This is a genomic window from Nostoc sp., assembly GCF_036919555.1.
Taxonomy (GTDB): domain Bacteria; phylum Cyanobacteriota; class Cyanobacteriia; order Cyanobacteriales; family Nostocaceae; genus Nostoc.
In genome coordinates, this window is the sequence record NZ_JBALCS010000095.1 from 57,672 (window position 1) to 115,342 (window position 57,671).

The window sequence follows — 57,671 nt, forward strand, 5'->3', positions numbered from 1 at the left end:
TGGAGGCTGTGGAGTCCACCAGGGCGTTGATTCTGCCAAAGTTCTGCCGATTTTGCCTTGAAATCCAGCGTAGGCTTGCTCCCTTGCATTGCCTGCTTTCTGAGCAGGGTTCTGAGCTAAACTGCTGGCGATCGTTGTGCCAGTAACCAGCAAGATGCTAAACACAACCAATGTTAACCAAGCAGTTGGTGAAACAAGTTTTTGCTTGACTTTTTGAATGAATGATGGATTTCGTTTTCTGTTCAACAAACCTGCCTCCTTACAAGCAATAGTACTTAAGCCAGCACAAGTGATGTGCTGGATCAAAAATTAATACAAACAAATGCGGATATTATACTCTATCTCTACCGAATTATCGTAGTATTAAGTTAAGTCAAAGCACGATACCCGATTTAGTCCTCTGTAAGGGTACTTCCAACCGCGTCAAGCGAATATTGAGTTTACGCGTAGGCGTAGCCCGTCGCAGACATCGCTACATCACTCAAACGACTAATACCAAGTCCGGTTAATTAGTTATGATTCTCACAGTCATTACACCCCACACGCCAGATGCTCCTACTTGGGGAGACCCCTCTGAGCGCTGGCTCCCCTTAATCCCCTCTCGAAGAGCGGGGAACTCGGGGTCCCCTCTGGGGATTAGGGGCAGGGAGAGAAAGCGTAGCTTCGGCGGGGTGGGGTTCTTCGGGTTTAATAAGTAATCAAGCAGACATGATATAAAGACCTATTGGTAAAAGCTTTGCAGAAATTTTAACTTCTGACCGATATGGTGCTTACAATTGGGTTGGCTCTGAGAGTTTTAAAGTGGTAAATTCTTATTAGATATAGGACTTACGCAAAACTACACGCCCTCTGGGGCAATTCATGTAGACGCAAAGCGGCTGACCGCAGAGTATTGCCCCCTACCTGAAAATCAGGGTTTTGGCTATTGTTTACGTAAGTCTTAAGATAATCGAAATATAATATACGTGCATTTTATTTGGCAAAACCAAACTAAGATAAGGATCTTTCCAAATTTCTGTGCTTTGGTTTGTACAACTTTTTTAGAGTAACCCTATTGGTGACAACTTAAGACATAATTACTTTTGTCAATGCGTAAGTCCTATTATCCTTGAACAGTAGTGGAAAATAAGGTATTAAATTCACTTCCGTACTGACTTTTCAGCACAAAAACATCATCATGGGTTTAAAGGCTAGCGATCGCCGATCTAAAAATTATGTTTTTTACCCCAGATTTGGGCTATATTTTAAGTATGATTGCTTATTGACAAATGAACCGAAACTTTAAGTTGTCACCAATGGAGTAACCCCTAAATATCTGAAAATATTGCCTAAATGGCAACATTGCTCTCCTGAGTTTAGGTATTGTCAGTGTTAGGTTTATCGATTGTGGATTCTACACTCAGACTTGTCCATTAATTACGTAAGTTCTGTATAAAAAGCTAAAAATAACCTACTTTATGACTGGATCTCAAATTTGCACTCTCATCTGCTCAACTTTATATATACAGGAGGAAGGGATTTGGTATACCTAATCATTTGTCTATAGCAAAACCTACGTTAGAAAGAGAACAGATCAAACATCTAAAAAAGACACTATAACGATGCAAAACTACGTTATGACCTCTACTAGCAGTGAATTTGGCTGCACATGGTCAAGAAAAACATAGTATGTAGCTTTTCTGTAGTTGACTAGTGGGAGATTTAAGTTACTCTTAAAGCGGATCGCTTCCTCTAAGAATCTACCCTGACAGAAGTGTATAAAGATATAGTTAAATTTAGCAATTCTGTCCGAGATTTTGAATTTGCAAACTGAATAGTTTGATACGGCGCTCAAAAGCCTGATCCACTACCCTAAACAAGGTAGTCAATTACATGACTCAATATCATCTGTCTGCTAATTGTAATGAATAGTTTACAATACAGTGGATGAGAAAATCTAAAGAAAATATAAAAGAGACTCAACTGTGGTGTCTGGAGGACAAAAGTGTTTCTGAGACTAGCACATCAACATCGACAATTCGTTCAAGACTTGGTAATGAACCTGCAAGCCTTGGCGGTTGTACTAGAGCGACGCGGGTATCTTGCATCCTGCTACACCTGTGGCGACCAAATGAATAGTGCATCGTTTATGGTTAGCTTGGGTGATAACCACCTGATTCGGTTTTTAGTGTCCGATTACGGGATTACTTGGACGGAAATGCGGGATGACCGCGAATTAATGAAGCTAGAAGGTGCGGAGGCAATCAGCCAACTAGACGAACTGGCTAGTCTTGTCAAGCAATCTATGCAAACTGATACAGGCTCTAAAACTCTTGCCAAGAAGTATTAAGGTTCCAAAGGTCGATGGCAAATTAGAAATTCCATATTTCTTTGTCTAACATCTGGTTACGCAGATCGTCAGATTAGATATGGAAGTAAAGCAGCCGTCGGTGTTAGGGATGCTCAAAATGTCTATGGAGATGAGGTAAGACCTGGGAATTTTTAGGTGCTTGTCGATGAGGTAGGAATCGCGTGACTTGTAGTGATGCGAGGTTCAATATCGGTAATTGATAATGATGGCTTAGTTAGCGATCGCTCTTACCTATTTGATTATTTTAAGTGATTGGCTCGTGGATAGCCCATCGCAGATTTTTTGTATCTGCCAAAACCTCACGAGCCGAATTTTGAGCTTTTAGCCGGAAGGTGTTAAAACATAGCAAAATCAAAGTTTGGGTAGTTAGACGCTGCTGTTTTCCCAAAATTTCATCAAAATGCGATCGCAGTTTTCGTTAATTATGTCTAGAATTTTTGGAGTAGCGATCGCCATTACCAAATCTTCTAATTTAGACGTTAGCCACAAGAAAAGAAAAAGTCATCCTCTGACAGAGGTGGGAATAATCAACACCTAAAGACAATTATATAATCATCCATTTGGGGTACAGTGATTCTGGGGTAGCTAAAGCTGTCGCCAGATTCTTTCTAGAGGTCCTTTTCTCCCCAAGCGCTAATCCCGGTGTGTCCCACCGTACTTAGATATGCCCCTAAAATATTCAGCGCTGCGTTATCGCCCCTGCTATTGAATGATTTGGAAAATTTATCGGTGCTGAGGAAATTGAAGATGTCAGAAGAAAAACCCAGCCAACCAAAACTACCACTAACCAGCGCCCTTGACAATCCATCAAGTCATGAATTTGGGAATTGGTTTGAATATCCTGTCAGAGTGCAACCCCACCACACTGACTATGCCACTAATGTGTGGCACGGTTCCTATCTAGCTTGGATGGAAGAAGCACGGATTGAATGTTTACGATCTATAGGGATTGAATTTGCTGATTTAGTCGCTATAGGTTGCGATTTACTAGTTGTAGAACTGTCTGTGCGCTATCACCGGTCAATTCAATTGGGTATGGCAGTGGTGGTAAAAACGCGTATGGCTGAGGTGACTGGCGTCCGAATCAATTGGGATTATGCCATTGTCTCAACTGATGGACAACAATTATACGTCACTGCCAAGGTGACATTAGTAGCTTTAGATCGCGAAAGAGGCAAGATTATGCGTCAGTTACCGGCGAGTGTTAAGGATGCATTAGCCAAGATTTCAGCATTCAATAATAATTAACTAAGAAAGGTTGTAAGTAAGTGAGCAAGATTAACAATTCAAAATGACGCTCGCGGACTCGCTAACGCGACGCTAACAAAATTCAAACATTTTAGACAATTTCAGACTCTTATTTAAACCCCGATGGTTCCTTCCCTGTCGTTCGCGTAGCGCGTGGTCTATTTACCTGAAAATAGCTGTAAAAATTTTGTCATTTCATATTTTATATCATGTTCGGATAATTAGTTATGATTCCCACAGTCATTGCACCCCACCCCCAGCCCCTAAGAGCCGGCTCTTAACTCGGTGTCCCCTCTGGGGATTAGGGGCAGGGAGACAAAGTGTAGCTTTGGCGGGGTGGGGTTCTTGGGGTTTTATAAGTAATCAAGCGGACATGATATTATACTTCACCTTTGATTAGCAAAAGTGAAGTATAGATTTTTACTTGCTACTTTGGATCTGTGACAGATTTTGAGCAAACTGCGTTAGGTAATGCCAAATATCTTGTGGAGTAATGCCAAAACCAATATTTAATAAAACAAGTATTGCGGCAATAGTCAATGCACTACTCAAAGTTGCTTTCAACAACTTCCACAATATTATGAAGACTATCCAAGCTACAATCAGCGTAGCAATCATATATATTAATTCCTTAATAATTGCCCTTGTCTGAGAGTGGGTTTATTCAGAAAGGGTAAGTTTTTGTTTTGCTAACAATCACTGGTATAAAAGATGCTAAACCCAATTTTTAATATCCGTTAGAATGGGGCTTTTTGTGATAATTAGCTTGGGGATATTCTAGCTAAAAATAAGATAATTATTTATTTAATATGCCGCTTTTTTGCAAAATTTTTGTAAAGATTTTTAATTTTTATTGGTAGATAAATTATAGATATACATAAAATTGATGGCTGATCAGGAAGCCACTGACTATCTTCAATAGAGTTTAATTGTAGTTTGGCGAGTACGTCTTTGCCATCAGGTGAAATGATTTCCATATTAGTTGGATTAGAGGCTGGGGACTAGGCATCAATTTCTAATCCCCAGATCAATCCGAACTGAAGGTTTTTATCGCAGAGAAATTATCCGCGAGTCAGTTTCTAACTTTTCAGTCGCTGTTAAAACTTCTTGTCTTGCCCATTTATCTGCTGCCAAAATGTCATCTAAAGAGGGATTAGCACGGTTATCATTTTGATGGCGATCGCACACCGATTCGATACACCGGGGAATATCTAAAAACCGAATTTTTTCTGCTAAAAATAAAGCCACAGCTTGCTCATTGGCGGCATTCAACACAGCTGGCATCGAACCACCAGCTTTACCCACAGCATAAGCCAACTGCATACAAGGATACTTTTGGTGATCTGGTTCGCGGAAGGTTAAATTTCCAGCTTTGACTAAATCTAGTCGTTCCCAGTTGGTATAGATGCGATCGGGCCAAGATAGAGCATACAGCAAGGGTAAGCGCATATCCGGCCAACCGAGTTGGGCTAAAACTGAAGTATCTTGCAGTTCAATCAGCGAGTGAATAATGCTCTGGGGATGAATGACAATTTCGATATCGTCATAATCCAATCCAAACAAAAAGTGAGCCTCTATTACTTCCAGTCCTTTATTCATCAAAGTAGCAGAATCTACAGTGATTTTACGCCCCATCGACCAATTAGGATGCTTCAGGGCGTCAGCAACGGTGACATCTGCTAACTTTTCTACATCCCAGTCCCGGAAAGCCCCACCAGATGCAGTGAGTAAAATTTTCCGTAAGCCTCCTTTTGGCACACCTTGCAGGCATTGAAATATTGCGGAATGTTCGGAATCGGCTGGGAGTAATTTGACACCATGTTTTTCGACTAAGGGTAGAACCACAGCTGCCCCAGCAATCAGGGTTTCTTTGTTCGCTAAGGCAATATCTTTACCAGCTTCAATAGCTGCGATCGTGGGTAGCAAACCAGCACAACCAACGATCCCAGTGACAACGGTTTGGGCATCGCCGTAGCGAGCGACTTCTATCACTCCGGCGTCACCTGCCAGTAGAATCGGTTGGGGATCTAAGTCTTTGATCGCTTCTTTGAGTGCTGGTAATTTCTCTTCTGAGCAAATTGCTGCTATTTTCGGTCGAAACTGCCGAATTTGAGCAGCGAACATTTCAACATTGCTCCCAGCTGCCAATCCCACAATCCGAAACTGATCTGGGTACTGAGTAACAATATCTAAAGTTTGAGTACCAATAGAACCAGTGGAACCAACGAGAGTAATCGCTTTCACAATTGCTTAAGGATTTACAGACAACTCCCACTATAAATTGCTTGGGACTCTTTAATAACAGCAATCACCATAATCGATACATTGATGACGAGGAGGAGAGACGCGGTGAGCAGTCCGTTGTTCGCGCAGCGTCTTTGACAGGAGAAGGAACTGCGAACCCTGAGGGAAAAAGCAAAGTCTCCCCGTGTGTCTATATTCTCTTGTCCTCGTCCCTGCGCCAGCCCCAATCTGTTAATTTCAACTCGATAGACTGCTAGCTATAAAGTACTAAAGTTGCTTAATTTTCATATAACTAGACAAAAATTGTATTTATAAATACTATCTTTTTAAAGATAAATTCTGAGAAAATTGGCAAAAGTAACCAAATAGGAAATAATTTTAATTAATTGCTAATCTGTCCAGTTTGTCAATTATGTAGATGGAGGATTTAATATGCAAAATATTACTCATAAATTGCTGTGTTGCAGCCATAGGTGAAAGGATGCATAAAGGAGTTTTTTGAAGCAGTCAACCTTATGGCCAAAGTTCAGATAGTTATAAAAAAAGTTTTATGGAAAAATGATTTCCTGTTTCCAGCAGCAATATGGCTTGCCAGCCGAATATTCATCTGGACAGCTATGTTGCTGGTTGCGCCAAAACTACCGTTACCAGCAGAAGAATTTTTGCCCCCTTTTGGCTGGGGGGTTTTTGATGCATGGGATAGTATACATTACCGAGCGATCGCTACTTCGGGATATGAATTTGTGAATGATGGCAAGCAACATAATCTGGCCTTCTTTCCCTTGTTTCCCTTAAGCATCTGGGTTTTGATGAAGTTGGGCTTACCGTTTGAATTAGCAGGTACGTTGGTAAACAACTTGGGATTTTTTGCCGCGCTTTACTGTTTGTACTTTTGGATCAAAGAGCATTATGGCATTAGTACAGCGCATTGGGTGACTGCTGTAGTTTCCTGGTATCCATCTTCTATGTTTACAGGGGTGGTTTACACAGAAGGGCTGTATTTGTTTTTGAGTACGGCGACTTTGCGGGCGTTTGATCAAAAGCAGTATGGCTGGACTGCCCTTTGGGGTGCGATGGCGACAGCAACACGTCCTACAGGTATGGCACTAATTCCAGCATTAGCGATCGCAGCGTGGAAAGAACGCCGACCACCCATTGCCTATATAGCTGGTTTTACTACCGCTATTGGCATACTTCTATTCAGTTTGTATTGTGCGATTTATTTTGGCGACCCTTTAGCTTTTATCGAAGCACAACGGGGATGGCGACCAACTCTGGGATTTGATTGGCAGGGTTGGTTAAATATGCTCATGCAAATTGCAGTTGGTAGGAAAAATTGGCAATATGGTTGGGTTCAAAACTCCTCTGGCGGGATTCAAGACCCCTGGTATCTCTTGTTGTTTGGTGCGATCGTTGCCAGTGGCTATCTTTTATGGCGTTTTAGTTCTGCGAAATTAGTCTATGGCTTTTATGCGTTAGTCTTATTTTTGTTGATTCTGGCGAGCGAACAGTGGATCAATAACTTGCTCAACTTGTTCATGGTCTTGGGTGGTGGCTATGTGTTGTGGCGCTTACACACGCAACTCACCCCAGTTACAGTTATTTATGGCTTTTGTGGTATTGGTTTGCTCCTAGCCTCTGGAGGCACCATCTCCTTAAGCCGTCTCGCCTATGGTATTGTGCCTTTGAATGTAGCCATTGGTTTGCTGCTATCTCGCCATCCTCGTCAAGGATATTTAATATTAGGCGCTTTTGTGATATTACTAGCCAAAATAGCTGTAGGATTTGCCCAAGAGCACTGGGTTGGTTAGAGGGTTTGATCCATATATTTAACGTGAGTTCGACAAACCTCACCCCCAACCCCTCTCCTTATTAAGGAGAGGGGGGATAAAGAATAAGCTTTATTGGGGTGAGGTTAAGCTGTACCTCAGTTGCTTAAGGATTCGCTATAGCAATTGTATTCAGATACCAGTTCTGAAATTTTCAGCGCCCAACTTGAACATCTTCATGATTGCTAAGTTACTTCACTTCACTGGGTTCAAACTTAGCCACCTTACCTTTCTTAACGGCGACAATTACATCATAGGTTGAACAGTAAGAGAATGTGACATTATTGGCTTTGTTGTAAAGGTTAACTACATGACCTGCTCCACCTGGCTGGATACCGATTGGCTCCAAATCCCCAAAAAAGAAACGACGTAGCTGATCGCCACTACCAATTTGACCCTTACTTTTAGTGAGTAATGCTATTTTCTGATTTACAGACAATTCTTGAGCTGATGCCTGAACTAATGCCGGATTGATTATTTTCAATGGTGCTTCCCAAACCGTTAAAAAACCAGTAAAGGCAAGAGTTGCGATTAAGGGGGCGAGTTTCATTTGTGGCTCCTAGTATTTAAGTATCTCGAACACCCAAACTATCTCACTTGGCACTGAGAACTTATTGAAACTAAGCCATAATTTTCATGAATTTATTCTTTGATAAAATTTAGTTAATTCTCAGCATTTTCTCAGCAAATTATGGTATATCAAAGTCGCACGATAATTTCAGCCTTCTCTCAGCGAAACCTCATTTTTAACTGAATAAGAGCAACTTAGAATAATGAGTAATACCTTCATTGTAGTGGTGTTATTGTGACTAGACCCAAAAGGCCACATCGCCCAATTTACAGAATTTCTGGACAAACATATCTCTGGCTAGCAATCCTCATTTTCGGAGCCTCTAGTGCAGTTACTCGCAAGCTCACAGAAATTGGTGCCCAACACTTTATCGGTGGTCGTAATCCGATTTCTTTGTGTAATGTTTTATTTGTGGGAAACCTTTGTGCCTTGATGCTTTTGATCCTAATCTATGGACGACAGTGGAACAAAGCTACTTTGAAACAAATATCAAGAAAGGATTGGGTTAGTCTAACAGCAGTAGCGATCTTATCAGGAGCGCTAGCCCCTGGCTTAATTTTCCAAGCACTGGCACTCACAGGGGTGAATAATGTTATTTTAGTGGGACGCTTGGAACTACCTCTAACTCTGGCTTTATCAGTTTGGTTGTTAAAAGAACGAGTAAGTATTTGGGAGTTTATCGGGGCAGTTGTCGCTTTTGTTGGCGTTACCCTAACTATTGTCCTTCAGCCTTCAAGCCAAGCGATGATGAATATGGGAGGTTTACAAGTGGGCTTAGGGGAACTTCTGGTAGCAGTAGGATCTCTGGCTGTAGCTGTTTCCACAATTATTGGCAAAAAATATCTCTCCCAGATCCCTTTAGGGATTTACAGTATCTTTCGTACTACCTTGGGAACCGTAATCTTTTTCTTTTTGGCTTTAGCACTTTATGGTAGTGACCATTTTGCTGATGTACTTTCACCGTTTCTGTGGCGGTGGATGTTCCTTTATGGTGGGTTGATTGTGGTGGTAGGTCAGTCATTCTGGATTAAAGGCTTGAGAACTTCCACTGTATCTACGGCTTCCTTAGTTGGCTCGTTTACTCCAATTGCGGGTATTATCGCAGCTTATTTAATTTTGGATGAAGCTCCCACTTTACCTCAATATATCGGCGGCAGCGTTATTTTAGTTGGCCTCTTTTTGAGTCAACTTGGCAAAATGCAACAAACTTCTGGCAGAGTCGCGTTTTCTACTCAAGCAGAACAAGAGGTAGACAATGGGATGGGATTTAAGGGGATTTGAAAGCACTCAATTTTTCAATGAGATTGGGCAACCATCCCGGATTATCATTATTTTTTAAGCGTGAACTCTTGATTTTTGTTGAGTAATTTATTCTTTGGAAGTCCCTTATTGGTAAGTAGTTGAATTTAAATTTCCTAATGAATGTATCCAATCAAACGAAGATAGCCCTTGCTTTATTATTTCTAGGTGTAAGTGCCATATCTTTTGGATCTATTTTCGTGAGATTGAGCGAAACTGAACTCAGCCCCAATGCCACTGTATTTAATCGCCTTTGGGTTGGTAGTGTGGTCTTTTTGCTCTGGTATGGATACAAGGCGATATGTCAACGACTTTCCTTAGAGAAACCTGTAGAACAGCAGCCCTACACCAGTCAGGATCTCTGGCTATTGCTTGGTGGCGGTATTTTTTGGGCTGCTACTTTAGTCTTGTTGGCTTGGTCGCTGACTGAGACTAGCGTCGCGATCTCTAGTGTCTTACATAATCTTGCCCCCATATCTACTAGCTTAGGAGTGTGGCTATTATTTCGTCAGGGTTTTGAGAAGCAATTCCTGATTGGGATGGCGATCGCACTTGGGGGAGTGATCGCCATTGAATTTGAGGAACTGCAAATCGCCACAGATGAAGTTCAAGGAAGCTTGGCTGCCATCGCTTCGGCGATTTTCTTGAGTGCATACCTGCTGATCGTAGAAAAATTACGAACCAAATTTTCTCCGGCCACAATCCAGTTGTGGATCTGTGCGATCGCGGCTCTAGTCATCTTCCCCATACTTTTGTTCACTCAAGATCAGGTTTTCCCTTCTACAGTCAGTGGGTGGCTTTGGGTCATTTCCCTAGCCCTGATCTGCCAAGTTTTAGGTCATGGGCTTTTGACCTATAGCCTGGCCACATTTTCCTCTGTAGTTGTCTCCTTGGTGCATCTGTTAGAGCCAGTATTTAGCTGCATTTTTGCTCTTGTAATATTTTCGGAAAAATTAACTTTCTCGAATTGGATAGGTTTCACTGTAGTTTTAATGGGTTTATACTTAGCCGTATTTAGCCAAGCTCGTGTTAATTACCCGTTTCAGGAATCAGTCAAAAGTATAGTTAACACTTTCGTTAAAAGTATGACGATCAAACTGTCATTACTAAAGCAACAATTCTCCGAAACACAAGCTGTCCTGGGAACTGTCTCATTATTTTTTGCCCTAATTCCTCTATCTTTGGCACCATCTCTTACCAAATTGTCCGAACAAGAAATTGGTGCAAATGCCATCGGATTTCATCGCAGTTGGATCGCCGCAGTCGTCTTTGGACTCTGGAATGGACTTGAGGCTTTGCGCCGCCAACAATCTGATCATCAACCTATAGAAGAGAAGCCTTTTACAAAACAGGAGGTGTGGCTATTGTTGGCAATGGGAATTGCTTCAACGACTTCTCTGCTGTTGTGGGCTTGGTCGCTGAGTCAAACTAGCGTTGCTAACGTGGCTTTGCTGTCTAATTTGAATCCTTTATTTGTTGCTGCGGCTGGGTATCTGTTATTTGGTCAGCGCTTCGATAACAGATTTCTTATTGGTCTGGTTATGGCGCTTTTAGGTGCGATCGCCTTTGAACTTCATAAGATGCAATTTGCGAGTCACCAAATACTTGGTGATGCGCTAGCATTTATCAGCGCAATTTTTATCGCCACGTATCTGCTGCTGATCGAACGACTGCAAACCCGATTTACTACCGCAACCATAATGCTCTGGCGCTGTGGAGTGACTACAATATTTCTGTTGCCCATCCTCCCATTCATTGAAGAGAGATTGTTTCCCTATTCTGGGATGGGGTGGTTTTTCATCATTTTTCAAGCTCTCTTCTGCCAAGTCTTGGGTCAGGGACTTATAACTTATAGCCTCAGCAGACTCTCGTCAGGCGTTGTCGCCGTTACCCTTCTCCTAAATCCAGTCTTGTCCTCGATTTTTGCTTGGTTCATTTTTTCAGAACAAGTAAGTTTATTTGACTGGTTGACTTTTGCCGTAGTTTTAGTGGGTATCTATCTAGCCCAATCTAGTCAATCCACTGTTCAAGTCACCAACGAAGGATCATAAGCTGTTCAGGGCTATTTCATTCTCATCTAGCCCGCCTCAGAATGAATTCTGAGTCTAATAGCGAAAGTCGTCTTTAGACGACTGAGACAAGGTTATAGTCCAATACGCTTGGGTTAAGGATAATTGTAGGTTGGGTTGAACGTAGTGAAACCCAACAAAGTACCGAAAATGTTGGGTTTCGTCCCTCAACCCAACCTACGCTGGTTTTGGTTTTTGACTTTAACCCAAGCGTATTGGGTTATAGTCCGTTTTAACGGACTTTAGCTATAAGCCCGGAACTTTAGTTCTGGGCGGTTTATGTTTAGAACGAAATAGCCCTGTAAGCTGTTCCATATTTAACTTGCATAATTAGGGCGCTCATGTTGCCCACCCCACAAGAATTATGTTTAATTCGGTTATGCAATTAGATATTTTTTAACTTATTTTGCGACTTTTAAAATATCCTCTTAACTTCTGGTGAAATAAGTGTAAATCCTTTCGCTGTTCCGATAATTTTACTACCAGTCAAATTGATTTGCTGTAAAGCCACATTATCTAATAGTAAATAAGATTTATTAGATAACATTTGTTGTAAAAGTGGCACAGTTGCGGTAGTTACCTTGCAATCGCTGTAAAAGTCTAAACTAGGACGCCCATAAGCAAAAGAAGTATAAATTTGGGTTCCTGGTGAAACATTTGCCCGAATTAAGTCCGCTACTGGTTTAACTGGGAAAGCTTCCTTTAATTCCCAAATCCATGATTGCGAACTCATCAACAGTGCTAAAACTAAATACATGCCAGAAAATAACACTGGAATAAACTTGCGATCGCGTTGTTTAATTAGCCATGCTGCGGTGGCCATACTTATTGCCAAAACAATGCTCATGACTATTAAAATAGGCTCTTTATTTGCGATAATAAAGTAAACACAACCTCCGAAACCAGCAAGAGAAATAATAGCCAGAAATATTGTCCAAATTCGCACCCTAAAATCACCGTACTGCCAAATTTCGCTAAGTTTAGCACCAATTGCCAAAGCTAAAAATGGATATACAGGCATAACATACCACGGGAGTTTTGTTCTCATTAAAGAGATAGTTCCTAAATAAACAATTGTGCCAATAATAATTAGGCGACTCCAGGTAGTCTGACGTTTTTTCCAAGCTAGATAAAAACCTCCCGGTAAAAATAATAGCCAAGGGAAACTATACTTAATTAACTCAATTAAATAGTACCAAGGAGGACCACTATGACCTTCAACAGATTGTGCAAGGCGATTAAAGGTTTGTGCTTGAAAATTCACTTGCAAGAAATTTTCGCCATAATGTTGCCATTGAGCAGCAAACCAAGCGATCGCAGGTGCATTTCCTAAAAACATTCCCACTAATAAATAGGGGCTTGTTAACAAAGCAAACTGCCGATCTGCAATCAGGAATAAACAAGCGATCCCCCCTAGCGGCAAAACTATCATCCCTTTAGTTAGAGTGATTAACCCTAGACAAAATCCCACACCTAGAGCATACCGACGATTCTGATGTGCTTTTAGTAAACAAAACAACAACAGCAAGAAAAAGGTAATAGTTGTACCATCTAGCATTGCTAGGCGTCCGTGACGCAGCACGGGCAACATCGTCAAATAAACTAAAGCGGCAAACAGAGCTGGTAAACTTTGGTTAAAAAGCAAACATCCCACCAAGTAAAGCAAAGGCACTCCCAAGGCAGTTAATACTGCACCTGCTAAACGTGTTGTCCACTCATTCACACCTCCGATGGAGTAAGTCCAAGCAATTAGCAAGTGCATCAAGGGTGGCTTATTATAATAAGGTTCACCTCCCAAAGTGGGATAAAGCCAACGCATTGAACCAAGTGGGGCACGCCAAATTTCACGGGCAACCTGTGCCACAGTACCCTCATCCCAATCTCGTAAAGGGGAGTTTCCCAAAAATATTAGCCATAGAACTAGAGATATTACCAGTAGGCTAAATAACCATTCTTTCTCTCGGAATAGACGCATATCTAAAATCGGGATAATCATCTCAAAAACTGTAAGTTAAAAGTTCAAACAGCGATAGGTAAATATGGTTTTTCAGTACACTAACGCATTTGTCACCATAGCATCAGTTAATTGTGAGAAGTTAGTGAATTTCTATACTAAATTGCTGGAGCAAAAGCCAGTTGTTTTAATTCCGAATGTCTATGCTGAGTTTAATTTGATTAGTATGCGATTAGGTATTTTTAAACCAAAGAACACAAACGAATCGGAATTTGAAGCGATATCTAACGACAAGCCGCTTTGCGTCTACTCCAAAAGTAAGATAAGTTTGTGTTTAGAGGTGAGTAACTTGGAAGATGCGATCGCTCACCTAAGGGCTTTGGGCTATCCCCCGCCAGGAAACATTTCCATCGCTTCCCACGGCAGAGAAATTTACGCCTATGACCCTGATGGCAATCGTCTGATTTTACATCAAGCCATAGTGAATGATAATTGATAAGTGATAAGAATTTATTTGGTAATTGACTATGGCCATAACTCAAAATTATAGATTAAACCTGATTCAATGGTATCCAGGTCACATTGCGAAAGCTGAAAAGAAGCTCAAAGAACAGCTGAAGCGCGTAGATGTGGTTTTTGAGGTAAGAGATGCCCGGATTCCCTTAGCGACTCACCATCCCCAAATAGGGGAGTGGGTAGAGGGTAAGGCACGGGTGTTGATACTTAACCGAGTAGATATGATTACGCCGCAAATGCGATCGCTGTGGATAGATTGGTTTAAACGTCAGGGAGAAGTCCCTTATTTTACCAACGCTCAACATGGTAAAGGTATAGCAGAAGTGGCGCGGGCAGCGCAAGCCGCCGGGGTAGAACTCAATCAAAGAAGAAGCGATCGGGGGATGTTACCCCGTCCAGTGCGGGCTGTGGTGATTGGTTTTCCCAATGTCGGTAAATCAGCTTTGATTAACCGCCTTTTGGGACGGCGAGTAGTGGAAAGTGCAGCCCGTCCTGGGGTAACTCGCCAACTACGCTGGGTACGAATTTCCGAACATTTGGAATTGCTAGATGCTCCTGGTGTCATCCCGATAAGATTGGAAGACCAAGACGCAGCATTGAAATTAGCTATTTGTGATGATATCGGCGAAGCATCGTACGATAATCAGCTAGTAGCAGCAGCCCTAGTGGATTTATTCAACTATTTGGAAGCTGTAACTACAGATTTATTACCGAAAAAACCATTACAGTCCCGCTACCAACTCGATTCGATATCCGACACTGGAGATACCTATTTACACGCCTTAGCAGAGCATCGTTACAAAGGTGATATAGAACGAGCGGCAAGGCAACTTTTAACAGATTTTCGCAAGGGTTTGTTAGGTGAAATGAGTTTGGAATTACCACCCAATTAGCGCTCTTTTATTACTCTGAAAAAATAAAATATTTGTTGGTTGGGTTGAACAAAGTCAAACCCAACCTATCCTAGATTTATAAAAACTAATTAGGGTTTGCTGAAAAAGAAAGAAAAGCTGACATACTGCGATTATCAGACCAAAGAAGTATATTCAGGTGCAAGACAAGAAAGTAAAATAGCTCACAATCCTTGCATTTAAGTGACTAATACTCAGGAGTGTGTCATTAGTAACCATGTACCGAAAACAGGGTCAGGTGGCAATCTCACCAGAAAACTTTGAACTTGCATTTTCTCTTAAGTTATGATCAGATAATCGTTGGGTAGTTCTAGCTTCTTTAATACCCTGGACAGAATTTGAAGAGGAATATTCTTCTGAATTCTCTACAGAAATGGGAGCGCCCGCAAAGACATTTAGAATGGCGTTAGGCGCATTAATAATTAAAGAGAAACTAGGGATAAGTGATAGAGAAACTGTAGAACAAATAAAGGAAAATCCTTATCTACAGTAGTTTATAGGGATGTCATCTTATAGCAATGAAGCTCCATTTGATGCATCAATGTTAGTCCATTTTCGTGAAAGAATCAGTGTCGTTCTAGTCAACAAAGTGAATCAAGGAACGGTAAAGAAGATGCTAGAAACAGCATCTTCGATTAGCACCGAAAAAAAAACAGAAGAACCAGGAAAAGAAGATAGTACGCTCAAAAATCGGGGAAAATTGATATTAGATGCGACCTGTGCGCCAGGTGATATCAGCTATCCGACAGATTTAGAGTTGTTAAATCACGCGAGAAAACAGACAGAAAAAATCATCGACTTACTTTATGAACAGGTAAAGCTTCAAGTAGATAAAAAACCAAGAACGTATCGAGAAGTAGCAAGAAAAGATTATTTAGAAGTCGCTAAGAAACGTCGCGTATTAAAAAAAGAAAGAAGAAAAGCAATCAGGAAACAGCTTCAATATATCAAAAGAAATTTATCTCATATTGACCAGCTAATTAGATCAGGAGCATCTCTTTTAAATTTAGCTAAAAGACAATATAAAATGTTGCTTGCAGTCTTGTATAATTAAAATTCATCATCTTCGTAGTTGTAGACAACAAACGCTTATATTTGACTTTGTTTGAATAACTAGTCAACCCTCCTCTTACTTTTTTACTACTTTTTCAGCAAACCCTAACTATATTGATGTGATGTCGGATTACGATCGCTTATTTCAAATTATTGAAGAATTAGTGATGCACCATTCTCCTAGTGGTGCAGAAACTGAGATTAACCAGTTATTGATGCAACGATTTGCGGCGCTGGGTGTGGAAGTATGGTGCGATCGCGCCGATAATATTATTGCGAAAATTCCAGGGAAAAGTCCAGACCGAGCGATCGCTATCACGGCACACAAAGACGAAATTGGCGCAATTGTCAAGAGTCTCGGTGATGAAGGTCGTGTGGAAGTTCGCAAACTCGGCGGTTCTTTCCCGTGGGTTTATGGGGAAGGCGTTGTCGATTTATTGGGAGACAACGAAACCATTAGCGGTATTCTCAGCTTTGGTTCCCGCCACGTTTCCCACGAATCTCCTCAAAAAGTCCAGCAGGAAGATATTACTGTGAAGTGGGAAAATGCCTGGATTGAAACGAAGCTCACATCTGCTGAATTAGAAGCAGCTGGTATTCGACCTGGAACTAGAATGGTAATCGGTAAGCATCGCAAGCATCCAATTAGATTAAAGGATCATATTGCCAGTTACACCTTAGATAACAAAGCCTCTGTTGCGATTCTGTTAGCTTTGGCTGAAAACCTGAAACAGCCAGTTGTTGATGTTTATTTAGTAGCTTCAGCAAAAGAAGAAGTGGGGGCAATTGGGGCGCTATTTTTCACCCAAAATCAGCGTTTGGATGCTTTGATTGCTTTAGAAATTTGTCCATTATCTAAAGAATATCCTGTTAAAGATGGGGAAAGTCCTGTACTTTTATCTCAAGATGCCTATGGGATATATGATGAGGGGCTAAATGGACAACTGCGCCAATCTGCCAAGCAATTTGATATACCAGTACAGTTAACGATACTGAGCCAGTTTGGTAGTGATGCATCTATTGCGATGAAATTTGGTCATGTTGGGCGTGCTGCGTGTTTGGCATTTCCTACCCAAAATACACATGGATATGAAATTGCTCATTTAGGAGCGATCGCTAACTGTATTGATTTGTTAAAAGCTTTCTGCGAAACTGAGTTTGAGTGATATATCTAGGCTTTGATTTGAAGAGCGATCGCATATCAAGCACTAAAATAAGATCATCAAATTCATAGTTTGTCATATTCTGCATCATCAGGGTTATCCCAGATTTTGAGCAGAAGTGGTTCAGAAAGTTTTGCTGCTGCAAAGGTAAGGCTATGGTCTGTATTTTGCTGATCAAGAGAATCAATAAAATCTTCAACTAGCAAAACTTGTTCGGGAGGTAGCTTTTGAATTTTTTCAAGTAGCCTTTGCTCTGAAATGCTATAAGCCTGCATTGTTTAGATTCTCCTAACCTTGCCTTTATTGGTTGCGTTATGCATTAATTATAGTTTTTGGTTGTCTCTACCGACGAAGGCGATCGCTAACTGTGTCGATTTATTAAAAGTTTTCTGCGAAACTGAGTTTGAGTGATAATTCCAGGCTTTGACTTGAAGGAGCGATCGCATATCAACCCAAAATAGCGTGAATTTTTCTGGTTGTCGAAAATGCGCGATCGCACAGTAGAATTATTTCTACTGTTGATTTTATGTGAGCGCGATGCCACAATTTGTGTTTATTTTCCAAATGTCCTAAGTGTGGGGCTAGGTTTAAAATCCCTGTTCTGTTTTATGGGAGTAGGGGCGTTGCGATCGCTATTGCTTGACGTTTGGCGAGATGAAAGATTATCAAAAAACTATTTTACTTAAGCCGTTTTCTTGATTACCAACTCAAACCGACACCGCTTTGTTATAATTTTTTTTCATTCTTCACCTAAAATCATCACTTCTACTTCTTTTTTTGCTCGTTCTAAATCTGTTTTAGCTTCTTGTTGGAGTTGTTTGACTTGATGGCGGATAGTGATGATGTATTCAACAATTTCGGTTTGTTTTTCAAGTAGTGGTAGAGGTATGGCAAGAGATTTATATTCTTCTGCATTAATATTTGGTTGTCCAGTAATTCTTTGCACTGCTTTAACCCATTGTTTATAAGGCTTTGATTGCAAATAATAGAAAATATAATCAGGTAATGATTTGTTAGTATCAATAATAAATCTAATCATGTATCCTGCAAAAAAGCATTCATAATCTACATTGTCTGATTTGTGTAAATATGATTTACCAACTGTATTTCCACTTCTAGCAATCAGTAAATCATTATTATTCAATATATGCTTTTGTTCAATATTATTAGCAGTAACTCCTAATCCTTGAATTAAATTACCTGTAATATCAATATCAGTAATGCGAATATATCTTGGTAAATAAACAATTTTCTCTTGGTATTCCTGCCTCATTTGCTCCATATTGAGGATTTTGGACAAGCAAATGCTTTAATTGTTTAGGATTAAATTTAGAATTAATAATTTTTTTCTTATATAAAGCTAATTCTGGATCAAACCTTCCTCCTGAAATATCGCCTAATTTACAGTAAAAGATCCGATTTTGATTAGTGTTTTCTTCTGATTCTGGTAGCTCAATTCTCAACTCACCAAGCAAGTAATCATCTATACTGTCTAGCAACCGTTGTGCTTCTGCCTCTTTTTGTTTTTTAGTTATTAGAGCTTTTTTGAGCCTCTGATAAATTTTTCTATCGTTGATTATAGGAATAGAAAATAAAGCTGGATAATCCAAAGCAGGACGAGTACCACCTGTAGCTCGCTTGGATGCAAGTTTTTCAATACAATCTAAATTAAGGAATGCTGCTAAATTCTCACTGATTTCTTGTGAGCCTGTACGAATAACGACTATATGTTGATTTATATTTCCTTCAAATCCTTTTGGTGCGACCGAAGCAACTGCCATTCTACCAACACCAGTAATTTTCACTAATAAATCATATTCTTGAACTTGACTTCTTTTTAATAGATTTTTGTGAGTTTCTTTAGTAATATAAACCAAATCGTTTTGATCTAATTCCCCAGTTACAGATAAATTTTGAACTCGAACAAAAGGAATTCCATTCTCTTTGCCAGAATAATAATTATCATTGCTTTTACTTGGAGTTGCTCCGCTTGAATGGAATTTTGAAAAATCCTTTAATCGATATTTAGTCAGTAATTTTATTGTATTATCAAGTTGCACGAGTTCAGGAATATAACAAAAAGGATCAAATCTCCCTTCTAAGTCATTCTGTTTTATCAAAAAAATCTTATTTTTATCTAAATCATAACTTAAAAAAAAACTATCTTCTCCTGCTTCTATAGCTTCAATAAAGCGAGCAAGTTCTTGACTAATAAAATCCAACTCATTATTACTAGTCTGCTTTCCGGTCGCGTCATAGCCTATATCTTCAGCTATAGACATAAAAATAGGATAATCGTCAAGTATTTGTTGTTTTTCTTCAAAATACTCTTCGCTCAAAGTTTCTTTGAGTGTATCTATTTTTTCGCTGTACTCTGCATTAACCTCTTTTCTCCATTCTTTATAGGCTTCTGAATCAGCCAGAGCTTTGCCTGTTAAACCTTGCAGATTATCAAAACCGCGCAGTTCTTTAATGTATTGATTCTTTTCTTTTTCTATTTTCTGCAACTGTTTTAAATAATCATTTCTCTGCTTAATGCTGTCTTGCAGCGCAGTCTTTTGATTTTGAATTTTTTCAGTAGTTGCTTTACTATGCTTCTTCAAAAACAAAATAGAACTTTTTACCCCTGCCCCTGTTGCCTTAAAAGCAGTCTGAGGTAAAGAAACTACTGCTAAAATTCGATATTTTTCTTCAATGTCATCACGAACATATTGCTGGCTGGAATTAGTCAAAATACCATCAGGTACAACAATTGCTAAATAACCACCTTCAGTTAAAAACCTATGACATTGTTCAATAAATAGAATTTCGGTGTCTTGCGTTTCTCTGGGTGTAGCTTTGCTCTTGGGATTAAGCCAGTCCTTTGCTTTCATTGCAAAGCCGTATTGGTTCATGTAAGCTTGTTCAGTTTGTTTGATCACAGAACCAAAGGGCGGATTAGTAATAATAAAATCAAAATGGTTATACGCGAAACCATGATTGTTTGTTTTTGTTATTAGGTGGGAACTATCGCGCAAGCCATCCGATGCAATGACATTGGTATGTCCATCATCGTGAATAATCATATTCATTTTGGCAGTCCTGGCAATTTGCTCGTTAATTTCAATGCCAAATAAATTATTTTTTGCAAAGTCATGCCAATGTTTATAGTGCTGATTAGATTCTTTTGGGTCTGTCTTGTAATTAGGGTAATATTCACTTGCTTGTTTCCTAACTTTATCCAACGCATTAAGCAGGAAGCCGCCACTACCGCAAGAGGTATCTAGTACTAAAGAATTATGGTTAATCGGTAAAGTATCTACAATAAATTTAACAATGGTACGAGGGGTGAAATATTGCCCAAAATCTCCACGAAAAAACGAACCCATAAAGGTTTCAAAAGCACGACCTTTACTATCAAGGTCGGTGTCGCCTAAATTGATACTTTCAAGATAGCCAACAACAGTACGTAGCTTTTCAGGACTAAGACGAATATCATCTTTAAAAACTTCAGGATCTTTTTTGCGCCCTTCTTCGTAGAGTTTGTTGATGCGGTTGCTTAGTTCTTGGCTAGTTTTCTCTTCAGAACTTTCGCTGAAAATCTGAAAATTGTAAGGTTCACCTAGTTTTCTAGGCTTACGCTCATCCCATATTTTACAAAAAATGAGCTTATCGAGTTCGTCAAACGCTTCTGATGGGTTGAGTTCCCCGCCTCCCCAAAGTGATTGATGTGCTTGCTTAAATCTACGGGTTAGTTCATCTTCAGTAACAATTTCTAACTCAAATAGTCTTTGCCCATTGGAAGAACCACCGCCTTTAGCATATTTGTATTTTGCAAGTTTATCAACCCCATACTGCGGTATGTCTGGTATAGATATACGTTCTTTGGGCTTCTCTTTCGGAACTTGATAATAGTCATCCTTAATACCCGATGTTACCCAGACATACTTTGCACCTTCAGCAACTGCGTAGCTAAAAGCTTGTTCAACAGCTTGGGCAAATTCTAACTCTGAAACTTCCTGTTTTTTACACTCAATGACAATATGAGGAGATAGGCATTGAGCATCGTTGTAAACAATAATGTCTGCTTCCTTGACATCTGACCCCATTGTTACAGATACAAACTGACGAATACGTTTTGTGTCATAACCATATACTAAAACTAGTTTAAGAAATGTCTCTGCCTGAACTTTTTCTTCTGGGTTAGCATAATTTCTTTTTTTATTCTGATGAATATAAATAATATATTTTCGCTCATCATCAAACTTGATTAAGCCTTTTTCTATTCCTTGTTGTATTAGTGTCATTTGGTTTTTCTGTTTTATAGCTTATTTGATAATGAGGTTTACACAGCCCTTCTACTAAGATGATTTTAAGAGGTTTAATTGTTCATCTGCTACCAAAGGCTCGAAGATTTTCCTGTAACCGTTGGGTGAATGTGCTGGCGTAGCCCGCACTTCGACAAAGCTCAGTGACCACCGCAGGCATCGCACCAGAAAGGAATCACAGTTTGTCCCTGACAAAGTAACTCTAATGCTGCTTGCTTGTCAAACTCTACGAGTTGCAAAGGTTGTTCATGCGATCGCCCAGTGGTAGTTTCAGGTAAAACAAGGGTGCGATGCCTGGATTGGGCTACGCCAACGCAATTGTGATTTCGGCGATGCCTGCGGCGGGCTACGCCAACGCAATTATTATTTAGGCGATCGCTATATCTCCCAATCCTCAATCAACAAGTTATTAATGCGTTGGAATTCTCTAGTGTTATGGGTGATGAGGGTTAAGTTATTTGTCAGCGTGATAGCGGCAATTTGTAAGTCATACGCGCCAATGGGAGTACCTAATGCTTCTAGTTGAGAGCGAATTGTTCCAAATGTCGTTGCTGCTAAATCGTCAAAGGGTAGTGATGGAAATTGGGCTAAAAATTGTTTTTTTAAAGTAAGATTCCGTTGTGGATTGGCACTTTTCATTGCACCATAAAATAGTTCAGCTTTTACGATTGAGCAAACGGCAATATCTTTAGTAGCAGTGGATTCTAGTTTCTGTTTTAAAGTGGAATTTTTACCCCGCATATAGATAATGCAAGTGTTAGTATCGAGCAGGAATTTCACAGGATTGGTTCGCGTTCTGGTTGTTGTCCTTGGGGATGACGGAAGAAGGTTTCATCTTGGATACATCCATAAAATTGAGGCAAGGGATATTCTGTTATTTCGGTTCGAGTTGCTGGTTGTAGGGACTCAATGAGGGTTTTTAGTAATCGAGTAAGGTCAAATTCTTCGGGTAATTCAGCCACGGGGGATTGACGGAATAATTCTGATATTTTGCTTGTTTGCACAGGCTGGGTGTTGTGATTGTATGTAGTCAGGCTTTGTGCCAGGAGTTGGATAATATACAATTTATCGTCAGGTGAAAGCTGAAGGAGTTGTTGTTCGAGTTCTGGGACAACCATGATGGGGCTGAGGTGGAGGATAATTTTATTTTACTTTCATAATTAAAAGTTAATCTAGCTATGCCTGGGTTGGGCTACGCCAACGCATTTATATAGCGGTTCTCCTTTGGATGCAATACAGTCTGACCTCTCTCCAAACCTCTCTCCTAAAAGGAGAGAGGCTTTCAATCTTACTCCCCTTCCCTTGTAGGGAAGGGGTTGGGGGTTAGGTCTGTATTGCACTCAACCCAGAAGCGCTATAGATTTGGCGATGCCTGGGTTGGGCTACGCCAACGCATTTGTTATTTCCGCATACGCATTTATAGATTTGGCGATCGCGTTTGTTATTTCAGCGTTCGCGTTTGTTATTTCGGCATACGCATTTATAGATTTGGCGATCGCATTTGTTATTTCGGGGTTCACATTTGTTATTTCGGGGTTCGCGTTTGTTATTTCGGGGTTCGCGTTTGTTATTTCGGCGTTTGCGTTTGTTATTTCGGCGTTTGCGTTTGTTATTTCGGGGTACTCATTTATTATTTCGGGGTATGCATTTATTGCTTTTGTCATTATTGTTGCTGATTGTACTTATTCTAAAACAACAAATCGATATGAAAAATGAGTAATAACACAGGCAAACTCGTAATTATTTCGTTGAACTTTTAATGAAATAAATCCACAAAAGTACCCATCTCAGGCAAAAGGATACTCCACTATGTTGAAAAAGGAATTATTAAAAAAGGATGTGTTATGTCTTTAAAAACTCGTGGTTCTGCTGCTATTGACAAAGCCCAACTTCGTCTCGCCTTGCTTAAATCCATTGATGAAAGTCTGGATTTAGGACATGGGTTAACTATTGAAGCCTACAACCACCTAATCAACACTAGCCGTGCGATGCTAGAAGCTAATAATACGCTGGTTTCCAATCTGGAAGAATCGCGTAAAACAGTAACCCAGATGGATAAAGCCCTCTCCGAAATGTCTGAACGAATGCTAAGTGGAGTTGCAACTGTCTACGGCAGAAACAGTATAGAGTATTCCAAGGCTGGCGGCTCTAATCGAAAACGAAATAAACAATCTAGTTCAAAAGTTACTTCAGTTGTAGCGGTTCTTACTACTCAACCTACTCAAGCTGCAATTGCCAATGCGTCAACTAACGGTAATGGCACAACTCCTTTGCTGCAATAATTCACCTGCCTTAAAAATGGGAGTAGGGATGTTAAATCAGTACTGTAGGCTGCGTTAGGATGAAATCTGTAACGCACCATTCGTAAGGATTTGATCCCGTACTCTCGCCGATAAAACAACGCCAGTGACGCTCCTGTGTCGCTACCGCTCAAGTCGGGAAACCCGCCCACGCGACTGGCTCCCCTACGTATCTTTTCAATAATCAAATAGTAGTCCCATAATAGGGGTTTAAATCTATCTAAGCTCCATATATAAATTGTTGCTTTCCAGAAAGATGACAATAATTTGTCACCAATACATACGGAAGCGAATTACTAGGTTTGATGACAATAATTTGTCACAACTACATCAATGTGTCACTGACGACAGATAATTAGTCACTGTACATTGATTCATGTCAAACTTGACTATTGAGTAATGCTTTTAGCAAAGCCGATGATGGGATTTGAACCCACGGCCTGCTGATTACGAATCAGCTGCTCTACCACTGAGCCACATCGGCGTACACAATCTAGGAGTATAACACGATTTAATCATGGTAGATCAAAATCCTAAAAATCGGCTTAACCCTGAACAATATGCCAGCCTTAAAGCAGAAATAGCCGCTCCTTATCGCGGGTTACGACAATTTTTCTACATAGCTTTCGGTGCTTCTGGCTCACTCGGCGCATTCGTATTTTTTTTTCAAGTGCTTGCTGGACGGGATGTTGAGAGTGCTTTGCCTAGTTTAGCTCTCCAAGTAGCGATCGTTGCCCTAATGGTCTTCCTCTGGCGCTGGGAACAGCGTCGGCAACGAAGCACCCAATCGGGTAAAAATTCTAATTCCTGAAAGGAGAAATTTTAGCTGTTAATTTTTTTGCTGCTTTCCTTTTATATATCTTTAATATTCTTCAAGTTTATTAATGCTTTTATCAAGATTAAAATATCAAGAGAGAAAAAAAATTATTAGGAAATCCCAAAAAACAAACATTCCTGAGAAACTAGAAATCGTTGAAACGGGGTCAGCCAATATAAAGACCCTGACCATAAACCTAATCACATTCAAATGGGGTCAGCTATATTTATAGACCTCAAATTTTATGTTTAAAAACTCCTAAAATTAATAAAATTCACAATATTAAAAGCGCCAGACTGATGATTTGTTAGTCTGGCGCTTCTAATTTGCTAACTAGACATTATTTACTGAACTGTTACTAAATAGGATGAAGGAATTGGTTGAGCGCGTCCAGCATTGACGAGTGCTTGGTAAACAAAGGCAGCAACTTCGGCTCTAGTCGCTTCACGAGTAGGATTGAGTTGCTTCACTGTGGGATAGTTGATCACTAATTGCCGTGCAGTTGCCGCAGCAACAGGTGCGATCGCATAATTAGGAATCTGGGCAGCATCGGTGTAAAAGGAAAGGACATTCTGATTACTCGTAGTTAAGCCCAAACCATTAGCTAAAGCTACTAACGCCTGCACTCTGGAAATTTGCTGCTGTGGCTTAAAAGTTCCATCAGGATAACCAGAAACAAATTGACTCTGGTAAGCAGATTGAATAGCAGCGTAAGCCCAGAAATTGCTTGCTACATCCTTAAACTTAATGACTGGGCGTTTGGCTGGTGATGTTAGGGCTTTAGTGACAATAGCGGCGAATTGAGCGCGGGTTACAGGCTCATTGGGTTTAAAACTACCATCAGGAAAGCCAGCAATAATATTTTGCGAGGCTAAAGCTTGGATGTAGTTTTTTGCCCAGTAATTTGCTGGCACATCTTTAAAGGCACCAGTCCCTCCAGGAGGTACGTTAACACTTGCAGCAACAAAATCTACTGAGCCAAAAATCTTTTTCTGATTAATATCGTTGCCAACAGCGAGAATTTTACCGGTTTTGGTGGCGTTGTTCACATCATAACGAGTGTTATTGCGAATAAGATTACCACCAGGATTTTCGTTAGTGCCAAGGTCGGGTAAAGCATTAACAGTTGCTACTACTCCATCCCGCTTATTGTTCTGAATGACATTCTTACGCAATACGGGCTTCGCTGACTCCGAGATAAAAAGACCGTCTTGGTTTTCGATAATTTGGTTTTCCACAATTAGGGGTGTGGAAGTGCCACCGATCGCTAAACCAAAACCAGTATCCTGAAATAAGTTATTGCGAATTTCTCCTTGGGCAGCTTTCGTAATTGAAATGCCATTGCCTTTGTTTTGCACAAACAGGTTACTTTCAATTTTGGGATTGCCTGTACCCGTGACAAAAACGCCCTCTCTGACACTGTTAGTAAAAGTACTGTTTTTGATAATGGGATTAGTTGACTCCACCCACACACCCGTACCCCGGCTATTTGGGTTGGTAACGCTGACCCCCGTGATCGTGGTATCTTGCTCGGCAAGGATGGTAATATCCTGTCTGGCAAAGGAGCGACTAGTGTAGAAACCTCCACCTGTAATCAATATCGCCTGACCTTTAGTCGATTCATCACCCCGCAGTGTCACCCCAGGTTTAAGCAAGAGGGGGAAGCTTTCGCCACTTTCTTGGTTATAGTTCCCAGGTGCTAATTGAATAACTGCACCTGATTGGGCTTGACTGAGAGCGAAACTGATGCTTTTGTAGGGTGCAGTTGACGTTGTACCAACACCAGCACTATCTGCACCAGTTGCGGGATTAACGTAAATGACTGCGGCTGTTGCAGGAGCTTGCGCTGTGAGAGTTGGGGCGATACTTTCTGGGTGAGTCGCACCAGCATTAACCTCACCCGGTAGTAGTATTGACCCACTACAAACAACAAGCATTGCCGTTAGTCCGGCTCCCACGCGTAAAGTATATCTAAGATGACTGCTAGAAAGAAGGCGAAAATTTTTCGCTAGAGAAATCTGAAAACCCCGATATTTCATTTTTTGAGTCTGTGATGTGCTGAATTAAGGTATGTCGAACAAGGGTGAAAGTAGCAGCCTTGTAGCTGCTTTAAAACCCATGCAAAACTATACTGGATGATTAGCACTGATTCAGCTAAATTCCCTAGATCCATCACAGAACTTATACATTAGTTATATTCTGAACTACCCCATCCCTAAAGGGCTTGTCATTACCCACATTTTCGTAATAGTCAAGGTGTCGCACAGACAGGCAATCCCGCCCAGAACTTAAGTTCTGGGCTGATAGCTCAAGTCCACTTAAGTGGACTGAAATTTTCCCTTTCACAGAGTTTACCTATCCACATCGCTTAAAATCTTAATATTTAGTCCTCTTCAGAGGACTTGAGCTATTAGCCTCGGAATTTATTCCCAGGCGGGTTAGTAACGAAGCGTCAGATTTAAAAAATGTTGGTAATGATAAGCCCTAAAGGGAGGGGGTTCCAATTCACGGAGTGAGTTTCGTTTACCCCGCTACTGCTAACAGCACTCAACACTGTTTCGGTGAATTGTCAATTTGTCTGTAATTTTAGCGAATACCTAGATGAAACAACTTTCATTTTCAAGTTCGTAAATTGCACGATCGCCTTTACCAATTCTCGCTGTTCTGGTTGTAAATTCAGTGTTTCTAGGGCTTGATTTATGTTCTTACCAGCGCGGAGATTGTGAGTTAGTTGGACACGTTGCGATGTGTTTAAAACTACCTCAATTTCCCTGTTTCTTCTCTGACGCACAGCCTGGAGTTGTTGGCTTTGTAGAGGAGTCAGGTTAATCTCCGACGAGGTGGAGTAGCTTGCAGTTTTAGTAGTTTGAGCGAAAATGACACCAGAAGTAGTAGGGAGTTGAACGGGTGCAGCTAAGGCAATTCCCGGCATGAAGAGAACAAGGGCAAGAATATTAGCGAACACAGAAAGCCGTTTTGTCAAGTGAATTGCCATATTGATAAATGCCTACATCTAATTTAATGTATCGCGGAAGTCCCCACCTCCGGTAATTCGGGAGCATCTCAATGAGTGTAAAAAGCCTTGTAAAACCTCACCCCAACCCTCTCCTTAGTAAGGAGAGGGAGCAAGAATCTTGTTTTTCATCTGGTATATTTGCAAAACTGAGATGCTACCCGGTAATTCTTCCTTAATTACGAATTAGTATCATTCCTTCTCATTCTGTCGATTTCCCGTTGTAATTCTTCAATCTGACGGCGTAAAGTTTCTGTTTGATTTTCGGAAGATTCGGCTGCAACATTTACTGCTCCTGAAGCAGGCGATCGCTGATAATTTCCGCGGCGAATTTGCTGATATTCTTCGGATACTGCCCATTGCCGTAAGTAATGCAAGCGTTCTACAGGGAAGGGATGGCTCAACATCATACCCTGAGCGCCACTGTACATCAAGAATTTATACACCTGATTCAGTCCATCTTCATCCAATGCCTGATAATTTTCTGACTGCTTGATAAACTCTTGTAAACTACATTCATTGGCATATTTGTTACTACCGCCAGAGACTTTCATCATCAAAGACATCACCGGATTCAAGTCATCCATCACCAGTAGTGCGGCGCGATCTGACGATAACTCCGCTTTCCGCCGCCACTCAAAAAAGGCGTAAATCAAGCCCTGAGAGACAAAATTGCCAATGCCGAAGGTTAATTCTCCCAAGGCAGATGCAGCACTCATCGCCCACATCGCCATTTGAATTAAAATAGTATGACCACATTTAATATGCCCCAGTTCATGGGCTAACACCGCCCGAATCTCGGCTTCGTCTAGTAAGTCTAGTATCCCTGTATTTATGACTATGTAAGGATTCTCTTGTCCCAGTGCATAGCTATTTGCTTGGGGATTTTGCGAGACAAAGAGTGTCGGTTCTGGGTAAATGTCCAAATCTCGGACGCATTCCCGAAATATCTGGTAAATAGTGGAATATTGACGCGGCCCAACTTGGATGGTGTTACCCATTAAATAGACTAATTGAGGGCGTTCGTAGATAAATTCCACAAATTTGCGAGCGATTAAATCAAATCCCGGTAAATTTCGTAAAGCTTGCTCGGCTTGGCGATCTAGTGGATGCCTGAAGGCTTCGCTGGAAATTCCTGTGTAAGTTGGCATAATTTAGGGTAATTGGTGATTAGTGATTGGTCATTAGTCATTGGTCATTAGTTTTGGACAAAGGACAGATGACACATGACAAAGCACAACATAATAGAAATGGGGCAATTGGAAGTAAAAGTCACTTTGTATGGGATTAAAAGCGTGTGATTGAGGCAGAAGTTCATTTGTCACTACATAACTTTTTGCGATCGCAAGCGGGGTTCCCTTCCTGGCCCCATCATTTGACGATGGCACGGTTGGTAGCACGCGCCTTGCGCCTGGGACGTAGCGCCCTAATTCAAGTCGGGGCAGTTTGTGGCTATCAAGGGCGGTATCGTACCAGTTTCGTAGCATCAGCCCTGATGTGGCATGGCCCTGTAATTATTGTTGCTCAAGAAGCGGTGCAGCAACTTCTGCTGCGGGTAGAAATTCCCCGGCTACAGCAGTGGCTACCAGCCAACAAACCGATTAGAACGGGTGACGCTTGGCCTGGTGCCGAATTCCAAGGGCTACTGTTGACCTCCCCAGAAGCTTGGTTAAAAGGACAATTTGCTGGTGGCGATCGCTTTCCCCAAGGCATCCCCACAATTATTGATGGGGTAGATGATCTCGAAGATTGGGTGCGTACTCAGCTTACCCAAGATATTCAACCCCATGATTGGGATCAACTCATCCTGGCTTGCCCAAACGAAGCTGAGGCAATTCATGAAGCACGGATACAACTGACACACGAACTTTTTCAGCATCCTCCCAATCCCTATGAGTGCTATCTAATTTCCCAGCCAGAAATAGAAATTTTAAGTCGTCTCTATTCTACTTTCGAGTCAGTACAAGCACTGCCAGAACCTTGGAAACAATTCTGGCAACAATTTCAAACCCTTGATGAAAATCTTTCCCCCCCTGCCTCCCCTGCTCACCCTCCTCTCTTCTGGGCGACTATTGCCCATCGACAAGGTTTATTTTCTTTACACTACGCCCCAATGGAATTAGGCGAAATCCTCTCCCCCATTTGGCAGCGACAACCAGTAGTTTTAATTGGCAGCGCTATCGAACCGGAAACTGAGGCTCCTCTTTTCCAACAGCGCCTGGGTTTGGACGATTTAACTTGCCTGAATTTTTCTTCGGAGAGTCAAGCGGAAGCAATTCAACTGTATGTACCCTATAAGTTGCCCCTACCTAACACGCCAGAATTTCAAGCGGCATTTATTCACAAAGTCCGCACACTAGTTTGTCTAAGTGCTACAGCACCAGGATTAACGGTTGTCTTAGTCGGGGATGTCCCACTCAAGTCTCAAGTTGCGGCAATTCTGGCCTCAGAGTTTGGTTCGCGGGTGCAAGTAGAAAAAACTTGTTTAGATGAAAATGGTATTTTGATTAGCGGTTGGGAATTTTGGCGAGAACATCAACGAGTCTTGCCTGCACTCCAACTGTTAATTATTGCTACTTTACCTTTACCATCTTTAGAAAATCCCCTAGTAGCTGGTAGGGTAGCTCGTTATAAGCGATCGCATCAAGATTGGTTTCGTTTATATTTGTTGCCATCTGCCTTGAATGAATTACAACGGGCGATCGCTCCAGTCAGAGAAAGTCAAGGCATTGTTGCTTTACTTGATAGTCGCGTAGTTAACCGCAGCTACGGCGCTCAAATTCTCGCAGCTTTAAGTCCTCTGGCACGCATTAACTATCTCGATCCCAGTCTGTTTTCTAACACTGGTGAAGAATAATTCAGCTTAAGGTGATTTGTCAATGCCCAATGCCCAATGCCCCATGCCCAATTTACATTTTATGAAGGTGATGCAATTCATTACCTTTCTATAGCCATGATTTCTGGCAAGATAAATTTAGAACCTAAGTAAAATTTGAGTTGCTGATTATGGGTGAAGCAAAGCGTCGTAAAACTACACTAGGGGAAACATACGGTCAAGAGACTCGAATCTTGCCTTGGCTTCCCATCACAAAAACTCAATCCGAACAATTTGTCACTTGGACTACTCGTGGTGCCTGGATAGGCATTATCCTGATGGTTGTCGGATGGGCAACTATCCGTTTTCTCGGCCCAGCCTTCGGTTGGTGGCAAGTAGTCTACTAAATCCTGCTGTTAATCCTCTCACTCGGAAAGACCTTGAATCTTACTCCCCTTCCCTTGTAGGGAAGGGGCTGGGGGTTAGGTATCTATCTTTGTAGTATATAAAGAAGCACTTTTGACCTGAGATTATGCCCTCCTCTGAAAAACCCCTCACCTACCCATCCAGCCACAAGAGCAATCAAGTCGATAACTACCACGGTACTTTAGTCGCAGATCCTTACCGTTGGTTAGAAGATCCTGACTCGGAAGAAACAAGGACTTGGATTGAGGCAGAAAATCAAGTTACTTTTGGCTACTTGAGTGAAATTCCTACTAGGGAAAAAATTAAACAACGCCTCACCAAACTTTGGGATTATGAAAAATATGGTATCCCTTTTAAACAAGGCGAATCTCTGCCAGACGGTTCCAGCGATCGCTACTTTTATTTTAAAAATGACGGGCTGCAAAATCAAAGTGTCCTCTACACTCTGAAAACCCTCGACGACCAACCCAAAGTTTTACTCGACCCCAATAAACTTTCAGAAGATGGCACTGTTGCTCTTTCAGGATTGTCTATAAGCGAGAATGGTAAACTTTTAGCATACGGTCTATCCGCCTCTGGTTCTGATTGGCAAGAGTGGAAAATACGCGATGTTGAAACTGGCGAAGACCTGCAAGACCACCTGAAGTGGATTAAATTCTCTGACGCATCGTGGACACACGATCATCAAGGTTTCTTCTACAGTCGCTACGATGAACCGAATGAAAAAACTCAATTAGAAGATGTTAACTATTATCAAAAGCTCTACTATCATCAACTAGGTAAACCACAATCAGAAGATATACTAATTTATCATCGTCCTGACCAAAAGGAATGGGGTTTTAGTGGCGGTGTTACTGAAGATGGACGCTATCTAATAATTTCAATTTGGCTGGGAAGTGACTCCAAAAATTTAGTTTTCTCCAAAGATTTGACTGACCCTAATGCTGAAGTTGTAGAACTGATTAACCAGTTTGAGGCAGATTACAGCTTTATCGACAATGATGATAGCGTCTTTTATTTACGCACAGATTTAAATGCACCACGCGGACGAGTAATTGCCATTGATACCAAAAACCCTGCTAAGGAAAATTGGCGAGAAATCATTCCCCAATCTGCGGAAACTTTGGAAAGTTTAGGCATACTCAATAACCAATTTGTTGCTGATTATCTTAAAGGTGCTCACAGCCAAATTAAAATTTTTGACCTCAAAGGTGCGTTTGTACGTGAGGTGGAACTACCTGGACTCGGTTCAGCCGGAGGCTTTGGTGGTAAGCGGAATGATACGGAAAGTTTTTATAGTTACACCAGTTTCACAACACCAGGAACTATCTATCGCTACGATATGATAACTGGGAAAAGTACTATTTTTCGCCAACCACAAGTAGATTTTAATCCTGCTGATTACGAGACTAAACAAGTCTTTTATCATAGCAAAGATGGTACTAAAGTACCCATGTTTATTACCCACAAAAAGGGCATTAAATTGGATGGGAATAACCCCACTTATCTTTATGCCTATGGCGGTTTTAATGCCTCAATGACACCTGGTTTCTCTGTGAGTCTTTTGGTATGGATGGAGATGGGTGGTATCTATGCTATGCCCAATATACGCGGTGGTGGAGAATACGGCGAAGAATGGCATCAAGCAGGAATGAAGGATAAAAAGCAAAATGTCTTTGATGACTTTATTAGCGCAGCTGAGTGGTTGATTGCTAATAAATATACTAAGACTGATAAGCTAGCGATCGCAGGTGGTAGTAACGGCGGTTTATTAGTGGGTGCTTGTATGGCGCAACGTCCCGATTTGTTTGGTGCAGCTTTACCAGCAGTCGGTGTCATGGATATGTTGCGGTTCCACAAATTTACCATCGGTTGGGCTTGGACTTCCGAATATGGTTCAGCAGATAATCCAGAAGAGTTTCCAGCGCTATATGCTTATTCGCCACTACACAATATCAAACCAGATACAGCTTACCCAGCAACCTTAATTACCACAGCCGATCATGACGATCGCGTTGTCCCTGCTCATAGTTTCAAATTTGCCGCAGCTTTGCAAGAGGCTCACGCAGGTGATGCGCCAACGCTAATTAGAATTGAGACTAAAGCCGGACATGGTGCTGGTAAACCCACGGCTAAAATTATCGAAGAAGCCGCAGATAAATGGGCTTTTTTGGTGCGTACTTTGAATGTTGAAGTTTAAGGGTTGATTTATTTGTAGGGTGCGTTAACGCAGTGTATGTAACGCACCACATTATTTCCATAAGCTCAATTATTTCAGTGCATCTAAATTCAGAACAATTGAGGGAGCATTAGTACTGATCAAGTTACCACCTTTGAATAAAAAGTCGCCAATTACATTTTTTGTCTGTGGTGCATATTTCTCCCAAGGATCTTGTGCAACCCAAACTACCCGAACTAGGCGTGTCCACATCTCATTTGTCTTCTCAGCAGTGGAAATAACAGTCATAAAAGAATTACGTAAGAAAGCAGGAGTGAAAGCTACAGTTATATAGTTCCCTATAATTCTCCCCAATTTGCAGTAGTAGGTATTAAAAGTCAAACTTCTTTATACTGCTATATTTCCTCTATTTCTCGATACTGCTATATTTCCTCTATTTCTCGGAGATCAGCTGATCGGGGTGTGAGTTGCCTAACCAGTGCAGTATCAACCATCCAAAATTCCGCAGACGCACTCTCAGCGCAAGCAATAAATGCTGCATCATAAAGGGTAGATAATCGGTATTTATCGGCAATTTTCCAGATTATTGCCTAATTGCCTCTTCTTCAATGTAATCAATAGGCAGTTCTTGCATGAGATTTTCGCTATCAATCAACGGAAAATGTCTGCAATCAAAGTGTCAGTCTCAATATTAATAGATAATATCATGTCCGCTTGATTACTTATAAAACCCCAAGAACCCCACCCCGCCAAAGCTACATTTTGTCTCCCCTCGCCGCCGGCGGGGAGGGGCTGGGGGTGGGGTGCAATGACTGTGGGAATCATAACTAATTATCCGAACATGATATAAGTTAAAATTAAATCAATGACTCTAGGCAAATATTAACTATGAGATGGGAAGAAGTTTGTGAACATAAACAATTACAAGATTTACCCTTCAAAATCGAATTAAATAAATGGGGTCAAATCGTAATGAGTCCAGTCAAAATTAAACACTCTTTTTATCAAGGAAGAATCCAACGTTTATTAGAATCTTTATTGAATGCAGGAGAAGTGATGCCAGAATGTGCTATCAACACATCAGACGGTGTGAAAGTTGCTGATGTTGTCTGGTGTTCAGAGGAACGATTTTCTCAAATTGAAGATGAAGTCTCAGCATCTATTGCACCAGAAATTTGTGTAGAAGTCAAATCCAGTGGTAATACTTTGGAAGAAATGAAATTTAAAAGAAATTTATATTTAGAAGCTGAAGCTGTGGAAGTATGGTTATGTAATGAACAAGGTCAAATGAAGTTTTATAATGAGCAAGGTGAATTAGGTCAATCTTTGTTAGTTCCTAACTTTCCTAAGCAAATTAAACGGTAATTGCAGATAAGATGGGAGAGAGCGTAGTTTACCTCCGTAGGCATCGCTTAAATTACCTATTTTTAAAATACATCTTAAAATTATTCATAAACTCTACTTCGATGCCCAATCAAAAGAATCGTTACTTGATTTAAGTCATCATCTATTTGATAAATAACCCGATAGTTACCTACGCGATAACGATAATAACCTGATAACTCACCTTTCAAAAGTTTTATATTATAGCGTTTCCTAATCAGATGAAGTACATTATAGCTCCCTCCTCGCCTGCGGGGAGGGGGTTGGGGGTGGGGTTCTTGTACCTCACTCAACCGAGAACCGCTATAGGAGAATTACGAGACTCAATCTTTAAACGTTCAAAACAACGATCTAATTTTTTTTGTAAAGAAGCAGAATAAAACTGGAAAAATTCTTGAACATTAATACTAATAATAACAGTATACTTAATATTTTCGTTGGAGTTGGTCAACAGAAATTACCTTACCTTCTTTAACATTCTTCTTTGCTTGAGCAAGTGCTTCTTTAAAACCCTCTATTTTCAACAATTCTTCAGTTGCTTCATTCTCGTCTTTTTCTGCTAAATACGCCAAAAAATCAGCAGCCACTAAGAATCTCTCTGGTGAGAGTTTCTCAACATATTCTTTAATTTGCTGGCGAATTTCTACTGAATTCATAAAGTTTTATGAGATGTTATAAAGATTATCTAAACACAAAACTCTAGTCACGTCGCCCTTCGTACTCTCTGAGGCTGCGAGTCAAATCTGTAGAGGCTGCTTGTATCCCAGTTTTAGCTTTAACGGTTTCGCTACGGGCAATTATCCGTTGATGGGCAGCCCATCCCCTGCGGCGGCTCACCTCACGTTCTAAAGCCTCAACTACCAAATCATTCAGGGATTCGCTACTCTCCTTAATTTTCTTAGCTTTGACAAGTAAATCAGCCGGAAACCGAATCGTTAGGGCTTCGCGTTCCATAGCGATCATTACAACCAAATATTGATACCATTTATTATAACCGAGTTGGTAAATCTCTTGTAATCAGTCGCTAATCTACTTCTGAGGCTTTGATAAAAAGATGTTATCACCCAGATGCCAACTTAAAAGGAAATCAAGTTAAGCAATAAAGGTGAAGAAAAACAATTACTTACCTTCACCCTTACTGCTTTCCTCCATCTGAGCAAGAAGTTTAATTTTTTTAACTCTCTTGTGCTTAAAACGCAACAGATTGGGCTGTCCCCTTCAGAGAGATTGTTGTATAAATTTGTTTCTGCCCCTGGTTGAATTGAGGAATCACAGAAAAGCGGTTTATTGTGGTGATTCCTTTAGTTTCAACTTTTACTTCGTTGCTATATACAAGGTTTACACGAGGTATGAGCAAGGTAAATGTGGTGTTGCCAGTATCTACTGTCTTTTTAATAGTCACAGTCACTAGTGTACCAATTTCCGTATCTACAGTACGGATCTCATCTCCCGCAAAGTTTAATGTCTGTTTCTGCTCTTGATAGTTGAAAAGGGGCTTACCAGTAAAACTTGACGTTGAGTAATTAATACTGACTTTCTCGCCTTTGGAATTATACCCTATGAAATTATACAAGTTCGGTGTTTTTTCTTCTAGAGCATGAGATTGTAATACAGGTATTGCTGCTAAGGTTATACCTAATGTGAATGATGCAATTAAGTTTCTTGTTTGCATATTTAAAAAAGTTATTGCTAATTTGACCAAGATATCTACCCTGATGGGATGACAATAAGAATGAAACCAATTATGAAAGTGGATATTCCGGAAAACTTGTCAAATGAAACACATCGCAATCGTTGTTAATATACTTGTAATAATTTGTAATAGCGCGTAAAGTTACATTTGTCTTGAAAATCGAGAAGAAGTGGCAAGAAATAAGGAAAGGGATTTTTATACCCTCGTTCTGGGCTATTGCTCGTAGGTGTCTTGCAAATAGGTAAACTTGAAAACCGACTATTACAGCATCGCGGAAATAAAGCTACCATTGAAAATGGTAAAAAAGCCGGGAATGTAAGTCTTTTGACTTTTTCAAACCGGTACTAAGGTTTTGTTTTATAATTAGAAATTTTGCATTTACCATTGCTTATGAAGCGACGCTCATATATGCTTGTAGGGTTTTTTCTTAGCCTCCTGCTAAGTATTGTGCCTTTTTCAGGCAATTTCACCAATGCTGCAACACCGACAGCAGTCGCACCTGTATCTGCTCTTTCATTCACCCAAGGGGTAAAAAAAACGGTATTGGACAACGGCTTAACAGTACTAACTAAAGAAGTCCATACCGCCCCAGTAGTGAGCGTGCAAGTTTGGTATAAAGTTGGTTCACGTAACGAGGTTAAGGGAGAGAATGGCATTTCTCACCAGCTAGAACATTTGATGTTCAAGGGTACAACTGCCCGTCCAGTGCAGTTTGGCAGGTTGTTTAGTGCCTTGGGTAGCCAGTTCAATGCTTTTACTAGTTATGACGAAACAGCTTACTTTGGCACAGTGCAACGAGACAAACTCGAAGCATTGTTGACACTGGAAGCCGATCGCATGGAAAACTCCTTAGTTGGGAGTGAGCAACTGACAAGTGAAAGGCGGGTGGTGATCTCCGAGTTACAGGGGTACGAAAATTCACCAGGCTATCGTCTGAATCGGGCAGTGATGCGAGATGCTTTCCCTAGCAGAGCCTATGGCTTACCTGTGGGAGGCACAAAAGCCGATGTAGAGAAATTCACGGTGCAGCAGGTGCGGGATTATTACCAAACCTACTACAGCCCAGAAAATGCGACGCTGGTGATTACAGGGGATTTTGCCACAGAACCTGCACTCAAATTTGTGAAAGAAACTTACGGTAAGTTGCCAAAACGACCCAAGACGGCTGTAGCTAAAAATTCCGCCCAGGTGACTGCTCCTACCTCTGTTGCTAAAAAAGCGGCGATCGTTTTGAAGCAACCTGGAAGTGCGGCACTGCTGCAAGCGGTGTATCCGTTAACAGATATCAAGCATCCTGATGTCCCGGCAATTGATGTGATGGATGCCATCCTCACAGGTGGACGTAGTTCTAGGCTTTACCAGGCTTTGGTGGAATCTGGACTCGCTAGTTCAGTGAGTGGCGGTGCTGCCGAACTCATCGAACCCGGTTGGTATGAAATTGATGCTACGGCGGCTCCAGGTCAAGAGTTGGGGAAAATTGCCCAGGTACTCCAGCAATCTTTAGCAAAATTGCAACAGCAGCCTGTTACCACAGAAGAATTGAACCGGGCGAAGACGCAACTGCAAGCCTCGTATATTTTGGGTAATCAAGACATCACTAGTCAAGCTACCCAACTGGGGTATAACCAAACTGTGGCGGGGGATTATCGTTATATTGAACGGTATCTGGCTGCGATCGCTAAAGTCACCCCAGATCAAGTCCAGGAAGTAGCAAAAACTTACTTAAATCCGGCTAAACAAACCATCGGCTTCTTTGAGCCAACTCAACCAGATGGTAAACCAGGAACTTCTAACGCTGGTTCTAGTCGCACGGTGGAAAATTTCAGCCCCGGTAAACCTGTTGATCCAGCAGAACTGGCCAAATATCTCCCACCTGCTACATCAGCTACAGATTCGGGCAAACAATCACTACCAGAAGAGTTTACCTTAAATAATGGTTTGCGAGTTTTGCTCTTGCGCGATCGCAACCTCCCTACCATTAACCTGAGTGGACAAATTAACGCCGGTACTGAATTTGACGGCAATCAAAAAGCTGGATTAGCGAATCTGACTGCGAACAACTTAATGAATGGGACGCAGACTAAAAATGCTTTGGACTTGGCAAAAACCTTAGAAGACCGGGGAGCCAGTTTAGAGTTCAGTGCTAGCCGCGAGGGAGTTAGCGTTAGTAGTCAGGGGCTTTCCGCAAACTTGCCGATATTAATTCAAACTCTGGCAGATGTCTTAGAAAACGCCACTTTCCCAGCCGATCAGTTAGAACTGAGTCGCCAACGGGCCCTGACAAGTCTTAAAGTCCAGCTAGATGACCCCAAAGGACTGGGACGACAACTATTTCAGCAAGCAATTTACCCAGAAAATCATCCATTTCATAGCTTTCCCACAGCCGAGAGCTTAAAGAGCATTACTCGTAATCAATTGCTTGGCTTTTACCAGACACACTACCGACCAGATGGCACGACGATCGCTTTAGTTGGAGACTTTGATCCAGTTAAGGTAAAAGCTTTGCTAAATCAGGTGTTTGGTAAATGGCAACCCACAGGTAAGTTACCTGTGCTGAAAATAGCATCTGTGCCATTACCGCAAACTTTGACACGTTTAAACAAACTAATTCCTGGTAAAACAGAGGCTGTTACCTACATCGGCTACAACGGCATCGCTCGGAAAGACCCGCGTTTTTATGCAGCCCTGGTGCTGAATCAAATTTTGGGTGGTGATACCTTATCGAGCCGCTTGGGTACAGAAGTGCGCGATCGCCAAGGTCTGACCTACGGTATCTATAGTGGTTTTGCTGCCGGAATCAATCCCGGCCCGTTCTTGATTCAGATGCAGACTGCTCCTGGAGATACCCAAAAAGCGATCGCCAGTACTCTCGCTTTACTCAAACAGTTGCGCGAACAAGGAGTAACTGAGGCTGAATTCAACGCGGCAAAACGCTCAATTACCAATAGCTATCCCGTGGATTTAGCTAATCCCAGTGATGTATCAAGCATGATTTTGGATAATGCTGTCTTGGGACTTTCACGATCAGAAATCCGAGACTTTCCTCTGCGGATTCAAGCAGTCACTATGGCTCAAATGCAACAGGCAATTGAGGATTTAATTAAGCCGGAAAATCTGGTGATTGTCACCACCGGGCCTGAAGATAGTGTGCCCAAGATTGGATCGTAATTTCAGATAAAGGTGCAAAGATGTACTTTGCACCTTTACGTATTGACTGAGATTAGACCTTTTGCTTTTATTTGGATTTTTATCAAGAAGTCTATTGAGCAATACCATTTGGGTTAAGACTTCAACCTAGCGGATTGCCATATATTACTAATTGCGATCGCCTAAACTTTATCAAAACTTTTTTTAGATTAAATTATCGGGAAGAATTAAAAATATCTGAAGTGAATTCATCTCTAAAATTAAGTAATTAAACTGGAAAGCAATCATTTATATTAAGTTAGAAATTGATAAATTTTCAGTGGAAATATCAAAGACTAAGCTATAAAATTGCGTTATTGTTAGAGCGTCCGCATACAGTCAATCACAATTATGAAAAGTCGGGAACATATTGATCCTATTTTTGAACGACTTTTTTCTAAGATTAGTCCTAAAATAGCAGATTCTTTCACTGATGAGCAACTAAAAGCCATACAAAGGGGTTTCGGTTCTCAAGCTGGAAGCCGTCATTCTTTAGATATAAGAGTTTCAGTACCTATTCCCGGACTACGATTTTATCTAGTTTTATTAGCAGGTTCGGAACGTCGTTCGCAACAGCGCTTGCAAAATGAAAAAGGCAGATATCCTCTTTTCAATGCAGGCAATATTATATTCTTAACAGGATTTTTAACCATTTTATTGAGTTGTAGCTTCACTATTTTTCCTTTTTTATGGTCTTCATTTACTTCACTTGCTTCATTTACTTCCATCTCTACTTCGCCATACCCTACATCTATTCCTTGGATTTTCGATAAATCTGAATGCGAACACACTAACAGAACTTGGAGTAATCAAAAGTGTTGGGATGATCAACATAGTCCAACGTTTTGAAGCCTATTCACACCGACAATAAAAACAATATGCCTAGAAATCGTTTAACTAAATATTCGTCCAAAAATGACACTTTTCTACAACAGTTTTTCGCCTGCATTCCTTCTGAAGTAGCAGCTACCTTTAGCGATGCCCAATTGACAGAATTACAAAAGGTATTTAAGGAGCGGGTTAGCAAGCGTCATGCTGTGGATATCAGGCTTTCTATCCCATTCAATAAAAAGCGCTTTTATGCAGTTTTTTTACTTGGCAAGGAAAAGAGGTCAAAACAGAACCGAAAAGATACAATTTTCACACCTGTAAATAGTATCTTACTAATAAGATATTGTCTGGGATTAATAACTTTGTTGCTTGCTGCGCTCTATATAATTGAAATGGTGTTGGGAATTAATACCTTTCCCAATAAAGAAATCCAAGAGTTTGTCAAATATTTAATCAGCATTTTTTCGATTTAGGATCGGTGCATCTACCTTTTAATATAAATTTTTCAGATATTATGTATATAATTGACATCCAAAGAGGATTAGAATAATTATTTTAATTATATTTTTCATCTAAAACTCAAAATTCAGAATTTTAATTCCTTATACAGAACGCGAACCGCCAAGCCCTATTTCCTCAAGAGCATTTGGTAATTCGGCTTGTTGAGCAACTCGAATAGCTAATGCTGTTTTTCCACCGTCAAAGGTAAGTTTCAAACGATTTTTCATTTGTTAAAAATACTGACTACTGAAGTTTTTTATCTAGGGCTACTAAGCTCGACTTTATCCATTTTTTAGGCTAAAAAGCTTATGAGATAAAGAATGCAACAATTTATGGTAGAAAAAGATCGGTCTAGTTTTGTCAAGAAGACCAATAAGATTGATAATATTACCTAAATTCTACCAAACACATCTCTAAAGTCAACTAAGTACTGCCGAATATCTCTTGCTGCAAATTTTGATTATTGTGCTGCAATCGATTAAAAAAGTTAGTTTAGAAGCTTTGGCCAATGCTTTAGCAATTCCGATCGAATTTGAAAGTAGAAGAAAGAAAGTCCAGAGATTTTTTCATATACTGAGCTAGTCTCCACAATAGGCTCGGCTGTTGGTGTTGCTGATGGTGAGCCTTACTGGAATGCATACTGGGGCGGTGGCAGGTCTGGGTTAACTTTAAAGGCGACGTTAATGTAGTGTTGTATGCTCGATTTACTTCTTGGACTGACGCAAGTAAGTGAATTCGCCAGTTATTTAGCACAACTAGACTTAGACTATTACGTAGAAAATTACGTAGAAAAACTAGATGCCTATACTGTATGAAAAAGTTTATAGTTATTGCGTGGTGTAAAGTTCAGCCTCGCTAATCTTTACTTAATTACCATTTGAAGAGTTAACTTGACTTGAATTCTGGGAACTATCATAGTAACGACCAAAATCTATTAGAAAACAACATTCAGACAAGTATTAATGTTCAAATTAATTGCTCACATCCCTGACTATAGTATTACAAGTTTAATTTATGAAGCTGCTGCCACAGTAATTTATCGAGCATACTCCAAGGCTAACGGACACTCAGTTGTTATCAAACTGCTCAAAGCAGAGTATCCGACTATCAAAGAGATTGCTCAACTCAAGCACGAATACGAAATTATCCAAAACTTGAATATTGCAGGTGTAATTAAGGCCCATGAATTAATCAGTTATGACAACGGCTACAATAATGGTCTAGCACTGGTTTTAGAAGACTTTGGTGGAGAAACCTTAAAACATCAGATATCTACTACAGGAGTTGAACTTACAAAATTTATTAACATTGCCGATCAAATTACTGAAACTTTGGGAGAGTTACATACCCACCACATTATCCATAAGGATCTTAAGCCCGAAAATATTCTTTATAACCCTAATACCGAAAAAATAAAACTGATTGATTTCAGCATTGCTTCGCTGTTATCAAAAGAAAGCCCAGAAATTAGTAGCCTCAACCTTCTAGAAGGAACACTGGCTTATATGTCGCCAGAGCAAACCGGACGTATCAACCGAACCTTAGATTATCGTACAGATTTTTACTCATTAGGTGTCAGTTTCTACGAAATGCTAACGGGTCAGCTTCCCTTCCACAATGCTCAAGACTCAATGGAGTTAGTGCATTGTCACATTGCAAAAATTCCTATAGCTCCTCACGAGATTAATCCTAATGTACCATTGGGAATCTCTGCGATCGCCATGAAGCTCCTGAGCAAAACTGCTGAAGAGCGTTACCAGAGTGCTTACGGCTTAAAGGCTGATCTAGAGCAAGCAGCAATACAACTACAAACAAAAGGAAGCATTGACCTTTTTAGCTTAGGTCAGCAGGATTTTTCACATCAATTCCAAATAGCTCAAAAACTTTACGGTCGGGAAGTAGAAGTGGCGGCTTTAATGGCTGCCTTTGAAAAAGTTAGCCTTGGTTCAAGCGAAGTTGTGATGGTAGGAGGATACTCTGGTATTGGCAAATCCTCACTAGTTAACGAAGTTCACAAACCGATTGTGCGGCAACAAGGTTACTTCATCGGTGGCAAATTTGACCAACTTAAGCGAGATATTCCTTATGCTTCTTTGATTCAAGCATTTCGAGAATTGATGCGACAACTGTTAACTGAAAGCCAAGCCAGAGTTGAGGTTTGGAAAAATAAATTACTACAAGCATTGGGAGTTAATGGTCAAGTTATTATTGATGTCATCCCGGAAGTAGAATTGATTATCGGACAGCAAGCACCTGTACCGCAGCTGGGGGTTGCTGAGTCTCAAAACCGTTTTAATCGGGTGTTTAAGCAATTTATTCATGCCTTTACTGCTGCTCTCCATCCCTTAGTACTGTTTTTAGATGACCTCCAATGGGCAGATGCTGCCTCTGTGAAGCTGGTCGAGAACTTGATGACTGACCCAGAAAGTCAGTATCTATTGCTGATTGGGGCTTATCGAGATAACGAAGTTAGTCCCACCCATCCGCTGATGCTAATGCTAGAGGCAATTCGAGCATCTGGGGCAACCGTTGAAGAGTTGCTCTTGAAGCCATTAGCAGCACCTCATATTACTCAACTACTTAGTGACACGTTCAATTGCGAATCATCTCAGGCAGAACCTTTAGCCGATTTGCTATTTCAAAAAACCCAAGGTAATCCTTTTTTCTTGACTCAGTTACTAAAAGTACTACATCAAGATAATCTCTTGACATTTGATTATCGTTCCGGTTTCTGGCAGTGGGATCTCAACCAAATTCAGGAACAAGCCATTACCGATAATGTAGTCGATTTAATGGTGAATAAAATTCAGAGATTGTCATCACCAACTCAGCAAGTTTTACAATTAGCTGCTTGTGTTGGAAACCGGTTTAATTTAGAAATTCTCGCTGTAGTCAACGAAAAATCTGCATCAGCAACAGCAATTGATTTATGGTCAGCTTTGCACGCGGGATTAATTCTACCTTTAAGTGATACTTACAAAATTCCTCAGTTGTTGAACCCGTCTGAATTGGCAATATACTGCGATACTGTGGTAAAAGTTGACTATAAGTTCTTGCATGATCGCGTTCAGCAAGCTGCCTATTCTTTAATTCCAATCGGTCAGCAACAACAAGTACACCTGAAGATAGGAAAATTACTATTACATAATACTGAAAAAGCCCAGTTGGAAGAGCATCTTTTTGAGATAGTTAACCATCTCAATGCTGGAGAGTCATTGATTTTTGAGCAAGCAGAAAGATACGAACTGGCAGAATTAAATCTGAGAGCAGGTCAGCGAGCAAAATCATCTTCGGCATTTGTAACTGCACTAAAATTGCTGAAAATAGGGATGAGTTATCTACCTGAAAATAGCTGGCAAGATAAATATTTACTGACGTTAACTTTATATTTACAATCTGGAGAAGCAGAATTTTTAAATGGTGAATATGAGCAAGCTTTGCTGATTTTGGAGCAGACTTTCACCAACGTTAAAACTACTCTTGATATGTGTCGCGTAAATGAATATCGGATTATGTGCTATCGCATGGAGAATGACTTAAACTCAGCCTATGAAATTGGGTTAAACACTTTGGAACTTTTAGGCTTGAAGTTTACAGCTTATCCTGATGATGCATATCTGTTGGAAAAACTTAATCAAACAAAAAAAATTATTGGCGATCGCTCAACTTTTAGTCTTGCAGAACTACCACAAATGCAAGACGAAGAGAAGTTAATGGCTCAACGCATCTTAAAAGAAGTCTGGCCCATTGCCTACTTTTTAGGATCTAAAGCGTTGCATATCACATCGATGAATATAACTCAACTTTCAGTGCAGTATGGCAACTCACCGATTTCGGTATTTGGTTACATGCTCTATTCCTTCAACTTAGTATTTCAATATGGTGAAGTAGATTTAGGCTATGAGTTTGGTGAGCTATCTCTGCGTTTGCATGAAATTTTAAGAACGAAGGAATTAGAAGCGAATATTTTGAATATGTGGGGAGGTTTAATCTGTCATTACAAAGACCATATTAGCGAGGGGAAACCTTATTTGTTGAAGGGATTTAATAGTGGTTTAGAAACAGGATCTTATCAATGGTCTGGTTATTGTTCAGTTAATTTTTTATGGCAATGCTTATTTGGAAATGAATCTTTGGAAAAAACCGCAGAAGTCGCCGAAGATTTTATTCCTACCCTCCGCAAGATTGACAAAAATATGTTGAACTACCATCTGCTGGCTATGGAAGCGATCGCTAACCTGACTAAGCCAACAGACAAGATTGACGAGCTTGTTGGAACTTGGGCAGATGAACAGCAAGTGTTAGAGTTTGCGTTGGCATCTTCGGATATGTTGAGTGCATTTGTAGTTTACATCTATAAACTTGCGCTCTGTAATTGGTTTGGAGAATTTATCAAAGCTGTTGAGTATGGAGAGAATGCCGAAAAATTTGTTGGGGGAGCGCGAGGGATTTTTATTAATCCTGTTTTCTATTTTCACCAAAGTATTGCCTTATCAGGGGCTTATGCGGAGGTAGATACAGAAACTCAAGTGATTTATCTAGATAAACTAAATGCCAACTTAGAAAAATTCCAGCAATGGGCAATACACTGCCCAACCAATTATCAACACAAGTTCCTGCTGATTCAAGCTGAAATTGCTCGGATTTGTAAAGAAGATTATCAGGCAATGGAACTGTATGATCTAGCGATCGCTTCTGCTGCCGAAAACGGTTATTTACAAAATGAAGCCTTGGCAAACGAACTGGCATTTCGATTTTACTTAGCTAAGGATAGGAAAAACTTTGCCAAAATTTATTTAAAAGAAGCCCGCTATGGCTATTTAAAGTGGCAAGCTACGGGTAAAGTTCGGCAACTGGACGAACAATATTCCCAAATTTTTAGAGATACAGTCGAGCGGCGTACGGCTACAAAGCAGATTCAGGACATTTCTGAAGCTAAAACCCAAACTCTAGATATCAGCACAGCGATTAAAGCATCCCAAGCACTCTCAAGCGAGATGGAGCTAAATCGGCTGCTGGAGAAAATGATGACGATCGCGATCGAGAATGCTGGGGCCCAAATGGGTTATCTACTTGTAAAACGGGAGAACCAGTGGGTGATTGAAGCCGAAGGAAACATTGATCGAGATCAAGTGACAGTGCGATCGTCCAGTCTGGTGCAAGTAAAGCATAAATTGCCAGTTTTACTGATTAACTATGTTGAAAGAACAAAAGAAAATTTGGTTTTAGACGATGCTAGTCACACAGAGCGTTTTGTGAGTGACAACTATATTATTGCCAATCAACCTAAATCAGTTTTGTGTTCGCCTTTTGCTCATCAGGGTAAGCTAACTGGAGTTCTTTACCTGGAAAATAACCTCACCACCGGAGCCTTTACCGCAGAGCGACTAGAGGTACTGAACTTATTGACTTCGCAAGTTTCCATCTCTATAGAAAATGCTCGCCTCTACACAAATTTACACATATACTCCCAAGAGTTGGAAATTTCGGAAACACAAGCGCGTGAGAAAGCAAAGCAGCTAGAGCACACACTTGATGAATTGAAGCTCACCCAGTCCCAGATGGTGCAAAGCGAAAAAATGTCTAGCCTCGGGCAGTTGGTGGCAGGCGTTGCTCATGAAATTAATAACCCAGTCAGCTTTATCTACGGCAACCTGACTTATGTAAATAATTATATCAAAGACTTGATGAATGTAGTACAACTTTATCAGCAGCAAAACCACAATTTACCACCTAAAATTCAGAATGAAATAGATGCAGTTGACTTAGATTTTTTGATGGAAGACTTACCTAAACTCTTGGCTTCAATGAAAGTGGGAACTGATCGTATTCGCCAGATTGTATTATCTTTACGAAACTTTTCCCGCTTAGACGAAGCTGAAGTCAAAGCCGTTGATATCCATGATGGCATTGATAGTACCCTAATGATTTTGCAAAATCGGCTCAAACCCCAGCCAGACTCTCCCGGAATTCAGGTAATACAGGAGTACGGCAACCTGCCACCTGTAGAGTGCTACCCTGGACAACTGAATCAGGTATTTATGAATCTGCTCGCAAATGCGATCGACTCTTTAGACGAATTTAACAAACATCGGACTTATGCCGATATCGCACGTCAGCCAGGCATCATTACAATTCGGACTACTGTTGAAGGCGATGTCGCCGTCATTCGCATTGCTGACAACGGTTCTGGTATCGGTGAAAATGTGCGATCGCAACTCTTCACACCCTTTTTTACTACCAAAGCTGTTGGTAAAGGCACTGGTTTAGGGCTATCTATTAGTTACCAGATTGTAACTAAAAAGCATCGAGGACAGTTGGAATGTGTATCCATTTTAGGACAAGGGGCTGAATTTATTGTTTCTATCCCCCTTCAGGCAAGGCTAGAAGCAAGAAGTGTCTAATGGGACTTAGACAAAAAACACCCAGAAAAAAGCCTCAAATCTATATACAGAGAGACTTTGACATCGTTTTGCTTGGTTTATTGATATATCTGGGTTTGAGCCATTTTTGAGCATTTGGTGTATTTCCCTAACCCTGTATGGGTTTGAGGCTTGTTTATCCCTCAAAAATGTTTAAGTCCCGTTAAGTTAGATCAAAGTTATGGTGCAGTAGATGTAACTCAAAATGAAATGAAGTGAAGCGGTGCGTTAGCCTTTGACATAACGCACCCTACCAAAACACTAAAGAAGTAGAAATTAATAAGGAGTTAGGAATAAATAACTCCTAACTCTTAACTCCTAACTCCTAACTTTTTACATCGCACAACTTAACTCATCAGCTTTTTGGCTAAAGCGGTGATTCTCTCGATAATCTACGGGACAATCTATTACGGCTGGTACATCTTGAGCGAGGGCTTCTTTGAGGGTGGGAATCAAATCTAAAGCTGATTCAACTCGGTAGCCTTTTAAACCCATGCTTTCAGCGAATTTGACAAAATCAGGATTGCTAAAATGCACAAAAGCTGAGTTTCCTTTGCCAAAATGATTTTCTTGCTTCCACTCAATTAAGCCATAGCCACCATCATTAAAAATTATGGTGACAAAGGGAGTACCGACACGCAAGGCTGTTTCTAATTCCTGAGAATTCATCATAAAGCCACCATCGCCTGTTACAGCAACGACTTTGCGTTTAGGATGAACGAGTTTTGCTGCTAAAGCACCAGGAATGGCAATACCCATGGCCGCGAACCCGTTGGAAATTATGCATGTATTGGGGCTATGGCAATGATAATGACGGGCCATCCACATTTTATGTGCGCCAACATCAGAGATGACAATATCATCTGGGCCCATCACTTGCCGTAAGTCATAAATTAACTTTTGCGGCTTGATGGGAAATCCGTCATCATGGGCATACTGTTCGTAATCAGCGCGAATCTCTGATCTTAAGCTGATGGCAAAGGGATCGGGTTTACCTTGTCTGTCTGCTAATTTTAAAATTTCATAAAGGGAATCTGAAATATCTCCCACGACTTCGGCGTTGGGAATATAACTACTATCAATCTCTGCTGGACTTACCCCAATATGCACAATCGGAATTTCACCATTACGATTCCATTTTTTCGGGGAAAACTCAATCAAATCATAGCCGATCGCAATTACTAAATCTGTGTTATCAAAGCCACAGGTAATAAAATCTCTTTGCTGTAATCCCACTGACCACAAAGCTAGTTGGTGTGTGTAGGGAATTACGCCTTTACCCATGAAGGTATTGGCAACAGGTATATTCAGTAATGTGGCAAATTGCGTGACTGCATCACTTGCATTAGCGCGAATTGCCCCATTTCCTACTAAGATTAATGGGTTAACTGCTTGGCAAATTGCGGCTGCTGCTGCCCGAATGCTAGCAAAAGATGCATAGCTTTTTTCACTATTATCCTTACGCAAAGGTTTGCCTTCGACGGGCATGGCAGCAATATTTTCTGGCAAATCGATGTGAACTGCACCAGGTTTTTCAGATTGCGATCGTTTAAATGCTTTCCGCACTACTTCTGGTGTAATACTCGGTCGCACAATCTGTTTATTCCACTTGGTAACAGGTGCAAACATTGCCACCAAATCTAAATATTGATGGGATTCAATATGCATCCTATCTGTTCCCACTTGACCGGTAATCGCCACTAAGGGCGCACCATCGAGGTTAGCATCTGCTACCCCAGTCATCAAGTTGGTTGCCCCAGGACCAAGAGTAGAAAGACATACTCCAGCTTTTCCTGTTAGGCGTCCGTAGACATCGGCCATGAATGCTGCACCCTGTTCATGACGAGTCGTAATAAATTTAATCGAAGAATGTTTTAGTGCTTCCAAAACGTGCAGGTTTTCTTCGCCGGGAAGTCCAAAAATATATTGTACTCCTTCATTTTCTAGGCACTGCACCAATAATTCTGCTGTATTCATTTTATTTCCTAACTAGCAACGAATAAGACTTTAGTCATTTGTTCTTTGTCATTAGTCATTTGTCCTTTGTCCTTTGACTAATGACCAATGACTAATGACTAATGACTAATCATTTAACCCACACAGTTTTAACATTGACAAACTCATGTATACCTTGGATACTCAATTCTCTGCCATATCCAGAACGCTTGATGCCACCAAAGGGCAAGTGGGGATCAGATTTGACCATACTGTTGATAAACACGGCACCTGCTTCGATTTCCTCAACCAAGCGATCGCTCTCTTGGTCATTGGTTGTCCAAGCACTTGCACCTAAGCCAAAGGGACTGTCATTAGCAAGTTTAATGGCAGCATCGATATCCGAAACACGGAATAACAAGGCTACCGGGCCAAAAAATTCTTCTTTTGCAATTGGTGCCTCAGGCGGAATATCTATGATAATCGTTGGCGGATAAAAGTTCCCTGGACGATCTGATAAAGGATGTCCACCGGTGAGGACTTTACCACCACTGCTGATGGCATTTTGCACTTGTTGATCTAAATCCTGGAGAATACCAGGAGTCGCCAGTGGGCCTAAATCGGTATCTGGTTGCATGGGATCGCCTACTTTCAGCGCCTCAAATTTTTCTAAAAGCAATTTTTCAAATTTGTCTGCGATCGCTTCTGCGATAATAAAACGTTTGGCTGCAATACATGATTGCCCGTTATTCAACATCCGCGCTGTAGTAGCTGTGACAACTGCTGTCTCTAAATCAGCACTTGCTAACACAATAAATGGATCACTTCCTCCCAATTCCAAAACGGTTTTTTTAATTTGTTTACCGGCGGCGGCGGCGAGGGATGCGCCTGCTGGTTCGCTTCCTGTCAATGTGGCAGCTTTTACCCGATCATCAGCCATTAAATCGGCAACTTTAGCAGCGCCTATTAATAGAGTTTGAAACGCACCTTTAGGAAAACCTGCGCGTCGGATAATATCTTCAATTGCTAAAGCGCACTGCGGCACGTTGGAAGCGTGTTTGAGTAAGCCGACATTTCCCGCCATTAGTGCTGGTGCAGCAAAGCGGAACACTTGCCAGAAGGGGAAATTCCACGGCATCACCGCGAGAATTGCGCCCATTGGTTGGTAGCGAATAAAACTATTGCTAGCATCGGTTTTTACAGAAACATCAGCCAAAAAACTAGGGGCGTGTTCGGCATAATAGCGACAAACGACGGCGCATTTTTCGACTTCAGCGATCGCAGCTTTGAAAGGCTTACCCATTTCCAAAGTCATCAACTTAGCAAATTCTGCTTTGTCTTGCTCTAAAATATCAGCAGCCTTTTGCAGCCAGTGCGATCGCGTCAAAAAACTAGTCTGACGGTACTGTTCAAAAGTCTGATTAGCCAAATCGAGTTTAGCGGTAATTTCTGCATCATTGAGCGCCTCAAAGGTTTTAAAAGTTTCCCCAGTGGCGGGATTAATGGTGGCGATCGCCATTACCTGACCTCCTCTTAAAAAATAGCTTCATGTAAGCTTCCTAATGTTATACATATAAATTGGGGAAGCTACTACCCAAATTTTAGTCTTTTAACGAAGAATTAGTTGTTTAATATGACAATTTCTCAATTATTTTTGAAACAAAAGATACAACTTAACTATGTATTTATCTTGATAAATTTGTCATTTGTTAGTTGTTTTTCCAATACCCAATGCCCCTGATCAGTGCTGAGTTTTGAGTGCTGTTAGCGGATAGCTATGGTTTAGCCCGTGCTGAGTGAGGAATCTCACTTCTTTACTGGCAACTCAGAACTCGGAACTGTTTTGCCCAATGCCCCATGCCCCATGTCTAAAGACTAATGAATGGACTAATAATTGTTGGCATTTGGTGCAATTGTGTCTTATAAACCTTAACTAATCGCTCAATACCTTTAAAACGATAATCTCCCATTTCCTCGAAGTCCGAGGGGTGTGAAAGCATTTTATGGGTGACTTCACTAATCACGCATTCACCAGGGGGACAAACTGCTTCCATGCGAGCAGCAAGATTAATCGTCGCGCCTAATGCCGTATAATCTACCCTTTGGGAACTACCGACATCTCCCACAACAGCCTTACCGCTATTAATTGCAATACGCAATTGTAGGGGTTCTTGCCAAAAATCATTGGCATTAAGATGTTCGAGACGATAGAGCATTCCCTTGGCAGCACTAACAGCGCGATCGGCGTGATCTGCTTGCGGTTCTGGAGCGCCAAAAAATGCCATAATACAATCGCCAATATACTTATCTAAAGTGCCACCGTAACCAAACACTTCTTTTAGCATTTCTTCAAATAAATTATTTAATAGTTGAGCGATCGCAGTTGGTGTTAACCGTTCAGAAATTGCCGTAAAGCCAACCAAATCTGCAAACAAAATACTGATTTCGCTCTCGGCTGGCGCTAAACGACCACCCGGTAATCCGCCTACAGATATCAACTGCTGTACAACTGCTGGAGAATGATAACGTTCTAGTCGGTGACGAATCATCTCTTCAGTTTTGAGTTTCTCTACCAGTAGCCAACGCTGCACACTAGAAGCCACAAGGTTTGCTAAAGCTGAAAAAAAGCTGAGTTCTTCTTCGCCTTCATTTGCCCAATGGTAAGAAGAAAGATTGGCATCGGCATACAGTACGCCCACAACTTTATTTTCATCCCATAAAGGCACCGCCATCGCGCTACGAATGCCTTTTACCAAAATACTCTGTTCACTAGCAAACCGTTCATCCTGATGAGTATCAGCAGTTTGAATCACAACTTTTTCGTCAAATACCTTTTGACAGATACTACGACTAATCCAACTCCCATCAGAGGGGAGATGTTTCTGTTGAGAAACGTTTCTAGTGGCAGCATTCACTAACTCTAACTGTCCGGAACCATTGACATCAATTAATAATGCCAAACGTTCGATACTATCAAGGTAACGAAAAACGACTTGCTGCACCTGAGAAAAAATCTCTTCTATAGATGCCGCTGCACAGAGATTTTTGGCTATGTCTACTAAGTCTTTGAGACGGGCAATGGTTTTGTCCTTATTATTATTGATGTCGCCATCTTTACTATCAGCTGCGATCCATTGCTGTTGTAATTGTTCGACATTGTGAAGGATTGTTCTTTGCTCATTAATGTCCGAAGTTCCAAGATACTCAGGTGTCGATTGTGGAACAGGGCTTGTGAGCAACACTACCAGGCTAACATTGCCCAGCCAAAGTACATCGCCATGATGTAACTCTTGGGGACACTTAACAAGATATTTATTCACTTGGGTGCCGTTTTTGCTGCCCATATCCTCAATAGTCCACACACCTTCAGCCGTTTTCACTAGGCGAGCATGGTTGCGGGATACTCCAGTAAAAGGTAGGTACAAGTTACATTCCGGCAAACGGCCAATTGTAAATACATTTTGGTCAACTGCGATCGTTCTCTCGGTATCTCCCTCTTGTACGCGTAGCGTCAGTTCAGTCATGAGTGTGATCGATCCATTGAAGCTATGGGTGCAGACAACTCTAAGGAAAGTTATACCCTACAGGTTAACCTTCACCTTGTCTTTATGACACTGTTAACTGCATTCTGACAACTATATGTGACGGATATTACATTGAATGAGGCAATTTTGTTAGAGTTTAGCTTTCAATCAACCCCTGAAGCTGGAAGTAAAATAAATGTATCCTCACTTAACCGCATCATGGCTATCCAAGAAATCGAACGGCAACTCCTTCAACTTTCTCCCCAACGATAAACTGTATATTATTCAACTTCTAGCCCAAAGCCTGACCACACCCAGACCAACCAAGTAAACTCTCAGAGTTTTTCCGTCAATTTCCCCTGGCTAAACTCACCACAGAACTCGACTTGAGCCGAAATGGCTGGTCATTGCTCAAAACTCTCATCGATTCTCTACAACCAGAAACCCAAACCGAAACCCCAGAATATCCCCTGACTCAATTCTATGGATGTATCCAAGACGAAACATTAGACTTCTTGCATAAATCAGAAATAAGAACCCCACCCCGCCAAAGCTACGCTTTGTCTCCCTGCCCCTAATCCCCAGAGGGGACCCCGAGTTCCCCGCTCTTCGAGAGGGGATTAAGGCTGGGGTGTTTGGGACTTTTGCAAGAGGTCTATTTTTTCGCCATCCCCAAGGACAACAACCAGAACGCGAACCGATTCTATGAAATTCCTGCTAGATACTAACACTTGCATTATTTATATGCGTGGTAAAAACACAACCTTAAAGCAGAAACTAGAATCCACTGCAACTAAAGATATTGTCGTTTGTTCAATCGTTAAAGCCGAGCTATTTTACGGCGAGATAAAAATCAGAAACCTTTGTTGTAATTAGGGTTTGCTGAAAAAGTAGTAAAAAAGTAAGAGGAGGGTTGACTAGTTATTCAAACAAAGTCAAATATAAGCGTTTATTGTCTACAACTCCGAAGATGATAATTTTTAATTATACAAGACTACAAAAAAGTTCTATTTTTGAAAAATAGACATAATAAAAGCACAAAAAAGCCGTGACAGGTGAGTAGAAAGATTCATCACTAAAAAAGTAATAGCAATTGCAGTTTGAGAAGTATGAGATAGTTTAGCCATGACTCTACCCAGGCTAAATCTTCTTTTACCTTGCCCAAATTTTCCCTCAATACAATTACGAATCCGAGAGGATTCCAAATCTTGTTTCTTTTTTTCTTTACTAACATTGTTCTTGGTTTTTTATCTACTTAATGTCTTTGCGGGCGCTCCCATTTCTGTAGAGAATCCAGAAGAATATTCCTCTTCAAATTCTGTCCAGGGTATTAAAGAAGCTAGAACTACCCAACGATTATCTGATCATAACTTCAGAGAAAACGCAAGTTCAAAGTTTTCTGGTGAGATTGCCGCCTGACCCTTTTTTCGGTACATGGTTACTAATGACATACTCCTGAGTGTTAGTCACTTAAATGCAAGGATTGTGAGCTATTTTACTTTCTTGTCTTGCACCTGAATATACTTCTTTGGTCTGATAATCGCAGTATGTCAGCTTTTCTTTCTTTTTCAGCAAACCCTAGTTAGGAATGTGAATTAAATAACGTCCAAATATGGTTTTTAACCTCACCCCGCCTTTGACATTCGCCAAAGTCTCCCCTCTCCGAACTCACGGAGAGGGGTTGGGGGTGAGGTTTTGTATTTTATTAAATCCGCGTTCCTTAGTTTAGTTTTCAACTATTGTATGAGACAATTTTCCATCAACAACCCAACTTGCTGACCTTTTTTGTTGACGCTTCAGCGCTCCTATCGCACCAAAAGCACCAAGGGCTAAAATCCCCAAGTTGATCGAAGGTTCAGGGACAGACTTAGCCTCAATCGCCGCCAGTGCAACATCTGCTATCACCTTATGAGCAGAGGTCGTTGGGTGGAAACCGTCCCAGCTGAGAAACTTGTTGTTACCTGGGTTACATATATCTGGTCTAGATAAACAAGACTCGGTTACATTCGTAAAACCCAATGCACTTGCCTGATTAAATAAAGAATAAGTATCAATCGAGATGATGTTAAGATTCGGATTTTGATTCAAATCGCTCACAGTTTTTGCTAAACCCAAGTTAAACTCATTAGTAGATTTGCTAAGGGTTGTAGGGTTGCGATCGTTGATTTTCGCTGCTGGTATCTGTCCCAAATCTGGCAAGTTAAACACCAAAATATTTTTCGCGCCGACTCCTACCAGAGTATTCAACGCCAGAGATATATTACTGATTGGCGTGGCCGAGTCTTCAGGGTTAAGAAAAAAGAAATCATTCGCACCTCCCCACAATGTATAAAGTGCATCTGGATCAGCAGTTTGATTATTTGCTTTCAGAGTTCCAGCAAAGCCAAGGACTTGTTTGAGTACTCCTGGTAAATTTTGATTGGGAACGACAGCATTATCTAAACCAGAGCTAGCACCACCGAAAGCGAAGTTTATCCCTTGGGTAGGAATTTGTGTGGGAAGAATAGTAGTGAATAAAGTAGGCTTTAACCCTAGCTGATCTCCGAGATAATCCACCCAGATTGGGCCATCGGAAAAACGTCCATCAAAGTAAGGTGGGCTTTGAGGGTATGTTTTACCCGTAGCATTATATATATTGCCTGTATCGGAAAGACTATCGCCAAATACATAAAGCTGATCAAAACTCGCAGCCGAGGCTTTGGTCGGTAACATGAAAGAAAATAGAACAAATCCGGCTGCGATCGCTTGTTTTTTCATATTCGTTTTACCTGTGGTATTCCTTAGTACAATATTTCATTAATTCGTAGCGAATTCTCTGCGTGCTTCTGCGCTCCTAGCTTGCGGCAAGGCGAAGCGCTTATGCGTTTAAATTTCAACCCTCAATTCGGGACGATTTTACGCAAGCTGTACTTACTCTGTTTAAAAGTAATCAAAGGCGGATAGTCAGTTACTTCAAAACTAAGTACTCCTATTGAGTTAATTTACGTTGTTTTACTTAACTATCCCTCAAAAATTCATCAAACACGGATAAAAACGCTGTAAATACTTAGATTTACATTTTCTTGATAACAAATCGGTATATTACAAAGAAATAGCAAAATTTACATCATAAGGGGTGGTAATTGCCCACTTTTATGCTCTCGATGGACTAACCGCAACAGAATCGGGTAAACCATCGTAGACATTGCTTAAACTAATTCTGGCGGTTTAAGTCAACAGCAACTAATATCATGTCCGCATAATTGCAGCCCTCCCCCAACCCCTAAGAGCCTGCGGGGAACTCGGGGTCCCCTCTGGGGATTAGGGGCAGGGAGACAAAGCACAACTTTGGCAGGGTGGGGTTCTTGGGGTTTAATAAGTAATCAAGCGGACATCATATAACAAAACGTTCAGCGATCGCTCAGTCAAGTCGCGGCAAGTTTTGTGACTCTTGTCTTTATCACCGTTACGAATTACGAATTATTTTAACTTCGCTTTAATTTCAAAGCCTCAGCAGCCGATACACCCTCACCCTGAGTGCCGAAGTACCACAAAATTGTAGCAGCCTCAGCACGAGTTACTGGTTTTTTAGGTTGAAACAGAGTCGTATAACCAAATACCCGGCGAATATTCGATTGTTCGCTATTCTGGTAATCAGCCAAGATTGCTCTTAAAGCCTTGGGGTCAATTCGGGCTGCGTCTTGGAAACCCCAGGTTTGTTTGACAGCATCTAAGTTAGCAGAGGGTAAAGCTTGGCGAGTATCTAAGGGTAATTTCCACAGCAGCAACTGTTCCCGCGTTAGGGGTGCATCAGGACGAAACAAAACTACTGTAGAATCTCCAGACAATGGACTGGGAATTAACCCAGCTTCGGCTAATCCCTGAATTGCTGGAAAATCAGGGTCTTTTGCCGACACATCACTAAAAATTGGTTGAGTACTTTCTGATGCCAAGCGAATTTGTTTAGCGGGATTGCTGGCATAGATAGCATTATTAGCAGCAATTAGCCAACGGGCATATTCCCGATGTGTAACGATTTTACTGGGTTCAAACTGGTTAGTTGTGGTAGTAGAGTTACTCTTAGTTGCCTTTGGTTCTAGAGACAAAACACCTAATGCAGCCAAGTCTTGGATATGTTGCCGCCATTCTTGCGGTGCTTTATTCAGATCATTGAATGCCTGAGATTCGGCTGTGGCTGTAGGAGTTGTTTGATTATTAGCCGTGCTTGGTGGCTGTGCTGCCAAATTTGCAGGTGGTACCGGGCCAATGAACTGTGGATTACTTGGTTGAGGAACGGCGTTATTAGTTTCGCTAGGATTTGTATTTGGGGTAGGTTGTGCCGTTACAGTACTATTCGGTAGGTACTCAATCAATAATTCAGTGGCTGTTTGGGGTTGATTCGGTGTGGCATTAGTAACTGATTTGGGCTGAATAGAAACCTTCAACAGCAAATCGTTACGACGTGCCTCAAATGCACCTCCCGCATCATCTGTTGGCTGTTGCAAAATCTGCCAGTTATTTGTTTGAAACTGGCTGCGATAAAAGCTAGCAATAAAGTTGCTGGGATCAGAACTCAACCAACGAGTTGAGATTCTGTTTTCTGAGCCGCTAGCAGGTGTAACTTCCTGGAGTTTGGCATTGGAATATAGTGGGATATCTTTGGGAAAATCAGCTGGTAACTTAATTGTTGATTCGTTTGGCTGTGCTTGCGGTTGGTTAACCTGAGATTCTCCAAAGACAGCTGGATTGTTTTGCAGCTTAGGATCTGCCGCCAAAGATTGCTCAAGGTTTTTGGCGACTGGACTGTTAGCACAGGCTGTTAACGAGGTGAGTAGAACAGCCCAAATTAGAAATACAGCTGGACGTTTACAGGGAAGCACAGGAAATCACAAATTGAGTTTCAATTCCTACCCTAGCGCAGACTGTTCATTAAATGGGAATCCGAATAGGGGATTGGGCATTGCTCTCCTCCAATCCCCTACTTCTCTGCTGTTCTTCCTATTGGTGAAGATGATGATATCTCAAAAAATTAGTAAACGGTAGCAAAAAGCTACCGTGTTGTCTTTGTTTTACAGCCATTAGGTTTTGTTCCCATGCTTATTTATAGAATTCCCTAAAATTCTGGCAAACTAACATTTTCGGAAAAAAATATA

General features: G+C 41.0%; 49 protein-coding genes, 1 tRNA gene and 4 pseudogenes (1 of these 54 only partly in view). 23 read left to right on the forward strand and 31 right to left on the reverse strand.

Going from position 1 to position 57,671, the window contains the following annotated elements; genetic code table 11:
• Positions 1–246: the beginning of an arylsulfatase gene (locus V7K36_RS26395; RefSeq protein ID WP_335120640.1), read on the reverse strand. Its footprint begins 2,187 nt before the window's first position; 246 of the gene's 2,433 nt are visible here — the first part of the coding sequence; the start codon lies at positions 244–246; its stop codon lies beyond the left edge, outside the window.
• A gap of 1,738 nt (positions 247–1,984) precedes the next feature.
• On the opposite strand from V7K36_RS26395, the gene V7K36_RS26400 reads away from it, so the two are divergent.
• Positions 1,985–2,329, forward strand: coding sequence for a DUF1815 family protein (locus V7K36_RS26400; RefSeq protein WP_334824374.1), 345 nt, complete (start codon positions 1,985–1,987; stop codon positions 2,327–2,329).
• Positions 2,330–2,594: 265 nt separating this feature from the next.
• On the opposite strand, the gene V7K36_RS26405 is transcribed toward V7K36_RS26400, so the two are convergent.
• Positions 2,595–2,738 (reverse strand): hypothetical protein, encoded by a 144-nt coding sequence (locus tag V7K36_RS26405; RefSeq protein WP_335120641.1) that lies wholly within the window; start codon positions 2,736–2,738, stop codon positions 2,595–2,597.
• A 359-nt stretch (positions 2,739–3,097) separates the two neighbouring features.
• Here V7K36_RS26405 and V7K36_RS26410 point away from each other — a divergent pair, with 359 nt between their 5' ends.
• The gene (locus V7K36_RS26410; RefSeq protein WP_335120642.1) at positions 3,098–3,598 is read left to right on the forward strand and encodes an acyl-CoA thioesterase; all 501 of its coding nucleotides are present in this window, start codon (positions 3,098–3,100) and stop codon (positions 3,596–3,598) included.
• 420 nt (positions 3,599–4,018) lie between these two features.
• Here the strand turns inward: V7K36_RS26410 and V7K36_RS26415 are convergent, their stop codons facing one another.
• Both V7K36_RS26415 and dxr read right to left on the reverse strand, forming a co-directional pair.
• On the reverse strand, positions 4,019–4,216 hold the full coding sequence (locus V7K36_RS26415; RefSeq protein ID WP_334824359.1) for a hypothetical protein: 198 nt from the start codon (positions 4,214–4,216) through the stop codon (positions 4,019–4,021).
• Positions 4,217–4,645: 429 nt separating this feature from the next.
• A complete protein-coding gene (gene dxr / locus V7K36_RS26420) occupies positions 4,646–5,842 on the reverse strand; it encodes a 1-deoxy-D-xylulose-5-phosphate reductoisomerase (protein WP_335120644.1) in 1,197 nt (398 codons plus the stop codon).
• Between the two features lie 515 nt (positions 5,843–6,357).
• Between dxr and V7K36_RS26425 the strand changes: the two genes are divergently transcribed.
• A complete protein-coding gene (locus V7K36_RS26425; RefSeq protein ID WP_335120645.1) occupies positions 6,358–7,653 on the forward strand; it encodes a hypothetical protein in 1,296 nt (431 codons plus the stop codon).
• A gap of 208 nt (positions 7,654–7,861) precedes the next feature.
• On the opposite strand, the gene V7K36_RS26430 is transcribed toward V7K36_RS26425, so the two are convergent.
• Positions 7,862–8,221: a hypothetical protein gene (locus V7K36_RS26430; RefSeq protein WP_335120646.1), complete on the reverse strand. Its 360-nt coding sequence runs from the start codon at positions 8,219–8,221 to the stop codon at positions 7,862–7,864.
• Positions 8,222–8,476: 255 nt separating this feature from the next.
• On the opposite strand from V7K36_RS26430, the gene V7K36_RS26435 reads away from it, so the two are divergent.
• Positions 8,477–9,523: a DMT family transporter gene (locus V7K36_RS26435; protein WP_335120647.1), complete on the forward strand. Its 1,047-nt coding sequence runs from the start codon at positions 8,477–8,479 to the stop codon at positions 9,521–9,523.
• Positions 9,524–9,660: 137 nt separating this feature from the next.
• Positions 9,661–11,592: a DMT family transporter gene (locus V7K36_RS26440; protein WP_335120648.1), complete on the forward strand. Its 1,932-nt coding sequence runs from the start codon at positions 9,661–9,663 to the stop codon at positions 11,590–11,592.
• A 433-nt stretch (positions 11,593–12,025) separates the two neighbouring features.
• Here the strand turns inward: V7K36_RS26440 and V7K36_RS26445 are convergent, their stop codons facing one another.
• The gene (locus V7K36_RS26445) at positions 12,026–13,585 is read right to left on the reverse strand and encodes an ArnT family glycosyltransferase (protein WP_335120714.1); all 1,560 of its coding nucleotides are present in this window, start codon (positions 13,583–13,585) and stop codon (positions 12,026–12,028) included.
• Between the two features lie 64 nt (positions 13,586–13,649).
• On the opposite strand from V7K36_RS26445, the gene V7K36_RS26450 reads away from it, so the two are divergent.
• The 4 genes and pseudogenes from V7K36_RS26450 to V7K36_RS26465 all read left to right on the forward strand — a co-directional run bounded on the left by V7K36_RS26450 (position 13,650) and on the right by V7K36_RS26465 (position 17,210).
• Positions 13,650–14,060 carry a VOC family protein gene (locus V7K36_RS26450; RefSeq protein ID WP_335120649.1) on the forward strand — a complete coding sequence of 137 codons (411 nt, stop codon included), beginning with the start codon at positions 13,650–13,652 and terminating at the stop codon, positions 14,058–14,060.
• A gap of 31 nt (positions 14,061–14,091) precedes the next feature.
• Positions 14,092–14,973: a ribosome biogenesis GTPase YlqF gene (ylqF, locus tag V7K36_RS26455; RefSeq protein WP_335120650.1), complete on the forward strand. Its 882-nt coding sequence runs from the start codon at positions 14,092–14,094 to the stop codon at positions 14,971–14,973.
• Positions 14,974–15,208: 235 nt separating this feature from the next.
• Positions 15,209–16,033, forward strand: a pseudogene (locus tag V7K36_RS26460) (transposase); the annotation flags it as partial.
• Between the two features lie 133 nt (positions 16,034–16,166).
• A complete protein-coding gene (locus V7K36_RS26465; RefSeq protein ID WP_335120715.1) occupies positions 16,167–17,210 on the forward strand; it encodes a M42 family metallopeptidase in 1,044 nt (347 codons plus the stop codon).
• A 62-nt stretch (positions 17,211–17,272) separates the two neighbouring features.
• Here the strand turns inward: V7K36_RS26465 and V7K36_RS26470 are convergent, their stop codons facing one another.
• A complete protein-coding gene (locus V7K36_RS26470; RefSeq protein ID WP_335120651.1) occupies positions 17,273–17,482 on the reverse strand; it encodes a toxin-antitoxin system, antitoxin component, Xre family protein in 210 nt (69 codons plus the stop codon).
• A 48-nt stretch (positions 17,483–17,530) separates the two neighbouring features.
• Positions 17,531–17,653 carry a hypothetical protein gene (locus V7K36_RS26475; protein ID WP_335120652.1) on the reverse strand — a complete coding sequence of 41 codons (123 nt, stop codon included), beginning with the start codon at positions 17,651–17,653 and terminating at the stop codon, positions 17,531–17,533.
• A 39-nt stretch (positions 17,654–17,692) separates the two neighbouring features.
• Between V7K36_RS26475 and V7K36_RS26480 the strand changes: the two genes are divergently transcribed.
• Positions 17,693–17,893, forward strand: a complete 201-nt coding sequence (locus V7K36_RS26480; protein WP_335120653.1) for a hypothetical protein — start codon at positions 17,693–17,695, stop codon at positions 17,891–17,893.
• A gap of 53 nt (positions 17,894–17,946) precedes the next feature.
• Here V7K36_RS26480 and V7K36_RS26485 read toward each other — a convergent pair whose 3' ends face one another.
• From V7K36_RS26485 to V7K36_RS26510, 6 genes are all read right to left on the reverse strand, one after another.
• Entirely contained in the window at positions 17,947–18,480 is a 534-nt protein-coding gene (locus V7K36_RS26485) for a restriction endonuclease subunit S (RefSeq protein ID WP_335120655.1), read from the reverse strand.
• Positions 18,422–21,493 carry an N-6 DNA methylase gene (locus tag V7K36_RS26490; protein WP_335120656.1) on the reverse strand — a complete coding sequence of 1,024 codons (3,072 nt, stop codon included), beginning with the start codon at positions 21,491–21,493 and terminating at the stop codon, positions 18,422–18,424. The genes V7K36_RS26485 and V7K36_RS26490 overlap by 59 nt, the downstream gene beginning before the upstream one ends.
• 161 nt (positions 21,494–21,654) lie before the next feature.
• Complete coding sequence (locus V7K36_RS26495) at positions 21,655–21,912, reverse strand: hypothetical protein (RefSeq protein WP_335120657.1); 258 nt, start codon at positions 21,910–21,912, stop codon at positions 21,655–21,657.
• Positions 21,893–22,294 (reverse strand): type II toxin-antitoxin system tRNA(fMet)-specific endonuclease VapC, encoded by a 402-nt coding sequence (gene vapC / locus V7K36_RS26500; protein ID WP_335120658.1) that lies wholly within the window; start codon positions 22,292–22,294, stop codon positions 21,893–21,895. The genes V7K36_RS26495 and vapC overlap by 20 nt, the downstream gene beginning before the upstream one ends.
• Positions 22,291–22,632 carry a hypothetical protein gene (locus tag V7K36_RS26505; RefSeq protein WP_335120659.1) on the reverse strand — a complete coding sequence of 114 codons (342 nt, stop codon included), beginning with the start codon at positions 22,630–22,632 and terminating at the stop codon, positions 22,291–22,293. The genes vapC and V7K36_RS26505 overlap by 4 nt, the downstream gene beginning before the upstream one ends.
• Positions 22,633–22,896: 264 nt before the next feature.
• Positions 22,897–23,178: a hypothetical protein gene (locus tag V7K36_RS26510; protein WP_335120660.1), complete on the reverse strand. Its 282-nt coding sequence runs from the start codon at positions 23,176–23,178 to the stop codon at positions 22,897–22,899.
• Between the two features lie 180 nt (positions 23,179–23,358).
• On the opposite strand from V7K36_RS26510, the gene V7K36_RS26515 reads away from it, so the two are divergent.
• Positions 23,359–23,796, forward strand: coding sequence for a hypothetical protein (locus V7K36_RS26515; RefSeq protein ID WP_335120661.1), 438 nt, complete (start codon positions 23,359–23,361; stop codon positions 23,794–23,796).
• Between the two features lie 430 nt (positions 23,797–24,226).
• On the opposite strand, the gene V7K36_RS26520 is transcribed toward V7K36_RS26515, so the two are convergent.
• Positions 24,227–24,298 (reverse strand) — tRNA-Thr (locus V7K36_RS26520).
• Positions 24,299–24,331: 33 nt separating this feature from the next.
• On the opposite strand from V7K36_RS26520, the gene V7K36_RS26525 reads away from it, so the two are divergent.
• Positions 24,332–24,625 carry a DUF3493 domain-containing protein gene (locus V7K36_RS26525; protein ID WP_335120662.1) on the forward strand — a complete coding sequence of 98 codons (294 nt, stop codon included), beginning with the start codon at positions 24,332–24,334 and terminating at the stop codon, positions 24,623–24,625.
• 350 nt (positions 24,626–24,975) lie between these two features.
• Here the strand turns inward: V7K36_RS26525 and V7K36_RS26530 are convergent, their stop codons facing one another.
• The 3 genes from V7K36_RS26530 to V7K36_RS26540 all read right to left on the reverse strand — a co-directional run bounded on the left by V7K36_RS26530 (position 24,976) and on the right by V7K36_RS26540 (position 28,795).
• Positions 24,976–26,670 (reverse strand): DUF1565 domain-containing protein, encoded by a 1,695-nt coding sequence (locus V7K36_RS26530; protein ID WP_335120663.1) that lies wholly within the window; start codon positions 26,668–26,670, stop codon positions 24,976–24,978.
• Between the two features lie 530 nt (positions 26,671–27,200).
• Positions 27,201–27,626: a hypothetical protein gene (locus V7K36_RS26535; RefSeq protein WP_335120664.1), complete on the reverse strand. Its 426-nt coding sequence runs from the start codon at positions 27,624–27,626 to the stop codon at positions 27,201–27,203.
• Positions 27,627–27,823: 197 nt separating this feature from the next.
• Positions 27,824–28,795, reverse strand: coding sequence for a M48 family metallopeptidase (locus V7K36_RS26540; RefSeq protein ID WP_335120665.1), 972 nt, complete (start codon positions 28,793–28,795; stop codon positions 27,824–27,826).
• Between the two features lie 146 nt (positions 28,796–28,941).
• Between V7K36_RS26540 and V7K36_RS26545 the strand changes: the two genes are divergently transcribed.
• The 3 genes from V7K36_RS26545 (at position 28,942) to V7K36_RS26555 (ending at position 33,085) form a co-directional block, all read left to right on the forward strand.
• Complete coding sequence (locus V7K36_RS26545; protein ID WP_335120666.1) at positions 28,942–30,501, forward strand: ATP-dependent DNA helicase; 1,560 nt, start codon at positions 28,942–28,944, stop codon at positions 30,499–30,501.
• A gap of 149 nt (positions 30,502–30,650) precedes the next feature.
• Positions 30,651–30,866, forward strand: coding sequence for a DUF2839 domain-containing protein (locus V7K36_RS26550; RefSeq protein WP_335092150.1), 216 nt, complete (start codon positions 30,651–30,653; stop codon positions 30,864–30,866).
• Between the two features lie 125 nt (positions 30,867–30,991).
• Positions 30,992–33,085: a prolyl oligopeptidase family serine peptidase gene (locus tag V7K36_RS26555; RefSeq protein ID WP_335120667.1), complete on the forward strand. Its 2,094-nt coding sequence runs from the start codon at positions 30,992–30,994 to the stop codon at positions 33,083–33,085.
• Between the two features lie 69 nt (positions 33,086–33,154).
• Here the strand turns inward: V7K36_RS26555 and V7K36_RS26560 are convergent, their stop codons facing one another.
• On the reverse strand, positions 33,155–33,352 hold the full coding sequence (locus tag V7K36_RS26560) for a hypothetical protein (RefSeq protein WP_335120668.1): 198 nt from the start codon (positions 33,350–33,352) through the stop codon (positions 33,155–33,157).
• A 600-nt stretch (positions 33,353–33,952) separates the two neighbouring features.
• Between V7K36_RS26560 and V7K36_RS26565 the strand changes: the two genes are divergently transcribed.
• Positions 33,953–34,429: a Uma2 family endonuclease gene (locus tag V7K36_RS26565; RefSeq protein ID WP_335120670.1), complete on the forward strand. Its 477-nt coding sequence runs from the start codon at positions 33,953–33,955 to the stop codon at positions 34,427–34,429.
• An 80-nt stretch (positions 34,430–34,509) separates the two neighbouring features.
• Here the strand turns inward: V7K36_RS26565 and V7K36_RS26570 are convergent, their stop codons facing one another.
• From V7K36_RS26570 to V7K36_RS26585, 4 genes are all read right to left on the reverse strand, one after another.
• Positions 34,510–34,740 (reverse strand): type II toxin-antitoxin system RelE family toxin, encoded by a 231-nt coding sequence (locus tag V7K36_RS26570; protein ID WP_335120671.1) that lies wholly within the window; start codon positions 34,738–34,740, stop codon positions 34,510–34,512.
• 132 nt (positions 34,741–34,872) lie between these two features.
• A complete protein-coding gene (locus tag V7K36_RS26575; RefSeq protein WP_335120672.1) occupies positions 34,873–35,103 on the reverse strand; it encodes a hypothetical protein in 231 nt (76 codons plus the stop codon).
• Positions 35,104–35,146: 43 nt separating this feature from the next.
• Complete coding sequence (locus V7K36_RS26580; protein ID WP_335120673.1) at positions 35,147–35,401, reverse strand: YlcI/YnfO family protein; 255 nt, start codon at positions 35,399–35,401, stop codon at positions 35,147–35,149.
• A gap of 235 nt (positions 35,402–35,636) precedes the next feature.
• A complete protein-coding gene (locus V7K36_RS26585; RefSeq protein ID WP_335120674.1) occupies positions 35,637–36,149 on the reverse strand; it encodes a hypothetical protein in 513 nt (170 codons plus the stop codon).
• Positions 36,150–36,530: 381 nt separating this feature from the next.
• Between V7K36_RS26585 and V7K36_RS26590 the strand changes: the two genes are divergently transcribed.
• From V7K36_RS26590 to V7K36_RS26600, 3 genes are all read left to right on the forward strand, one after another.
• The gene (locus tag V7K36_RS26590; protein WP_335120675.1) at positions 36,531–39,308 is read left to right on the forward strand and encodes a M16 family metallopeptidase; all 2,778 of its coding nucleotides are present in this window, start codon (positions 36,531–36,533) and stop codon (positions 39,306–39,308) included.
• A 369-nt stretch (positions 39,309–39,677) separates the two neighbouring features.
• On the forward strand, positions 39,678–40,175 hold the full coding sequence (locus V7K36_RS26595; RefSeq protein ID WP_335120676.1) for a hypothetical protein: 498 nt from the start codon (positions 39,678–39,680) through the stop codon (positions 40,173–40,175).
• A 29-nt stretch (positions 40,176–40,204) separates the two neighbouring features.
• Complete coding sequence (locus V7K36_RS26600) at positions 40,205–40,630, forward strand: hypothetical protein (protein ID WP_335120677.1); 426 nt, start codon at positions 40,205–40,207, stop codon at positions 40,628–40,630.
• Between the two features lie 129 nt (positions 40,631–40,759).
• On the opposite strand, the gene V7K36_RS26605 is transcribed toward V7K36_RS26600, so the two are convergent.
• Entirely contained in the window at positions 40,760–40,885 is a 126-nt protein-coding gene (locus V7K36_RS26605) for a hypothetical protein (protein WP_335120678.1), read from the reverse strand.
• A 217-nt stretch (positions 40,886–41,102) separates the two neighbouring features.
• Here V7K36_RS26605 and V7K36_RS26610 point away from each other — a divergent pair.
• Positions 41,103–41,231: pseudogene (locus tag V7K36_RS26610) on the forward strand (IS4 family transposase); the annotation flags it as partial.
• Positions 41,232–41,620: 389 nt separating this feature from the next.
• Positions 41,621–47,062, forward strand: a complete 5,442-nt coding sequence (locus V7K36_RS26615; protein ID WP_335120679.1) for a trifunctional serine/threonine-protein kinase/ATP-binding protein/sensor histidine kinase — start codon at positions 41,621–41,623, stop codon at positions 47,060–47,062.
• Between the two features lie 351 nt (positions 47,063–47,413).
• On the opposite strand, the gene V7K36_RS26620 is transcribed toward V7K36_RS26615, so the two are convergent.
• The 3 genes from V7K36_RS26620 to V7K36_RS26630 all read right to left on the reverse strand — a co-directional run bounded on the left by V7K36_RS26620 (position 47,414) and on the right by V7K36_RS26630 (position 52,539).
• Positions 47,414–49,057, reverse strand: coding sequence for an acetolactate synthase large subunit (locus V7K36_RS26620; protein WP_335120680.1), 1,644 nt, complete (start codon positions 49,055–49,057; stop codon positions 47,414–47,416).
• Positions 49,058–49,166: 109 nt separating this feature from the next.
• Positions 49,167–50,534 carry an NAD-dependent succinate-semialdehyde dehydrogenase gene (locus V7K36_RS26625; RefSeq protein ID WP_335120681.1) on the reverse strand — a complete coding sequence of 456 codons (1,368 nt, stop codon included), beginning with the start codon at positions 50,532–50,534 and terminating at the stop codon, positions 49,167–49,169.
• A 349-nt stretch (positions 50,535–50,883) separates the two neighbouring features.
• On the reverse strand, positions 50,884–52,539 hold the full coding sequence (locus V7K36_RS26630; protein WP_335120682.1) for an adenylate/guanylate cyclase domain-containing protein: 1,656 nt from the start codon (positions 52,537–52,539) through the stop codon (positions 50,884–50,886).
• A 117-nt stretch (positions 52,540–52,656) separates the two neighbouring features.
• Here V7K36_RS26630 and V7K36_RS26635 point away from each other — a divergent pair, with 117 nt between their 5' ends.
• Together V7K36_RS26635 and V7K36_RS26640 are read left to right on the forward strand one after the other, a co-directional pair.
• Positions 52,657–52,812 carry a hypothetical protein gene (locus V7K36_RS26635; RefSeq protein WP_335120683.1) on the forward strand — a complete coding sequence of 52 codons (156 nt, stop codon included), beginning with the start codon at positions 52,657–52,659 and terminating at the stop codon, positions 52,810–52,812.
• Between the two features lie 113 nt (positions 52,813–52,925).
• The gene (locus V7K36_RS26640) at positions 52,926–53,117 is read left to right on the forward strand and encodes a hypothetical protein (protein WP_335120684.1); all 192 of its coding nucleotides are present in this window, start codon (positions 52,926–52,928) and stop codon (positions 53,115–53,117) included.
• Between the two features lie 416 nt (positions 53,118–53,533).
• On the opposite strand, the pseudogene V7K36_RS26645 reads toward V7K36_RS26640, so the two are convergent.
• The 4 genes and pseudogenes from V7K36_RS26645 to V7K36_RS26660 form a co-directional block, all read right to left on the reverse strand.
• A pseudogene (locus V7K36_RS26645) lies at positions 53,534–53,786 on the reverse strand (transposase); the annotation flags it as partial.
• A gap of 15 nt (positions 53,787–53,801) precedes the next feature.
• Positions 53,802–53,975: pseudogene (locus V7K36_RS26650) on the reverse strand (IS5/IS1182 family transposase); the annotation flags it as partial.
• A 289-nt stretch (positions 53,976–54,264) separates the two neighbouring features.
• Positions 54,265–55,296, reverse strand: coding sequence for an SGNH/GDSL hydrolase family protein (locus V7K36_RS26655; RefSeq protein WP_335120685.1), 1,032 nt, complete (start codon positions 55,294–55,296; stop codon positions 54,265–54,267).
• A gap of 707 nt (positions 55,297–56,003) precedes the next feature.
• Positions 56,004–57,398, reverse strand: a complete 1,395-nt coding sequence (locus V7K36_RS26660; RefSeq protein WP_335120686.1) for an S-layer homology domain-containing protein — start codon at positions 57,396–57,398, stop codon at positions 56,004–56,006.
• Between the last annotated feature and the right edge of the window lie 273 nt (positions 57,399–57,671).

Excerpts from the sequence above, each read along its gene's own strand:
- V7K36_RS26410 (WP_335120642.1), top strand. The coding sequence starts at position 3,098 with ATGTCAGAAGAAAAACCCAGCCAACCAAAACTACCACTAACCAGCGCC.
- V7K36_RS26415 (WP_334824359.1), bottom strand. The coding sequence starts at position 4,216 with ATGATTGCTACGCTGATTGTAGCTTGGATAGTCTTCATAATATTGTGG.
- V7K36_RS26425 (WP_335120645.1), top strand. The coding sequence starts at position 6,358 with ATGGCCAAAGTTCAGATAGTTATAAAAAAAGTTTTATGGAAAAATGAT.
- V7K36_RS26430 (WP_335120646.1), bottom strand. The coding sequence starts at position 8,221 with ATGAAACTCGCCCCCTTAATCGCAACTCTTGCCTTTACTGGTTTTTTA.
- V7K36_RS26440 (WP_335120648.1), top strand. The coding sequence starts at position 9,661 with ATGAATGTATCCAATCAAACGAAGATAGCCCTTGCTTTATTATTTCTA.
- V7K36_RS26445 (WP_335120714.1), bottom strand. The coding sequence starts at position 13,585 with ATGCGTCTATTCCGAGAGAAAGAATGGTTATTTAGCCTACTGGTAATA.
- V7K36_RS26450 (WP_335120649.1), top strand. The coding sequence starts at position 13,650 with ATGGTTTTTCAGTACACTAACGCATTTGTCACCATAGCATCAGTTAAT.
- ylqF (WP_335120650.1), top strand. The coding sequence starts at position 14,092 with ATGGCCATAACTCAAAATTATAGATTAAACCTGATTCAATGGTATCCA.
- V7K36_RS26465 (WP_335120715.1), top strand. The coding sequence starts at position 16,167 with ATGTCGGATTACGATCGCTTATTTCAAATTATTGAAGAATTAGTGATG.
- V7K36_RS26470 (WP_335120651.1), bottom strand. The coding sequence starts at position 17,482 with ATGCAGGCTTATAGCATTTCAGAGCAAAGGCTACTTGAAAAAATTCAA.
- V7K36_RS26475 (WP_335120652.1), bottom strand. The coding sequence starts at position 17,653 with ATGCGATCGCTCCTTCAAGTCAAAGCCTGGAATTATCACTCAAACTCA.
- V7K36_RS26480 (WP_335120653.1), top strand. The coding sequence starts at position 17,693 with ATGCGCGATCGCACAGTAGAATTATTTCTACTGTTGATTTTATGTGAG.
- V7K36_RS26485 (WP_335120655.1), bottom strand. The coding sequence starts at position 18,480 with ATGAGGCAGGAATACCAAGAGAAAATTGTTTATTTACCAAGATATATT.
- V7K36_RS26490 (WP_335120656.1), bottom strand. The coding sequence starts at position 21,493 with ATGACACTAATACAACAAGGAATAGAAAAAGGCTTAATCAAGTTTGAT.
- V7K36_RS26505 (WP_335120659.1), bottom strand. The coding sequence starts at position 22,632 with ATGGTTGTCCCAGAACTCGAACAACAACTCCTTCAGCTTTCACCTGAC.
- V7K36_RS26510 (WP_335120660.1), bottom strand. The coding sequence starts at position 23,178 with ATGACAAAAGCAATAAATGCATACCCCGAAATAATAAATGAGTACCCC.
- V7K36_RS26515 (WP_335120661.1), top strand. The coding sequence starts at position 23,359 with ATGTCTTTAAAAACTCGTGGTTCTGCTGCTATTGACAAAGCCCAACTT.
- V7K36_RS26525 (WP_335120662.1), top strand. The coding sequence starts at position 24,332 with ATGGTAGATCAAAATCCTAAAAATCGGCTTAACCCTGAACAATATGCC.
- V7K36_RS26530 (WP_335120663.1), bottom strand. The coding sequence starts at position 26,670 with ATGAAATATCGGGGTTTTCAGATTTCTCTAGCGAAAAATTTTCGCCTT.
- V7K36_RS26535 (WP_335120664.1), bottom strand. The coding sequence starts at position 27,626 with ATGGCAATTCACTTGACAAAACGGCTTTCTGTGTTCGCTAATATTCTT.
- V7K36_RS26540 (WP_335120665.1), bottom strand. The coding sequence starts at position 28,795 with ATGCCAACTTACACAGGAATTTCCAGCGAAGCCTTCAGGCATCCACTA.
- V7K36_RS26550 (WP_335092150.1), top strand. The coding sequence starts at position 30,651 with ATGGGTGAAGCAAAGCGTCGTAAAACTACACTAGGGGAAACATACGGT.
- V7K36_RS26555 (WP_335120667.1), top strand. The coding sequence starts at position 30,992 with ATGCCCTCCTCTGAAAAACCCCTCACCTACCCATCCAGCCACAAGAGC.
- V7K36_RS26560 (WP_335120668.1), bottom strand. The coding sequence starts at position 33,352 with ATGACTGTTATTTCCACTGCTGAGAAGACAAATGAGATGTGGACACGC.
- V7K36_RS26565 (WP_335120670.1), top strand. The coding sequence starts at position 33,953 with ATGAGATGGGAAGAAGTTTGTGAACATAAACAATTACAAGATTTACCC.
- V7K36_RS26575 (WP_335120672.1), bottom strand. The coding sequence starts at position 35,103 with ATGAATTCAGTAGAAATTCGCCAGCAAATTAAAGAATATGTTGAGAAA.
- V7K36_RS26580 (WP_335120673.1), bottom strand. The coding sequence starts at position 35,401 with ATGGAACGCGAAGCCCTAACGATTCGGTTTCCGGCTGATTTACTTGTC.
- V7K36_RS26590 (WP_335120675.1), top strand. The coding sequence starts at position 36,531 with ATGAAGCGACGCTCATATATGCTTGTAGGGTTTTTTCTTAGCCTCCTG.
- V7K36_RS26595 (WP_335120676.1), top strand. The coding sequence starts at position 39,678 with ATGAAAAGTCGGGAACATATTGATCCTATTTTTGAACGACTTTTTTCT.
- V7K36_RS26600 (WP_335120677.1), top strand. The coding sequence starts at position 40,205 with ATGCCTAGAAATCGTTTAACTAAATATTCGTCCAAAAATGACACTTTT.
- V7K36_RS26605 (WP_335120678.1), bottom strand. The coding sequence starts at position 40,885 with ATGAAAAATCGTTTGAAACTTACCTTTGACGGTGGAAAAACAGCATTA.
- V7K36_RS26615 (WP_335120679.1), top strand. The coding sequence starts at position 41,621 with ATGTTCAAATTAATTGCTCACATCCCTGACTATAGTATTACAAGTTTA.
- V7K36_RS26620 (WP_335120680.1), bottom strand. The coding sequence starts at position 49,057 with ATGAATACAGCAGAATTATTGGTGCAGTGCCTAGAAAATGAAGGAGTA.
- V7K36_RS26625 (WP_335120681.1), bottom strand. The coding sequence starts at position 50,534 with ATGGCGATCGCCACCATTAATCCCGCCACTGGGGAAACTTTTAAAACC.
- V7K36_RS26630 (WP_335120682.1), bottom strand. The coding sequence starts at position 52,539 with ATGACTGAACTGACGCTACGCGTACAAGAGGGAGATACCGAGAGAACG.
- V7K36_RS26655 (WP_335120685.1), bottom strand. The coding sequence starts at position 55,296 with ATGAAAAAACAAGCGATCGCAGCCGGATTTGTTCTATTTTCTTTCATG.